Annotated in this window: 53 protein-coding genes, 1 tRNA gene, 2 pseudogenes and 1 riboswitch (2 of these 57 cut by a window edge); of the genes and pseudogenes, 20 read left to right on the forward strand and 36 right to left on the reverse strand. The window is 64.3% G+C overall.

The annotated features are described in order from the left end of the window. The 3 genes from ctaD to ACIQLF_RS05675 form a co-directional block, all read left to right on the forward strand. Positions 1-652 carry the 3' portion of a cytochrome c oxidase subunit I gene (gene ctaD, locus ACIQLF_RS05665; protein WP_400295449.1) on the forward strand. 1,067 nt of this gene lie to the left of the window's left edge, so the window shows 652 of its 1,719 coding nt (coding positions 1,068-1,719); the start codon falls outside the window, past its left edge; the stop codon is at positions 650-652. Positions 653-654: 2 nt separating this feature from the next. Then, positions 655-1,056, forward strand: a complete 402-nt coding sequence (locus tag ACIQLF_RS05670; protein WP_400295452.1) for a cytochrome c oxidase subunit 4 — start codon at positions 655-657, stop codon at positions 1,054-1,056. Positions 1,057-1,196: 140 nt separating this feature from the next. Beyond that, complete coding sequence (locus ACIQLF_RS05675) at positions 1,197-1,979, forward strand: GntR family transcriptional regulator (protein WP_400295455.1); 783 nt, start codon at positions 1,197-1,199, stop codon at positions 1,977-1,979. Positions 1,980-3,250: 1,271 nt separating this feature from the next. Here ACIQLF_RS05675 and ACIQLF_RS05680 read toward each other — a convergent pair. The 5 genes from ACIQLF_RS05680 to ACIQLF_RS05700 form a co-directional block, all read right to left on the reverse strand. Continuing rightward, positions 3,251-3,529 (reverse strand): DUF4190 domain-containing protein, encoded by a 279-nt coding sequence (locus tag ACIQLF_RS05680; protein WP_400295458.1) that lies wholly within the window; start codon positions 3,527-3,529, stop codon positions 3,251-3,253. A 446-nt stretch (positions 3,530-3,975) separates the two neighbouring features. Next, positions 3,976-5,646: a cytochrome bc complex cytochrome b subunit gene (locus ACIQLF_RS05685; RefSeq protein WP_400295461.1), complete on the reverse strand. Its 1,671-nt coding sequence runs from the start codon at positions 5,644-5,646 to the stop codon at positions 3,976-3,978. Between the two features lie 3 nt (positions 5,647-5,649). Beyond that, positions 5,650-6,693 (reverse strand): Rieske 2Fe-2S domain-containing protein, encoded by a 1,044-nt coding sequence (locus ACIQLF_RS05690; RefSeq protein ID WP_400295463.1) that lies wholly within the window; start codon positions 6,691-6,693, stop codon positions 5,650-5,652. A 70-nt stretch (positions 6,694-6,763) separates the two neighbouring features. Further along, the gene (locus tag ACIQLF_RS05695; protein ID WP_400295466.1) at positions 6,764-7,552 is read right to left on the reverse strand and encodes a cytochrome c; all 789 of its coding nucleotides are present in this window, start codon (positions 7,550-7,552) and stop codon (positions 6,764-6,766) included. Between the two features lie 65 nt (positions 7,553-7,617). Further along, complete coding sequence (locus tag ACIQLF_RS05700; RefSeq protein WP_377738798.1) at positions 7,618-8,256, reverse strand: heme-copper oxidase subunit III; 639 nt, start codon at positions 8,254-8,256, stop codon at positions 7,618-7,620. A 146-nt stretch (positions 8,257-8,402) separates the two neighbouring features. Here ACIQLF_RS05700 and trpD point away from each other — a divergent pair, with 146 nt between their 5' ends. Next, positions 8,403-9,455 (forward strand): anthranilate phosphoribosyltransferase, encoded by a 1,053-nt coding sequence (gene trpD, locus ACIQLF_RS05705; protein WP_400295469.1) that lies wholly within the window; start codon positions 8,403-8,405, stop codon positions 9,453-9,455. Positions 9,456-9,738: 283 nt separating this feature from the next. Here the strand turns inward: trpD and ACIQLF_RS05710 are convergent, their stop codons facing one another. From ACIQLF_RS05710 to ACIQLF_RS05730, 5 genes are all read right to left on the reverse strand, one after another. Further along, the gene (locus tag ACIQLF_RS05710) at positions 9,739-10,017 is read right to left on the reverse strand and encodes an Lrp/AsnC ligand binding domain-containing protein (protein ID WP_209996998.1); all 279 of its coding nucleotides are present in this window, start codon (positions 10,015-10,017) and stop codon (positions 9,739-9,741) included. A 56-nt stretch (positions 10,018-10,073) separates the two neighbouring features. Beyond that, complete coding sequence (locus ACIQLF_RS05715) at positions 10,074-10,457, reverse strand: DUF3054 domain-containing protein (protein ID WP_400295472.1); 384 nt, start codon at positions 10,455-10,457, stop codon at positions 10,074-10,076. A gap of 228 nt (positions 10,458-10,685) precedes the next feature. Continuing rightward, complete coding sequence (locus tag ACIQLF_RS05720; protein ID WP_400295475.1) at positions 10,686-11,291, reverse strand: GNAT family N-acetyltransferase; 606 nt, start codon at positions 11,289-11,291, stop codon at positions 10,686-10,688. Between the two features lie 151 nt (positions 11,292-11,442). Beyond that, entirely contained in the window at positions 11,443-12,330 is an 888-nt protein-coding gene (locus ACIQLF_RS05725) for a class II glutamine amidotransferase (protein WP_400295476.1), read from the reverse strand. Positions 12,331-12,753: 423 nt separating this feature from the next. Further along, complete coding sequence (locus ACIQLF_RS05730; protein ID WP_400295478.1) at positions 12,754-13,050, reverse strand: hypothetical protein; 297 nt, start codon at positions 13,048-13,050, stop codon at positions 12,754-12,756. A gap of 223 nt (positions 13,051-13,273) precedes the next feature. Here ACIQLF_RS05730 and ACIQLF_RS05735 point away from each other — a divergent pair, with 223 nt between their 5' ends. Continuing rightward, positions 13,274-14,269 (forward strand): alkaline phosphatase family protein, encoded by a 996-nt coding sequence (locus ACIQLF_RS05735; RefSeq protein ID WP_400295480.1) that lies wholly within the window; start codon positions 13,274-13,276, stop codon positions 14,267-14,269. 81 nt (positions 14,270-14,350) lie between these two features. Here the strand turns inward: ACIQLF_RS05735 and ACIQLF_RS05740 are convergent, their stop codons facing one another. Both ACIQLF_RS05740 and ACIQLF_RS05745 read right to left on the reverse strand, forming a co-directional pair. Continuing rightward, positions 14,351-16,156, reverse strand: a complete 1,806-nt coding sequence (locus ACIQLF_RS05740; protein ID WP_400295483.1) for a glycoside hydrolase family 3 protein — start codon at positions 16,154-16,156, stop codon at positions 14,351-14,353. Beyond that, complete coding sequence (locus tag ACIQLF_RS05745) at positions 16,153-16,923, reverse strand: phosphatase PAP2 family protein (protein WP_400295486.1); 771 nt, start codon at positions 16,921-16,923, stop codon at positions 16,153-16,155. Before ACIQLF_RS05745 ends, ACIQLF_RS05740 begins: the two co-directional genes overlap by 4 nt. A gap of 176 nt (positions 16,924-17,099) precedes the next feature. Here ACIQLF_RS05745 and ACIQLF_RS05750 point away from each other — a divergent pair, with 176 nt between their 5' ends. From ACIQLF_RS05750 to ACIQLF_RS05765, 4 genes are all read left to right on the forward strand, one after another. Beyond that, positions 17,100-17,699: a TetR/AcrR family transcriptional regulator gene (locus ACIQLF_RS05750; protein WP_400295489.1), complete on the forward strand. Its 600-nt coding sequence runs from the start codon at positions 17,100-17,102 to the stop codon at positions 17,697-17,699. A 30-nt stretch (positions 17,700-17,729) separates the two neighbouring features. Further along, a complete protein-coding gene (locus tag ACIQLF_RS05755) occupies positions 17,730-18,962 on the forward strand; it encodes an ROK family protein (RefSeq protein WP_400295491.1) in 1,233 nt (410 codons plus the stop codon). Between the two features lie 107 nt (positions 18,963-19,069). After that, positions 19,070-20,377 (forward strand): MFS transporter, encoded by a 1,308-nt coding sequence (locus ACIQLF_RS05760; protein ID WP_400295494.1) that lies wholly within the window; start codon positions 19,070-19,072, stop codon positions 20,375-20,377. A gap of 11 nt (positions 20,378-20,388) precedes the next feature. After that, the gene (locus tag ACIQLF_RS05765; protein ID WP_400295496.1) at positions 20,389-21,888 is read left to right on the forward strand and encodes a carboxylesterase/lipase family protein; all 1,500 of its coding nucleotides are present in this window, start codon (positions 20,389-20,391) and stop codon (positions 21,886-21,888) included. 110 nt (positions 21,889-21,998) lie between these two features. Here the strand turns inward: ACIQLF_RS05765 and ACIQLF_RS05770 are convergent, their stop codons facing one another. Next, positions 21,999-22,532, reverse strand: coding sequence for a hypothetical protein (locus tag ACIQLF_RS05770; protein WP_400295499.1), 534 nt, complete (start codon positions 22,530-22,532; stop codon positions 21,999-22,001). A gap of 385 nt (positions 22,533-22,917) precedes the next feature. Here ACIQLF_RS05770 and ACIQLF_RS05775 point away from each other — a divergent pair, with 385 nt between their 5' ends. Continuing rightward, on the forward strand, positions 22,918-24,435 hold the full coding sequence (locus ACIQLF_RS05775) for a CHAD domain-containing protein (protein WP_400295501.1): 1,518 nt from the start codon (positions 22,918-22,920) through the stop codon (positions 24,433-24,435). 158 nt (positions 24,436-24,593) lie between these two features. Here the strand turns inward: ACIQLF_RS05775 and ACIQLF_RS05780 are convergent, their stop codons facing one another. From ACIQLF_RS05780 to arsB, 3 genes are read right to left on the reverse strand one after another with little or no spacing between them, the layout of a single operon-like run. Continuing rightward, positions 24,594-26,039 carry an FAD-dependent oxidoreductase gene (locus tag ACIQLF_RS05780; protein WP_400295504.1) on the reverse strand — a complete coding sequence of 482 codons (1,446 nt, stop codon included), beginning with the start codon at positions 26,037-26,039 and terminating at the stop codon, positions 24,594-24,596. Positions 26,040-26,070: 31 nt separating this feature from the next. Then, positions 26,071-26,490 carry an arsenate reductase ArsC gene (locus tag ACIQLF_RS05785; protein ID WP_400295506.1) on the reverse strand — a complete coding sequence of 140 codons (420 nt, stop codon included), beginning with the start codon at positions 26,488-26,490 and terminating at the stop codon, positions 26,071-26,073. Beyond that, positions 26,487-27,587, reverse strand: coding sequence for an ACR3 family arsenite efflux transporter (arsB, locus tag ACIQLF_RS05790; RefSeq protein ID WP_400295509.1), 1,101 nt, complete (start codon positions 27,585-27,587; stop codon positions 26,487-26,489). Before arsB ends, ACIQLF_RS05785 begins: the two co-directional genes overlap by 4 nt. Positions 27,588-27,746: 159 nt before the next feature. On the opposite strand from arsB, the gene ACIQLF_RS05795 reads away from it, so the two are divergent. The 4 genes from ACIQLF_RS05795 (at position 27,747) to ACIQLF_RS05810 (ending at position 30,883) form a co-directional block, all read left to right on the forward strand. Continuing rightward, positions 27,747-28,091 carry an ArsR/SmtB family transcription factor gene (locus ACIQLF_RS05795; protein ID WP_400296381.1) on the forward strand — a complete coding sequence of 115 codons (345 nt, stop codon included), beginning with the start codon at positions 27,747-27,749 and terminating at the stop codon, positions 28,089-28,091. 3 nt (positions 28,092-28,094) lie between these two features. Continuing rightward, positions 28,095-28,526, forward strand: coding sequence for a low molecular weight phosphatase family protein (locus ACIQLF_RS05800; protein WP_400295511.1), 432 nt, complete (start codon positions 28,095-28,097; stop codon positions 28,524-28,526). 69 nt (positions 28,527-28,595) lie between these two features. Then, positions 28,596-29,585, forward strand: coding sequence for a thioredoxin-disulfide reductase (gene trxB, locus ACIQLF_RS05805; RefSeq protein ID WP_400295514.1), 990 nt, complete (start codon positions 28,596-28,598; stop codon positions 29,583-29,585). 2 nt (positions 29,586-29,587) lie between these two features. Then, complete coding sequence (locus tag ACIQLF_RS05810) at positions 29,588-30,883, forward strand: MFS transporter (RefSeq protein WP_400295517.1); 1,296 nt, start codon at positions 29,588-29,590, stop codon at positions 30,881-30,883. Between the two features lie 86 nt (positions 30,884-30,969). Here ACIQLF_RS05810 and ACIQLF_RS05815 read toward each other — a convergent pair whose 3' ends face one another. Then, positions 30,970-31,386, reverse strand: a complete 417-nt coding sequence (locus ACIQLF_RS05815; protein WP_400295519.1) for a DUF4259 domain-containing protein — start codon at positions 31,384-31,386, stop codon at positions 30,970-30,972. A 263-nt stretch (positions 31,387-31,649) separates the two neighbouring features. Here ACIQLF_RS05815 and ACIQLF_RS05820 point away from each other — a divergent pair, with 263 nt between their 5' ends. Beyond that, entirely contained in the window at positions 31,650-32,312 is a 663-nt protein-coding gene (locus ACIQLF_RS05820; protein WP_400295521.1) for a maleylpyruvate isomerase family mycothiol-dependent enzyme, read from the forward strand. 210 nt (positions 32,313-32,522) lie between these two features. Here ACIQLF_RS05820 and ACIQLF_RS05825 read toward each other — a convergent pair whose 3' ends face one another. The 3 genes from ACIQLF_RS05825 to ACIQLF_RS05835 form a co-directional block, all read right to left on the reverse strand. After that, positions 32,523-32,822 (reverse strand): hypothetical protein, encoded by a 300-nt coding sequence (locus tag ACIQLF_RS05825; RefSeq protein ID WP_400295524.1) that lies wholly within the window; start codon positions 32,820-32,822, stop codon positions 32,523-32,525. Positions 32,823-33,083: 261 nt separating this feature from the next. Then, on the reverse strand, positions 33,084-33,515 hold the full coding sequence (locus ACIQLF_RS05830; protein WP_400295527.1) for an NUDIX domain-containing protein: 432 nt from the start codon (positions 33,513-33,515) through the stop codon (positions 33,084-33,086). Between the two features lie 144 nt (positions 33,516-33,659). Then, positions 33,660-34,067, reverse strand: a complete 408-nt coding sequence (locus tag ACIQLF_RS05835) for a hypothetical protein (RefSeq protein WP_400295530.1) — start codon at positions 34,065-34,067, stop codon at positions 33,660-33,662. Between the two features lie 205 nt (positions 34,068-34,272). Between ACIQLF_RS05835 and ACIQLF_RS05840 the strand changes: the two genes are divergently transcribed. Continuing rightward, positions 34,273-34,761 carry a GNAT family N-acetyltransferase gene (locus ACIQLF_RS05840; protein ID WP_400295532.1) on the forward strand — a complete coding sequence of 163 codons (489 nt, stop codon included), beginning with the start codon at positions 34,273-34,275 and terminating at the stop codon, positions 34,759-34,761. 293 nt (positions 34,762-35,054) lie between these two features. Here ACIQLF_RS05840 and ACIQLF_RS05845 read toward each other — a convergent pair whose 3' ends face one another. The 10 genes from ACIQLF_RS05845 to ACIQLF_RS05890 form a co-directional block, all read right to left on the reverse strand. Next, positions 35,055-36,032 carry an aldo/keto reductase gene (locus ACIQLF_RS05845; RefSeq protein ID WP_400295535.1) on the reverse strand — a complete coding sequence of 326 codons (978 nt, stop codon included), beginning with the start codon at positions 36,030-36,032 and terminating at the stop codon, positions 35,055-35,057. An 89-nt stretch (positions 36,033-36,121) separates the two neighbouring features. Next, positions 36,122-36,985 (reverse strand): SDR family oxidoreductase, encoded by an 864-nt coding sequence (locus ACIQLF_RS05850; protein WP_400295537.1) that lies wholly within the window; start codon positions 36,983-36,985, stop codon positions 36,122-36,124. Next, positions 36,978-37,961: a helix-turn-helix transcriptional regulator gene (locus ACIQLF_RS05855; RefSeq protein ID WP_400295540.1), complete on the reverse strand. Its 984-nt coding sequence runs from the start codon at positions 37,959-37,961 to the stop codon at positions 36,978-36,980. The genes ACIQLF_RS05850 and ACIQLF_RS05855 overlap by 8 nt, the downstream gene beginning before the upstream one ends. 238 nt (positions 37,962-38,199) lie before the next feature. Beyond that, on the reverse strand, positions 38,200-38,814 hold the full coding sequence (locus ACIQLF_RS05860; RefSeq protein ID WP_400295542.1) for a dihydrofolate reductase family protein: 615 nt from the start codon (positions 38,812-38,814) through the stop codon (positions 38,200-38,202). Positions 38,815-38,909: 95 nt separating this feature from the next. Beyond that, entirely contained in the window at positions 38,910-39,251 is a 342-nt protein-coding gene (locus ACIQLF_RS05865; protein WP_400295544.1) for a CHY zinc finger protein, read from the reverse strand. Beyond that, positions 39,248-39,859: an energy-coupling factor transporter transmembrane component T gene (locus ACIQLF_RS05870; protein ID WP_400295547.1), complete on the reverse strand. Its 612-nt coding sequence runs from the start codon at positions 39,857-39,859 to the stop codon at positions 39,248-39,250. Before ACIQLF_RS05870 ends, ACIQLF_RS05865 begins: the two co-directional genes overlap by 4 nt. Then, entirely contained in the window at positions 39,853-40,545 is a 693-nt protein-coding gene (locus ACIQLF_RS05875) for an energy-coupling factor ABC transporter ATP-binding protein (protein ID WP_400295549.1), read from the reverse strand. Before ACIQLF_RS05875 ends, ACIQLF_RS05870 begins: the two co-directional genes overlap by 7 nt. Next, entirely contained in the window at positions 40,542-41,666 is a 1,125-nt protein-coding gene (locus tag ACIQLF_RS05880; RefSeq protein WP_400295552.1) for a thiolase family protein, read from the reverse strand. The genes ACIQLF_RS05875 and ACIQLF_RS05880 overlap by 4 nt, the downstream gene beginning before the upstream one ends. Further along, the gene (locus ACIQLF_RS05885) at positions 41,656-42,741 is read right to left on the reverse strand and encodes an AMP-binding protein (RefSeq protein WP_400295555.1); all 1,086 of its coding nucleotides are present in this window, start codon (positions 42,739-42,741) and stop codon (positions 41,656-41,658) included. Before ACIQLF_RS05885 ends, ACIQLF_RS05880 begins: the two co-directional genes overlap by 11 nt. Then, entirely contained in the window at positions 42,741-43,367 is a 627-nt protein-coding gene (locus ACIQLF_RS05890; RefSeq protein WP_400295557.1) for a biotin transporter BioY, read from the reverse strand. The genes ACIQLF_RS05885 and ACIQLF_RS05890 overlap by 1 nt, the downstream gene beginning before the upstream one ends. 1,149 nt (positions 43,368-44,516) lie before the next feature. Here ACIQLF_RS05890 and ACIQLF_RS05895 point away from each other — a divergent pair. Then, a complete protein-coding gene (locus ACIQLF_RS05895; RefSeq protein WP_400295559.1) occupies positions 44,517-45,509 on the forward strand; it encodes an Abi family protein in 993 nt (330 codons plus the stop codon). A gap of 56 nt (positions 45,510-45,565) precedes the next feature. Here ACIQLF_RS05895 and dhaM read toward each other — a convergent pair whose 3' ends face one another. From dhaM to dhaK, 3 genes are read right to left on the reverse strand one after another with little or no spacing between them, the layout of a single operon-like run. Then, a complete protein-coding gene (gene dhaM / locus ACIQLF_RS05900) occupies positions 45,566-46,243 on the reverse strand; it encodes a dihydroxyacetone kinase phosphoryl donor subunit DhaM (RefSeq protein ID WP_400295562.1) in 678 nt (225 codons plus the stop codon). After that, on the reverse strand, positions 46,240-46,887 hold the full coding sequence (gene dhaL, locus ACIQLF_RS05905) for a dihydroxyacetone kinase subunit DhaL (protein ID WP_400295565.1): 648 nt from the start codon (positions 46,885-46,887) through the stop codon (positions 46,240-46,242). Before dhaL ends, dhaM begins: the two co-directional genes overlap by 4 nt. A gap of 53 nt (positions 46,888-46,940) precedes the next feature. Beyond that, positions 46,941-47,939 (reverse strand): dihydroxyacetone kinase subunit DhaK, encoded by a 999-nt coding sequence (dhaK, locus tag ACIQLF_RS05910; protein ID WP_400295568.1) that lies wholly within the window; start codon positions 47,937-47,939, stop codon positions 46,941-46,943. Between the two features lie 726 nt (positions 47,940-48,665). Between dhaK and ACIQLF_RS05915 the strand changes: the two are divergent. Further along, positions 48,666-49,083 (forward strand): annotated as a pseudogene (locus tag ACIQLF_RS05915) (DUF6994 family protein). A 127-nt stretch (positions 49,084-49,210) separates the two neighbouring features. On the opposite strand, the gene ACIQLF_RS05920 reads toward ACIQLF_RS05915, so the two are convergent. Continuing rightward, a complete protein-coding gene (locus ACIQLF_RS05920; protein ID WP_400295570.1) occupies positions 49,211-51,133 on the reverse strand; it encodes a hypothetical protein in 1,923 nt (640 codons plus the stop codon). 279 nt (positions 51,134-51,412) lie between these two features. Further along, positions 51,413-51,485: transfer RNA gene (locus ACIQLF_RS05925), tRNA-His, on the reverse strand. Between the two features lie 1,028 nt (positions 51,486-52,513). Continuing rightward, positions 52,514-52,696, forward strand: a riboswitch (cyclic di-AMP (ydaO/yuaA leader). A 3-nt stretch (positions 52,697-52,699) separates the two neighbouring features. Here ACIQLF_RS05925 and ACIQLF_RS05930 point away from each other — a divergent pair. Beyond that, positions 52,700-53,740, forward strand: coding sequence for a M23 family metallopeptidase (locus ACIQLF_RS05930; protein WP_400295573.1), 1,041 nt, complete (start codon positions 52,700-52,702; stop codon positions 53,738-53,740). A 49-nt stretch (positions 53,741-53,789) separates the two neighbouring features. Here ACIQLF_RS05930 and ACIQLF_RS05935 read toward each other — a convergent pair. Continuing rightward, positions 53,790-54,576, reverse strand: a pseudogene (locus tag ACIQLF_RS05935) (heavy metal translocating P-type ATPase); the annotation flags it as partial. Positions 54,577-55,132: 556 nt separating this feature from the next. On the opposite strand from ACIQLF_RS05935, the gene zapE reads away from it, so the two are divergent. After that, a protein-coding gene (zapE, locus tag ACIQLF_RS05940; protein WP_400295575.1) for a cell division protein ZapE crosses the window boundary here: on the forward strand, positions 55,133-55,932 show its 5' portion. Its footprint extends 463 nt past the window's final position; the window shows 800 of its 1,263 coding nt (coding positions 1-800); its start codon is at positions 55,133-55,135; the stop codon falls past the right edge of the window.

Here is a 55,932-nt window from a genome sequence, read left to right on the forward strand (position 1 = left end):
AACCCCGATGCTCTGGAGCCTCGGATTCATGGTGACCTTCCTCTTCGGCGGCCTGACCGGCATCATCCTTTCGGCTCCGCCGCTGGACTTCCACGTTTCGGACACCTACTTCGTGGTTGCACACTTCCACTACGTGGTCTTCGGCACCGTCGTGTTCGCAATGTTCGCCGGATTCTACTTCTGGTGGCCAAAGTGGACCGGCAAGATGCTCAACGAGCGCCTTGGCAAGATCCACTTCTGGCTCCTGTTCATCGGCTTCCACGGCACCTTCCTCATCCAGCACTGGCTGGGTGTCATGGGCATGCCGCGTCGTTACGCCGACTACATGCCTGAAGATGGTTTCACCACCATGAACCAGTTCTCGACGATCTTCTCCTTCATCCTGGGCATGTCCATGATTCCGTTCTTCTGGAACGTATGGACCACCCACCGCAAGGGCAAGAAGATTCTCGTGGATGATCCGTGGGGCTTCGGTGCGTCGCTGGAATGGGCAACCTCTTGCCCGCCGCCGCGCCACAACTTCCACTCCATCCCGCGTATTCGCTCCGAACGCCCGGCTCTTGACCTGCACCACCCGGAACTGAGCGCACGCTCGACCCCGGATAACGCAGTGGCAAAGATCTTCGGCCCGGCTGACCAGAAGGATAAGTAGAGATGAAAGTTGAGTCCTGGCTCTTCCTCGGTGGTATCTTCTTCTTCACCCCCGTAGGAATCGTTTACGGCATCATGGTCGACTGGAAGGAACCTGTCGGTTTCCTCAGTTTGTTCATGCTCTCCGGTCTGTCGATGATGATCGGTTGGTACTTGTTGCACACCGCTCGTCGCGTGGGCGCACGCCCCGAAGACCGCGTTGACGGCGACATCCACGAGAACGCCGGCACCATCGGCCTCTTCTCCCCGTGGAGCTGGTGGCCGTTGTTCCTCGGTTTCGGTGCCGCTACCGGCTTCGCCGGCCTTGCACTGGGCTGGTGGGTACTGTACATCGGTGCAGGCCTCGCCGTAATCGGCTTGGTCGGTTGGGTTTACGAGTACAGCCGCGGTGCCCACGCCCACTAATCCGGGTGTGTTCTAACCGCAGTTTTTGAAGAGTCGGTGTTTCCCCGTAAGGGGGGAACACCGACTCTTTGCGCTTAACCCCGCTTTCATGCGCGAGAATTAATGCAGGCAGTTCCTGGGCCTCAACAAATGGAGTAGACGTGAAACCCTATGCGCCACAGCCGCCGGTTCTCGGTGCCATCGACGACGGCTCACCCCTTGGCAAATACCGGCAGATCCGTGAAATCCTGCGCACCCATGCCAAGACGGTGTGCCAACCCGGTTTCAAGCTCCCGCCCGAACGCGAGCTGGCCGCCTCGCTTGGCGTGGCCCGGAAGACGCTGCGGCAGGCCATCGATTCATTGGTTGAAGACCAGGTCCTCAAGCGCGTCGTGGGTGTGGGCACCTTTGTTGCGCACCCGAAGGTCGACCTGCAGGTGCGCCTGAACTCCTACAGCGAGGAGATGATCAGGCGCGGCATGGTCCCCGACGCCCATGTGCTGCGTTTCGACGAGGTCCCGGCCACCGGAAGCCTCTCTCGGCACATGCAGATCGACGAGGGAGCACCCGTCATACGCTTCAGGCGCCTGCTGTTGGCCGACGGCAAACCCATGAGCCTTGACGAGAACTTCATGCCCAGCGACCTGGTGCCAGGCTTCCTCAACGACCCGCCGCCGATTTCGCTCTACCAGTCATTGCATGAGCGCTACGGACTCGTCCTTGAATGGGGAGAGGACCAGATCGAAAGCACGGCGGCCACCGCGGCGAACGCCGATCTGCTCCAAGTCGAGATCGGGTTCCCGTTGCTGAAGATCACCAGGTACGCCTTCGTGGGGGATGGGCTCGTCGACTACTCGGTCTCGCTCTACCGCTCGGACCGCTACAAGCTATTCGTGCCGCTGCAGCGCCAGGGAAGCCGCACACCGCGCTACACCACCCTGTAGCCGCACAAAGCGCTTAGGAGGCCGTCCAGGCGGTAGTGGACACACGCGGCAAGCTGCTCGTGAACCGACTGGTCCGGGATTCCGCGAATTCCATGTCGGACCGTAAGGCATCTGGCGACTAATCGTGCCCGTACTCAAGTCCTCGACTACATGGCGCAAGGCTTCCAAGGGATGGTGCCCGGCGCGTGCCAGTGGTTTAGCCATCGAGCCCGATCGTTGTCCAACTGTTGGATGGATACGCTGACATGTCCAGAAGTTGGGCGATAGCGTTGCGTTCGTCTTCGCACCTCCACTGGAGCGGGCGGGTTGCAGCCGCAATCCTGGCAGCAGCGCTTGTCGCTCAACCGGTGCTGGTGCTGGCGGCAGCAGAGGGTAGGTAACGCGGAACGAAGTGCCGGCTATGGTCCAGAACAGGGCTTCCGTCCGCCGTGCAGGTTGGCCCGGTGCCGTCCTCTGGGCGCTTCTGGTCGCGACATCCATTGTCCTGATGGCCATTGGTTTGTGGAGGTCGATGTTTATTTTGGGATACTTCCCCGTGCCGGGTCTCGAGGAGGACGCCCGCGTCGGCAACCTGTACATACTTGGCGGCTCCTCGGCCTCACCACCGGCGGCCTCCTGGTCACTCCTGCGAGGCCATCCGCATTGGGTTACGGCTTGGGTGGCTGCGCCTGCCGTCTTGATTGGGGGAGTTGCCCTTTTGCTGCCGTACAGCATGCTACGGCAGCTCGCTGCCCTCATTGCACTGCCGGGCGCGGCGGCGGGAATGATCGGCGGACTCATTGACCGGGGCTTCCGTCTACCTCGGTATCGGTGAGCGACTAGTTCACGGTCGCTCGAGCCCAGGACAAGATTTTTGGCTGCCGATTTGATGCGGCCATTGGCTCCATGGACCTCAAGCATGCTTTCGACGACCTCGACTACCTGCGCTGCGATGTAATCCCCGCGGCCTTGACGGGCATGGGGCGCAGTGCTGACATCTGTGGGTTTCACACAAACAACTACCGGACCGTGTTCGTCGGCGAAATGCGACGGAGATCTCTGCGCTGCGATTCAACTGGAGTCCGTTCGTGTTGAGGTGTGTCTGCACAGCAGCTCGCGGCGATCCGAAGGGGGAGGACGGACGCATAGGCACCCGGCGGTGGTGCTGCGGGGGATCCCTCCTCCGGGGATTGGGCGACGGTTTCCATCACGAGCCACACCGACCCGGTTCCAGGCCGGAGAACGTGTCACATGCAGCGCCCGACTTTGCCGGGCGCTGCATGTGAAGTGGATCAGTCTTTGTCGCCCGTTGCCGAAAAGAGGCCCGCGATTAAGTAGGCGCCGGCGGCCGTGGATGCGTAGCCGATCAGCAATGCGGTGATGGCCAATCCGCGGTCGCGTTCCCGGGTGGGCTTGATCTGGTGCAGCGCTATGTGCCCCAAGACGACCCCTGTCAGGCCGATGACGAACGATGCGGCCAGCGCGGCGATGGCAAGCGGGTTGGTCTTGTCAGGTCCGGATCCGTAGCCGCGAGGCTGCGGATCCGGTGCCGGGTACCGAGGAGTGATCATCTGGGAATCCTTTCCGTGTCCTCTTCCGTGGGTTCGCTCCGGCGGCAGAAGCCGAGCGGCTATCAACAGATGCATCGTCCGGTGGCCCGGTGTATCTGGGGAGGGCTGGAGAACCGGTGGTTCTGGATTTTGTGCATCTCGTCGCGGTCCTGTCCGGGCGGCTGCACGAGAACTCTACGCGGTGTTTGCAGCGTCCATGCCCCGAACCGCGCCTCACGATCCGCAGCAACAGGCCGTTGTCGTGCCTTTCGGTTTCTCCCACCACTGCAGAGTGTGCCAGCGATGCCGCATTGGGCATAGCTTGGCCCCGAGGATGGCGGCGATCGGCCACTCCGCCGAACAGCCCGATCGCCGTGCCCGGGGGAGTGAGCACGGATCTGCCGTTAAACGGCTGTGGGGCCCGTCCGAAGACGGGCCCCACAGCTTGGGCTGGTTCCTGGTGGAACCTAGTGACCGATCGAATCCTGTTCGGATCCTTCGATCTCTGCATGTCCATGTGCAGCCTTGGCGGCTGCCAACTCGGACGGAGTCACCGGAGCGACACGATCCTCGAAGAAGAACCTAGACAGTGCGCCACGGCGCTTCTCCTTGGCGGAGATGTGGCCTGCTGCGTCCGGCTGAGCCGGAATGACCTTGCGGTCTTCGAAGGTGGCCAGGTGGTACTGCTGGTACACGTCGAGTTCTTCGTGCTTCTCCGAGAAGCCGCCTTCCGGCGACATCTCGATGATGCCCGCTTCACGACCGTGCAGGACGATCTCGCGGTCCTTGCGCTGCAGCGACAATGCGATGCGGCGGGCAAGGATGAAGCCGAGGATCGGGCCAACGATGAACAGCGTGCGCAACCAGTACGTCACGTCGTTCAACGACACGTGGAAGTGCGTTGCGATCAAGTCCGAGGAAGCCGCAGCCCACATCACGCAGTAGGAAACGACGCCTGCAACACCGACGGCCGTACGGAACGGTGCGTTGCGCGGGCGATCCAACAGGTGGTGTTCGCGGTTGTCCTTGGTGAGCCAGCGTTCGATCCACGGCCAGGTGAACATCAAGGTGAAGATGATGCCGGCCGGAACCAGTGCCGGAAGCAGCACGTTCAACACCAGGGTGTTGGTGCCCCAGGGGAACGGGATGTTCCACTCGAAGGAGAAGTTGCCAAGCACGCCCGGCATCAGGCGCAACGCGCCGTCAACCCAACCGATGTACCAGTCAGGCTGGGTGCCTGCGGAAACCGGCGACGGGTCGTACGGTCCGTAGTTCCAGATCGGGTTGATCGTGAAGAAGCCCGAGATGAAGGCTACGATGCCGAAGACGATGAAGAAGAAGCCGCCGGCCTTCGCTGCGTAAACCGGACCAACCGGGAAGCCTACGACGTTGTCGTTGGTGCGGCCCGGGCCGGGGTACTGGGTGTGCTTGTGCACGATGACCATGAACAGGTGCAGGCCGACCATCAGAAGGATGATGGCAGGCACGATCATGATGTGCAGCGAGTAAAGACGCGGAATGACAGCAGTACCCGGGAATTCCCCACCGAAGAGGAAGAACGAGATGTACGTGCCGACAACCGGGATCGACTTCATGACGCCGTCGATGATGCGCAGGCCGTTGCCGGAGAGCAGGTCATCGGGGAGCGAGTAGCCGGTGAAGCCCGCAGCCATCGCCAGGATGAGCAGCACGCCGCCAACAACCCAGTTCAGTTCGCGCGGCTTGCGGAAAGCGCCGGTGAAGAACACGCGGAGCATGTGGACCGACACGGCCGCAACGAAGAGCAGTGCGGACCAGTGGTGGACCTGGCGCATGAACAGACCGCCGCGGATGTCGAAGGAGATATCCAACGACGACGCGTATGCGGCGGACATGCCAATGCCCTTGAGCGGGTTGTACGAACCGTCGTAGATGACGTGGGTCATCGACGGGTCGAAGAAGAACGTCAGGAACGTTCCCGAGATGAGCAGCAGTACGAAGGTGTACAACGCCACCTCGCCAAACATGAAGGACCAGTGGTCGGGGAAGATCTTGCGACCGAACTCCTTGACCATGGCCGAGCCGCCGGTGCGCTCGTCAACGAAGTTGGCGATGCGACCCGTGGCGGTCTTCGGGGTGTATTCAGTAGTGGTGCTCATGGATTAGCCACGCTCCCAGTAGCTCGGTCCAACAGGCTCGTGGAAGTCGCTTTGGGCGACCAGGAAGCCGTTGGAGTCAACCGTGATTGGCAGCTGTGGCAGCGGACGACCGGCCGGACCGAAGACAACCTTGCACTCGCGGGTGAGGTCGAAGGTCGACTGGTGGCACGGGCACAGCAGGTGGTGCGTCTGCTGCTCGTAAAGAGCAACCGGGCAACCCACGTGGGTGCAGATCTTCGAGTAGGCGACGATGCCGTCTACGTGCCAGTTCTCGCGGCCGGGGGAGATGGTCATCTTCGCCGGGTCCAGGCGCATCAGCAGTACAACTGCCTTGGCCTTTTCGTTCAGCGGATCCTCGGACTCGTTCAAGCCCTCGGGGATGACGTGGAAGACCGAACCGATCTGAACGTCGGAAGCCTTGATCGGGGTGCCGGACGGGTCGCGGGTGAGGCGAACGTCCTTTTCCCACATGGTGTGACGCAGCTGTTCGATCAGCTGGCCTGCGGTCTTGCCCGAACCCTCAAGGTCGCGGAACATGAAGATCGCCGGAACCGGAGCCAAAGCGATGGCACCGATCAGGGTGTTGCGAATCAACGGGCGGCGCTTGATGCCGGTTTCTTCGATGACCTGGTTGATGATGTCTTCGGCGTCCTGGCGATCCGCTTCGGGGCGGATCTCGTGGCGCATTTCCGAGACTTCGTGGTCCGGCATCAGGGTCTTGGCCCAGTGGACGATGCCGATACCGATGCCGAGCATTGCAAATGTGGTGCCAAGGCCGAGCATCGAGTTCTGGACGCGGATTTCCGAGAGGGTTTCCGGACGTCCGAGAACGAAGTAAGCAATGAAGAACGACAGCGTTCCGATGATGGAGATGATAAAGAGCAGCGCTACCTGACGCTCTGCTCGCTTCTCTGCTCGCGGGTCGGTATCTGCCAAGCGCTTCCGATGCGGCGGAAGGCCGGGATCCTGGAACTTATCCAGGGTTCCCGTGCCAGCCTTAGCAACGGTGCCCGAATCGTCCGGACTGCCGTGACTATGGTCGCCCATGTTGTCTCTCATCCTTTTCTCAAGATTCATTAGTACGTAGTGATTTCGACGGGGTTAGCCGTCTGCGGCCTTAAGAAGGACGCGAAGTGAGCCAGATGGTGAAGGCGATGATGATGCCCAAACCAGCGGTCCAGATGAAGAGACCTTCAGATACCGGACCCAGCGAACCGAGCCTTGCTCCGCCGGGCGAACCCTGGGAATCGATTTCCTTCAGGAAGGTGATGACGTTGCGCTTCTCTTCGGGGGTGATGTTGGAGTCGTTGAAGACAGGCATGTTCTGCGGGCCGGTGATCATGGCCTCGTAGATGTGCTTTTCCGAAACTCCAGCCAAGGAAGGAGCGAACTTTCCGCGCGTAAGAGCACCACCCGCTGCGGCGGCGTTGTGACACATTGCGCAGTTCACGCGGAATACGGTGCCGCCTTCGGCGGAGTTGCCCTTGGAAGTATCAAGGACTTCCTCGGAGGGGATGGATGGTCCGGCACCCAAGCTCGCAACGAATGCGGCGAGCTGAGAAATCTGTTCGTCATCGAACTGCACCGGCTTGATCGGAGCCTGGGGGCCCTGCATCTGCATCGGCATACGGCCGGTACCGACCTGGAAGTCGACTGCAGCGGCGCCAACACCAATCAGCGAAGGACCGTCTGCGGATCCTTCGGCATTCAAGCCGTGGCAGGTGGCACAGTTGGCGACGAAGAGCTTGTTGCCTTGTTCGATGTCGCTAGCGGTGTATCCAGTGGCTGCCTTAGCCTCGTTGACGCTGCCGGCGGCCACATACAGGCCTCCGGTGATGAGCAGGCCCATCAAAAGCAGCGCGACGGCGGCGAGTGGATGGCGGCGCCTTTGCGAAAGAGCCTTCACTTGCTGGTTCCTCACTTATTTCTTAGAACTGGGAGTTGCCGTAAGTAGGCAACTTTTGGAGTGCGCTACTTCAGGAAGTAGATGATGATGAACAGGGCGATCCACACGACGTCGACGAAGTGCCAGTAGTAGGACACCACAATCGCACCGGTTGCTTCGTAGTGACCGAACTTACGCGCAATGAGTGCGCGACCGATGATCAGCAAGAAGGCGATGAGGCCGCCGGCCACGTGCAAGCCGTGGAAGCCGGTGGTCATGTAGAAGACAGAGCCGTATGCGTTGGAGTTCAACGCAATGCCGTGAGCAACCAGTTCGGTGTACTCGTAGGCCTGAACGGAAACAAAGATGGCACCGAGAATGAAGGTCAGGACGAACCATTCGACCATTCCCCATTCCTTCAAGTTGAACAGTCCGCCGGTGCGGCGAGGCTTAAGATCCTCGGCACGGAAGACACCCAACTGGCAGGAGAATGAGCTCGAGACCAGGATGATCGTGTTGATAAGTGCGAACGGAACGTTGAGTTTCGCGGTTTCGGTCGCCCACATTTCCGGCGATGCAGCGCGGAGTGTGAAGTACATGGCGAATAGCGCGGCAAAGAACATGAGCTCGCTGGATAGCCAGACGACAGTTCCTACCGACACCATGTTGGGACGGTTCGGCGCAGGATGCGCCGGGGCATTTAGGGCATGAGTCGCAGTTGTCACAGAGCCATTATGTCTATAAAAGTGCCTCTGACACCAATGCATTGCCCCCCGCGTGGCGCGAATTTTGGGCACTTCACGCCTACAACCGCGGAAACACGCGGGATTAACATTTCAGACTTTCTACGATTCGTAGATAACCTAGAGGCGTGTCAACGATTCGAGCGCAGCAAAAGTTCCCCACATGGCCAACAATTCTCTCGAGCCTGATCGCCGGCGGCGACCTGGATCGGGACCAAGCGTATTGGGCCATGGGCGAGGTGATGACGGGCAACGCCACCGATTCCCAGGTGGCTGGCTTCCTTGTCGCGCTCCGTTCCAAGGGCGAAACCGTCGACGAGCTAACCGGGCTCGTGGAGGCAATGCTGGCCAATGCGAGGCCGCTCACAATAGAGGGTGACCGACTAGACATCGTTGGAACCGGCGGTGACAGGCAAAACACGGTGAACATCTCCACCATGGCCTCTCTGGTGTGCGCCGGGGCCGGTGCCAAGATCGTTAAACACGGAAACCGGGCCGCGTCATCTTCCGCGGGCTCGGCGGACGTGCTTGAGGCCCTCGGCGTGCGGCTTGATATGCCTATCGACCGGCTCGAGGACGTCCTTGATGCGGCCAACATCACTTTCTGCTTCGCCCAGGTGTTCCACCCTTCCATGCGCAATGCCGCGGTGCCCCGTCGGGAGTTGGGCGTGCCGACGGCATTCAACTTCATGGGTCCGCTGACCAATCCCTCCCAGCCAACGGCATCCGCCATCGGCTGCTCCGACTTGCGCATGGCTCCGCTCATGGCCGGCGTACTGGCCGCCCGTGGCGTTCGCGCGTTGGTGTTCCGCGGGGAGGACGGCTTGGACGAGTTCACCACGACTGCACCGAACCGTGTCTGGGAGGTTCGTGACGGCAAGGTCACCGAATCACTCTTTGACGCCCAGGACATCGGGATGGCCCGTGCCACCTTGGACGATTTGCGCGGGGGAGACTCCGCACACAACGCACAGGTGGTTCGCGAGATCCTCGACGGAGCCCGCGGGCCGATCCGCGACGCGGTGGTGCTCAATGCGGCCGCCGGCCTGGTGGCGCTGGACGCATCGGCCGACGGCACCCTGCAGGAACGGCTCACGGCGGCAAAGGCGAGGGCCGAGGATGCGATTGATTCCGGAGCGGCCAAGCGCGCGCTTGAAGCATGGATCGCGGCGACCGCTTAGTTCCTGAGCCGCCAATCCAAGATATTGATCCGTGGCACGCCTGCCCCCATGGGGCGCAAGGCGTGCCACGGCTGTTTCTGGAGCCTTGGGCATTGAACGCAGCCGGAGGGTGCAGATCCGGCTGCAAGGGCTCAGGAGGCGCTGTAGGGCCGTTCGGCGGACGGCAGCGATCGCATGCGCACTCAGGGATATGGCTTAAAGCAAGCGGGTGGCTTGTTGCCGATCGGAGTTGATCGACGACAAGCCACCCGCCGGGATGCTGCTGAGGTTTTGGGGCCGAGACTTACTCGAGTCCGAGCGAGAAGGCGGCATCGAGGTCGTGGCTCGAGTATGCCCTGAAAGCTATGTGGGTCTGTGTGCCCTTGATTCCTGGGACCTTCGAGAGTCGGTTGGCAATGACTTCGGCCAGGTCCTCATGGTGACGCACTCGCGCGATGGCAATGAGATCCCAGTCGCCGGCCACCGAGTAGACCTCGGAAATGCCCTCGATGTCTGAGATCTTTTCTGCGCACTCGGGAATGCTGTCAGAAGCTGTTTGGATCATCACGAATGCAGTGACCACGGTGTTACCTCCAGTAATTGAATGGGTGTCAGTCCGAAGCCTAGGCAGAGCCTAGTTCAGGACTTGGCGGAGCGCACACTGCGGCGCGCAATAAGAGTGGTGATGACCCGTCGACCCATCAAGAAAACGCCGAGAACGATAGTGGCGACGATGATGAAGGGAACCGCGGCGGTGCCGCCAAAGAGCACACGGAACGCCAGCCCCAGTGCGACCGTGCCGATCCAAACAAGGACGCCGGTGGGCCAGAGGCGCGAATGGTTGATCCATGGACGCGAGAGCAGGCTCAGAAGCGTCAGCGCGATAAGAAAGGGGGCCGCGGTTTGCAGGACGCCGAGCACGGTCAATGAGTGCTCATGTGATTGTCGCCCGCTTAGGGCAAAGAGCAGGACTAGAACCACGTCGATCGCGAAATAGGCGATCCAGGTCTTGCGAGAGGTCATATAGCTATTCTACGGGCAGTGGTATCTGGTGCCAGACGGCGCCTTCGGGAACGCTTCCGGCTTTGCGCCCCATCGGGCACTCGGCGAGCGCTGGATCTTGAATTTGATTCGTCTTTCTCCATTGGTCCGGTTGACCGTGCCGCTTGCTTCCGGGAAATTGCCGGCCGTCTAAGTGTTCTTGGTGCGTCGATGATGGATGGCCTTGGGGTGGTTCCGATTGACTCGCCGTCATTCGCGCGGGTCGTGAGGCCGCCCGGATGGTTGATGGGTCGATAGTGCCCATCGAAGATTGAGCTCGAGCACTATTTCCAGCCCGTCTTCTTCATCCCATTGTTCGCCGACCACATGGAAGTCGTATTGGTCGACCAGGTTGCGTGAGGGGACGTTGTCGGGGCGAATGCATGCCCGTACCGTGTTCACGCGGGGATCGTGCCTTGCGGTATCGATCAGTGTCACCAGGACGGCGCGTGCGTAACCCCGTCGGCGGTGCGCGGGATCTATTGCGTAGCCGATTTCGACCATTCCCGTGGCATCCGGCTTGCCGTGGAATCCCGCACGTCCCACGACAGTCCCCGTTCCCGCGTCAACGACAATCCTGGTAACCCATGGTGCCTCTGCAGCATCCCTGTCGATTTGCCGACGACGCCTGATCCAAACGGCTCGGCATTCGGTGGTTGTCAGGTACGGCGTCAGCTCAAGCTGCAGCAGGGATCCGGCGTGGAGCAAGTCACCCCTGGCTAGTGCATCGAGTGCGTCCCGGGGCACCAGCACGAGCTTCACCCGGACGCCCTGTGGCGAGGGGTCCGACGTCCACGGGTCGGAAGTGATGGCCATGGACCCATGTTCCCAGATCGGATTCTTCGTCGTCGGGGCCGCGCCGGAAGGGTGGTTGCAGTGGCATCGTCCGTCCGGCGCGTCTGGTTAGAATAAATATTCGAGCCAGACGGATGGCCATGTGGACGCCCCGTGGATGCTCGTTCCGTGTTCAGGAAGTCCCGGCAGGGCTGTATGGATGTTGGGAGGCGGCGGTCTGGGGGTCCAGCTGCTTCAGTGTCATCAGTTGCAGCGGGTTTTCCGGCAGCGGGAAGGTGGACTCCACGCCAAGGTCCTCGTTGACATGCAACAGTTCTCCCGGTTCCATCAGGCGCCAGGCGGGATCCGCATTCATCCTCTCCGTGGCCACGATGACGGACGATCGTGCGGCGAGCGCTGGGCTGTGTGCATGGATTCGGGCGCTATGCATCACCAGGGTTTCGTGGGGCAAGTTGGTCTCGATGCGTCGCTCCAGCACGTAGAGCTCGTGCGTTCGGGGATAGCGGACGGCCCAGAGGTCTGTTGCCGTGGTCAGGATGAAGTTCAGGCTGTACACGGGAAGGTGCTCCGAGATCCAGGTGAGGGCGGCGGCGATCCCCGTGGCCACGTCGCCCTTGTTCCGCCGGATTTCAGCGGTGACCAAGGCGAACATGCGCTCGCTATCGGTCTGGCCTAGGACCAGGTGCGAAGTCCCGAGCAAGGCCAAACGCCTGTCGAGTTCCCCGAGAGCGCCGAGTACGCCGTTGTGGGCCAGCAGGCGGCCGTCCTGCATAAAAGGATGGGTGTTCTTGGGAGTGTGCCCGCCGGTGCTCGCGTAGCGGACATGGGCGAGGAACGTGGTGCTCTCGAGGTGCTTGGCTTCGAAGGCGAACTCGGGATCGTGCCGGGCCGAGATCGGCTGCTTGCTGATGCACGGGGTGCCGTCGGGGGCGAATGAACCGATTCCCGTTCCGTCGGGCCCATAGCGGCTTTGGTGTTCCAGGCTGTTGGCCGCCCTCAGCAGCCAGAACGACGCCTTGGCCGGATGGTGGCCCGCATGCATACCGAACAAGCGGCACATTGTTGCCCCCTCGCTAGTGAGGAACTTGGCGCTTCCCCGTGGTCTTGCCCGTACTGCGCTTCAAGCCCACCTTGTCCTGACGACCGGGGCTTATCAAGTGGCGTCAGGACAACATTTCCCGCAGCGTCCGTTCGGGGGCATGGTTGTTGATCGAGGAGACTTCGGCGAGCGCCTGGTCTTGGAAAGGTCGAGAACGAAGGCCCTCCGAGCAGGAGAGATCGAGCGTTCAGTCGCTTGTGCATAGCTTGGCCCTAAGTCAGGTACCGGCGTCGCCTTAGCCAGGTTGCTTCGGCAGCCACACGCCGAATCGGTTTCCCCGTGGGTCAAGTCGGGTTTTTGGCCATCGCAGTCTCTTGGTCCTGTCATGACACCGCGCGCAAGAAGGCCGCTGCCGATTGAGTTGGCAGCGGCCTTCTTCCATCGCTAGGGCATGACCTTGTACAGATCGATGGTGGTTTCTTCGGGCGGCGTCGTGAATCCGCCCTCGATGCCTTCCTTCAGGCGTGGAAGGAGGGTGTCGTCGCGGAACTTCTCCCAGCTCTCCTTCGAATCGTGGACGGCCATGATCGTCCAGCCACCGGCGGAAGCGCCACCGGCGTGGAAGATCTGGCCTTCCGGCAGGCTCCCGTCTGCCGGGTGGACCGCGGCAACTGAAACGTCGTACTGCTCCTTGGTGCCTCCCGGGAAGAAGTGCACAACTCCGTAGGGCGTGGATCCCATGATTGTTCCTTGGGCGAAAGGGATGTATCGGACACCCCAGTAATAGACCCCGCCCATTTGGGAGTCAAGGGTGTCGGCTGCCAGTGGTTCCCATACCGGTGGATGAGCTTGCCGGCGTGCTGCCCGCCGGCGCCGAGCAGGGGGGTCGCAACCTCACAGGCCGCCGCGGAATTCTCGTGCCGGAGGGATGGGAAGCTGCGATCACCCGGACTAGTATCGGGTGATGGGCCGGATGAACAGATTCCTTGTTGCGGTTGCGATCGGATTCTTCGCAACGGGACCGCTGGTGACGGGATGCACCTCGCCGGAACCCGCCGCCGGGCCATCAACTTCGACCACTGCGCCCGGCCCAAGCACAAGTCCGAGCACAAGTCCGAGCACTAGCCATCCAGCGGGCAGTCCCGAGCCCGTACCGGTTCCGAAGGACGCGCTCGAGCACGTCGTCATCATTGTCGAGGAGAACCGCTCGCGCTCGACCATCCTGGGCAGCGACGCCGCCCCCTACATCAACAAGTTGGCCAACGAGAATGCGCTGGCCACCAACTACCGGGCCGTGACGCACCCGAGCCTTCCCAACTACCTGGCCATGACCAGCGGCACCACTGCCGGCATCACGCGTACCTGCGAACCAGGGGAAGGCTGCACGGCACGGGTCCCGAACATCACCGACGCCATCGAGCAGTCCGGGCGAACCTGGAAGATGTATGCCGAGAGCATGCCGGCGCCCTGCACGGCCAAGAATTCCGGCCTCTACGCGGTGAGGCACAATCCGTTCATGTACTACCCCGGAGTCACCGACGACAAGTCCCACTGCGAGGCACACGTCGTTCCCCTGACGCAGCTCGGCAAGGACCTGGAATCCGCCGCCGGGCTGCCGGACTACGTGTTCATCAGCCCCAACGTCTGCAACGACATGCACGACTGCCCCGTAAAAACGGGAGATGAATGGCTGTCTCACCAAGTGCCCAAGATCCTGGCGTCGCCCGCCTTCACGACCCGGAACTCCCTGCTGGTGATCACCTGGGATGAGGACGAGGACGAGGGCGGGAACAACTCGGTGCCAACGATCTTCGCCGGACCGGCCGCCCGGCTAGCCTTCAAATCACACCGGAAGTACGACCATTACTCCCTGCTGCGCACCATTGAAAGCCGGTGGGGATTGGCTCCGATGACGGAGAACGACAGGAATGCACCGGTCATGAGCGACATGCTTAAGTAGGAAATGCCCGGTTCGTTCCCCGCCGGAAATGACAGGGAACGAACTGGGCATCGACACGAAACCCGTTTCTCGGGGTTCCTGCTAGGACCCCGTGGCGTAGCCCAGGCCGTGGCCGAACCGGAACAGCGGGTCGGCGGTGTCGAACGGAACGTCCGGAAGGCTCGCCTTCACGGCGTCCATGGAACGCGGCAGGTCCATGGGCAGCCTTCCCTGCGGTTCCGCCTCGCCAAAGAGCACGTCAAGCAGCGCGCGACCGCCGGCGCCGAAGTTGGCGGTGATGGCAGCGGCCTCCTCGGCCAGCGGCGTGAGGATGGCCGGGCGGTCCAGGAACACGTCGATCACTGTCGGGACCGTGCCGCACAGCGCGGCCAGCTCCTCGATCTGCTCCGCCGGGTAGTCGAGCGATCCGGCATGGAAGAAGTTCTCGAACATGGTGTCGCGCTGTTCGAACGGTGCCTGCAGGCGCACGATGGCGACGTCGGCCTCCTCCGGGGTACCGACCACCGTTCCGTAGCCCGCGGCAGCCTCCGCGGAGACGCCTCGCAGATAGACCTTGGTGCCGCGGGGCAACGGCAGGACGGGCGCGCCGGAGGCATCGGGCCGGTTGGTGAGCAGCGTGAACGATGCACGCTGGGCGGCCTCGCCCGCGGCCCGGAATTCCGCGCTGCCGACGACCGACTCGGCCCGTTCGACGTCGACCATGGGGGAGTCGAAGAGCCCGAGCACGAACTTCTCGCTCAGGATCCTGCGGGCCGACACGTCGATCCGGTCCTCCGCGATTTCGCCGCCACGGACCAGATCGACCAGGAGCTCCGGGATGGCCTCGCCGCCGAACTGGTCGGCCCCGGCATTCAGCACGGCAAGCATGCGGTCCCGGGTGGAGAGGTGTTCCACGCCCCAGGCCCGGGCGGGGAAGGGCTCCACGGCAATGACCGCGTCGCTGAGCAGCCCCCAGTCGGTGCAGACGACGCCGTCAAACTTGTAGCGGTCCCGGAGCAGGCCGGTGATGACCGACTTGTTGAAGCCGAAGCCGACCTCGTCGTACTCGGTGCCCACGGGCATGCCGTAGTAGGGCATGATCTGGCTGGTGCCGGCGTCGAACGCGGCCTCGAACGGCAGCAGGTGGTGCTCGAAGTTGTCCCCCGGGTAGACCTGCTCGCGGCCGTAGGCGAAGTGCGGGTCCTCCCCGTCCTTCTGGGGCCCGCCGCCGGGGAAGTGCTTGGTCATGGTCGCCACGGAATCGGTGCCCAGGGTTTCCCCCTGGAAGCCGCGGATGTAGGCGGCGGCCAGCTTGCCGGTCAGCTCGGCGTCCTCGCCGAAGGTTGCCACCTGGCGGGCCCAGCGCGGTTCGGTGGCCAGGTCGATCTGCGGGTGCAGCGCCACGCGCAGCCCGACGGCCGTGTACTCCTGGCGGGCGATGTCGCCGAAGCGCTCCACCAGGTCCGCGTCGCCGATCGCCGCCAGCCCGAGGGGCTCCGGCCACTGTGAGAACGGGCCGGCCAGCATCGCGGTGCCGGGGTTTTCCGCGAACGAGTGCCGTGGGTCGGTGGAGAGCGTGACGGGGATGCCGAGCCGGGAGGCGCCGGCCAGTTCCTGCAACTTGTTGTGCCAGAGAGCCATCTGGGTGGCACTGTCGGCGGCACCGAACACGTTGAAGTGGGTCATGCGTCGGCCTTCGACCAGCTCCGCGGTGGAGGGGATGCCGAAGACGGGGTTGGCTTCCGCCAGTTCGCCGTCCTCGCCGATGGTGATCATGGTGTGGAAGAACAGGCCCGCTTTTTCCTCCAGCGTCATCTGCGACAGCAGGTTCTCGACCCGCTCACCGACCGGCAGGCTTGCGTTGCGGAAGGCCGGATCAACGGGGTTGGTTGCCGTGGGATCGCTCATGAGGATGGTTCCTTTGCATCTGAGAGTTCGGTGATCGGGGCGGGTGTTTCACGTTTGCGCAGTTTGCGTCGGGCGTCATCGCGGGCAAGAAGGGGAGCGCACAGCCACCACAGCATCAACGCCACGCCGGCACCCAACACGGCGCCGGCCGCGGTGTCGGTCAGCCAGTGGGCTGCAAGGAACGTACGGCTCCACATCATCGCCAGCACGAAGGCCACGGCCACAGGCCACCAATAGCGCCGCACCCGCGGGGACAGCAATGCGATGAACATGACCATGAGCGCCGCAGTCAGGGTGACGTGTCCGGACGGGAACGAGCCGTGGTCCACCATCACCAGCGAGTTCTCCGGGCGGGGTCGGTCCACCACGTTCTTGAACACCTGGGCGAAGAGCATCGGAACGATGTAGACCAGGACGGCGAACAGGACCGCCCACCGCCGTCGGGCAAGGAGCAGGCCGATGATCAGCAACGGCAGCATGACGATGCCCGGCGGTCCGCCGAAGGCGTTGAGCAAGGCCACCGCGCCGGAAGGCTCGTATCCGGCCGTCCCGGCCACAAGCGAGTACCACCACTCGTCGAATCCCTGAAAGAACGGGGTCGCGGGTGCCGGTATCAACGCAAGCATCATCAGCACGGCAAAGGCCACGGATATCACCGCGGCAAGCCATTGCCAGCGACTGCGGCCGTTGTCGGGCATGCCCTGCGTGGCACCTCGACCAGCCCGCACCGAGGGCTCTTCGCCGGACGGATCAATCTGGGCGGCCACTAGCCGATCGACCTGTCCGGCAGAGGGCCGCGGGCATCCGCGGCGCGTGGTGTTCTCATGAGCTCTTGTCCTTTCGGATGGGCGCCACCTTGGCGTGAATAGCAAAAACATACATTGAGCCGTTTTGTTGCACAAGGGTGAAATCCAGGATCGACAAGTGTTGTAAGATCAGGGGCATGTCTCCGAAAGGCCCATACCCCAAAGGCGTTGCCAAGCGCGAGGAAATCCTGCGCACGGCCCTGGAGATCTTTTCCCGGGAAGGCTACCGCGGCACCTCGTTGCGCGAGGTGGCCCGTTCGTGCAGCCTGAGCCTGCCGGGGTTGATGCACTACTTCGACTCCAAGGAAGACCTGCTGGCGGCCATCCTCAAGAAACGCGATGAGGACGACTTTGCCAGGCAGCATTCCGCCGGCGGCGATCCGTTCACCACGCTGAGCGCGATCATGCGGCACAATGCCGAGGTTCCTGGCCTGGTCCAGCTCCACGCAACGCTCTCCGCCGCGGCCAGCGACCCCGCCCACCCCGCCCATGACTTCTTCGTGGGGAGATACCGGGACTTCCGTGCCACACTCGCCGAGGCGTTGCGGGAAAGGCAGTCCGCCGGGCTGCTCTCCGCGGATCGCGACCCGGAGAAAATGGCGGCGGTTGTCATTGCCGTCGCCGACGGCCTTCAGGTGCAGTGGATGCTGGAGCCCGGGATCGACATGGCAGGCCACCTTGATTATTTGGTATCGCTCATCGACGCAGTGGTGCCGTCCGCGTCATCGGGGGAGTAGGTTCCACTTTCCTGTGGCTAAACTCGGGCCATGGCACTTCGAAGTTCCCCCGCACCCGCGGAGTCCGCGGGGACCCTTGTCAGTGGAGACGTGCGCAGGCACAACCTGAGCATTGTGGTCCGCTACCTGCTGGAAAACGGACCCAGCTCCCGCAGTCAGATCGCCGACGGGACGGGCCTGACCCGTGGATCGGTGACGGCGCTGACCGCGGTGTTGCTTGATGCCGCGATCGTCCACGAGGCCTCCCCTGAGAACGCGCGCGGCAAGGGCCGGCCGCTGACGCTGCTCAACCTCGCCGCGGACCATGCGGCGATCCTGGCCCTCCAGCTGGACGCCGACCGGGTCACCGGATTGCTCACGACGATCACGGGCGAGCCGTTGTTGCGCATCGCCGAGCAGCACGGCCGTCCCATGGGCCACCCCGAACCCATCCTGGATGTCATGGCCTCCGTCCTGGGGCGGACCCTCGATGCGTGCCGAGACCTGGGTCGACGCCTGGCAGACATGACCGTCGTCGTCTTCGCCCCGGTGGGCGCAGAACCACCGGTGGTCCTCGCGGACACGGACCTGGGCTGGGGAGCGGTCGACGTGCTGGGCGGGCTCCGGCGGCGGGAGCCCCGCGTGCCCGAGGACGTGTCGCTGGTGTCCGATGCCCCCGTGGCGGCGATGGCGGAGCTTGTGCGGCTCAAAGACACCTTGGACTTGATCTACATCAAGAGCAACTCGGGCATCGGAGGGGCCATCATCCTCAACGGCGCGGTCGTCGAGGGCGCCCACCGGTTGGCCGGGGCGTTCGGGCACATGCCGATCGTGCCCCAAGGGGAGCCTTGCGGCTGCGGGCAGCGCGGATGCCTCGTGACGGTTGCCGGACCCGATGCCGTCCTGCACGCGGCGGGTCTGGGGCCCCTATTGGCCGCGAGGGGGCTCGCGGTGGCGCTTGACGAGTTCACCGATCGCGTCCTGGCCCGCGAGCCGGCGGCACTGGCAGCCTGGGACGGTGCGGCCGGGTGGATCGCCCGGGCGCTGCAGATCCTGGCCATGTCGTTCGACCCGCAGGCTATTGTCCTGGGCGGCTTCTGGGCGCGGCTTGCGGACTCCGTGTCGGAACATTTTGTCGGCATCCGACCCGTGACTTGGCCTGATGCAGCGGGAGAGGGGACCATCGTGGTGGCAGGTCGGCAGGACGGGGATGCCGCGCTGCTGGGCGCGATCTGGAGTGCCAGAGACCGACTGCTGCTGGATCCCCTTCGTAAATTAACATAGTTCAACCCTTGAACTATTGCCTCGTGGGCAGCATACTCATCAATTAGCACCGTCAATCCCCGACGGCCGGAAGTTCGATCCCGGGAAACTCAACGATGAGGAATATCGTGTCCACTCCAGCTCCTTCCTTCGACGCAGGCCCCTCCGGCCAGACCGTCCTGTCCGACGCCGCTGCCCAGGCCGGCGACTCCCGAGCGCGGCCACCGGTCAGCCGTTCGCTCCTGCCGTCACTGGCCATCACCTCGATGGTGCTCTTTGCCACCTACAGCGGCCTCATTTCCGTGTTGCTGCCCAACCAGGTCGCGGCCATCGACGAGACAAACAAGGTCTCCAACCTGGCCATCGTCAGCACCGTCTCATTCATCCTCACGCTCTTCGCCCAGCCTCTGGTGGGCGCGTTCAGCGACCGCACCCGCAGCCGGATGGGCAAGCGGGCGCCCTGGATGATCATCGGCGCCGCGGCCGGCGCCGTGTTCCTGATGGGGCTCTCCGGATTGCAGTCCATCCTGTGGATCGCCATCTTCTGGGCAACCATCCAGGTCTCGCTCAATGCACTGCAGGGTCCCATGACGGCGATCGTGCCCGACCGCTTCCCGACCTCCCGCCGTGGCGTCGCCTCCGCCATGGTAGGAATCGGCACCATGGCCGGAAGCACCATCGGCGTCCTGGTCGCCGGGGCACTGGCCAGCAACGCGGGCCTGGGCTACACGGTCTTCGGCATCGCCGTGCTGGTGGCAACGCTCCTGTTCGTGGTGTTCAACCGCGACTTTTCCAGCAAGGACATGCCGCGCACGCCGTTCAGCTGGAAGCAGTTCTTCACCGGATTCTGGATCAACCCGAAGGAGAACCCCGACTTCGCGTGGGCCTTCGCCGCACGCTTCTTCTTCATCCTCGGTTACTTCGTGGTCTTCGCCTTCCAGCTGTTCATCCTCACCGACTACATCGGCCTGAGCCTGACGGAGGCCAACGGATCCATCGGCCTGGTGGCGCTTTCCGGCATGGCCACCACGCTGATCTCGATCTCCCTGGGTGGCTGGTGGAGCGACAAGATCGGCAAGCGCAAGGTCTTCATCTACGCGGCCACCGTGTTCATGGTCATCGGGCTGGCCTTCCCGCTCGTGATGCCGAACATGACGGGCATGTTCATCATGAGCGCCATCAACGGTTTCGGCTTCGGACTCTACATGGCGTGCGACACCGCACTGATGACAGAGGTCCTGCCCGGCGGCGGCGCCGCCGCCGGCAAGGACCTGGGCATCCTCAACGTTGCAACGAACATCCCGCAGGCCCTGAGCCCGGCGATCGCCGGCATCCTCATCGGCTCGCTGGGCGGATACCCCGCGTTGTTCATCTTCGGCATGGTTTGCGTGGTCGTTGCAGCGTTCGTGCTGGTTCCCATCAAGAGCGTTCGCTAGGAGCACCGATCATGACAAACACTTCTCAGCAGCCCGTCGTTGTCACCCGGTCCGGTGCGGTTCGCGGCACCTGGCGCGACGGTTCGGCGGCCTTCCTGGGCATCCCGTTCGCCGAGCCTCCCGTGGGAGGTCTCCGCTTCCAGGCGCCCGTGCCTCACCGCCCCTGGGAAGGCGTGCGTCCGGCCGGCGAATACGGCGCCACGCCGCAGCGAAAGACGCTGGCCGAGGTGACACTGATCCCGGAGCCGTCGATCCCCGGCGAATCCACGCTGAACGTCAACGTGTTCACCCCGAACCCCGTGGATGCGGGCGACGCCGGCCTGCCGGTGTTGGTCTGGATCCACGGGGGCGGCTACGTCGCCGGATCGCCCTCCAGCCCCTGGTACGACGGAGCAGCGTTCAACCGCGACGGCGTCGTGACCGTGAGCGTGTCATACCGCCTCGGCTTCGACGGCTTCGGCTGGATCGAGGATGCCCCGCGCAACCGCGGCGTCCTGGACTGGCTGCTGGCGCTCGAATGGGTCCGGGCCAACATCGCGGCCTTCGGCGGGGACCCTTCGAACGTCACGATCTCCGGCCAGTCGGCCGGCGGCGGTGCTGTGCTTACGTTGCTGGGCTGCCCGCGCGCACAGCCGCTGTTCAACCGCGTGATTTCACTTTCCGGCCCGCCCACCAACGTCACGATGGACGCATCCGAGGCGCTGGGCCGAAAGTTGGCCGAACTCGGTGGTGTCGCTCCGACGGTGGCCGGGCTGTCCATGCTGACCGAGGCCGAGGTCCTTGCCCTACAGGGTCAGGTTTCCTCGGTCGGCGGCAACGACGGCGAGGCCGACCCCATCGCCGAGCTGGCCTCCATGCTTGGCGACGGACTGACACTTGGGCCCGTCATCGACGGCGACCTCATCCCGTTGCCGACGGCCGAGGCGCTGGCCGCCGGCATTGGAGGGGACAAGGAACTGATCCTCGGCACCACCGACCATGAGTTCGGCATGGTCCTTGCCGGCGCGGGGGAGGCGCTGTCCGGGGTCCCGGCCGCGGGCGTCCTCGCCGCGGTGGGTGCCGACCCCGAGGTCATCGGGGCCTATGTGGCCGACCACCCGGGATTGGGCACCGCGGACCTCGTGGGCCAGTACGTCACCGACCACATGTTCCGCGCGCCTGCCCTGAACCTCGCGGAACTGCGCGAGGGCGTGCAGGCCCCGACCTGGCTGTACCGCTTTGCCTGGAACTCGCCCACCATGGGCGGCGCCTGCCACTGCCTGGACGTGCCGTTCATGTTCGACTGCCTCGATTCAGAGCGCATCGCCCCGCTGGCGGGGACCGAGCCGCCGCAGGCCCTGGCCGACGAGGTCCACGCCAGCGCCGTATCCTTCATCGCCACGGGGGATCCCGGCTGGCCTGCCTGGGACGGTTCCGAGCGCGCCGTGCGGGTCTATGACGTCCCGACGACGGTTGTCGCCGACGGCTATGCCGATGCCCGGTCGCTGCTGCCCGAACGGGCAACCAGATAGGCACCGGGCACGGTCTGGAGAGACCGTGCCGCCGAGAAAGGGCTTGGCCCGCGCAAGAATTGCGCGGGCCAAGCCCTTTCTGTGTCGAACTACCGCAATGGGGAATGCTGTCAGTCGATGACGCCGTCGTTTCGTTCGGCCGGGTCGCGTGCGCCTTCCATGGTTTCCCTGGCTGCCTTGTAGCGAAGGAACCTGCCCGCAACCAGGTAGGTGCCAAGGAAGGAAACCAGGGAGAAGGCAATGCCGACCGCCAGCACTGCCGGCACGTTTGCATCCATCAGGAACAGCGCGGCACCGGCAGCCAGGGCCGACGTGGCACCGGCACCCACGCCTGCTGCCAGCGATTGGTCCCTGGCGGAAGGAAAGGGTACCTTCCCGGCATGGACGTACAACCCGGCCAACGCGCCGACAGCGGGAACCAAGGCAGCGAAGCCGCCGACGGGAATGCCGTAAAGTATCGGGATCATGGCCCAGCTCCCTGGGCTCCCGACGCCCGGAACCTCGGGATCGGCTGCTATCGGAATGGCCAGGAACAGGCCAAATACGGCACCTACACCGGCGCCGGCCAGCACTCCGGTGAGTATCGCCAATACGAACAGCGGAATGGCCAACGATCCAAGCTTTTCTCCAGCCGTCCTTGCCATGGGCCCATCCTATCGACAAAACGCCGTCCGACTTGGGCTGCGTCCGATTGAGGCAACGGCACCCTGCCGCGCCATGGTTCCATGAATTCAACAAGCTGGCCCCGCCCTGCATGAAGCGGAATGGTTGGGAACGCACGGCAGGCCAGCCGTGCACCGGTATCAATGTACAGCTCTGGCAGGGGCGTTCTCCGGGTCCTAGAATCGGGGTGGGGGCAACCGACGACCGTACCCCGGGACTTGCCTGTATGTACCACCCCATGCCCCTGCAGTTCCGGGAAAGGACGGCTCGCGTGAGCAAGATCCAGAGACACATCAGCACCCAGCTTCTCGGGGGTTCGGAGGCGGCCGGGCGGCCCGGCATGACCGGGCAGGGGTCCGGAACGCCATGAAACCCGACCGATACGCCCGAGCGGAACTCGCCTACGAGGTCGGCGCATCGACACCCCTGCCGGTGTTCCAGGACATTCCGGACGTGGAACGGGTGGCGGACCCGGTCGATTCCCGGCTCGACGCCGTCTATTTCGACACGGCGACCCTGGCCCTGGCCATCCGGCGCATCACCCTTCGACGCCACACCGGCGGGATGGACCACGGGTGGCAACTCCGCATCCCCGACGGGACAGCCCAGTGGCAGGAAATCAACGCCCCGCTGGGGCAACCCGATGTAGTACCGGGGGAGATGCTCACCCGCGTGCTGGCATACACCCGCGGCAACAACCTTTCACCCATTGCACGTCTGGGTACCCGGCGCAGCACCTACCGTCTCTACGGAGCCGGAGGGAAACACCTGGCAGACTTCGCCGACGACCGCATCCATGCCGAAGCGACGCACCCCGAGGGTTCCCGCCTGGAGTGGCGCGAATGGCAGCTGCTGCTCGTGCACGGAGACAAAGACGTGCTCTCCGCGACCGAGGAGACGCTGACCGCGACGGGTGCCAGCCGTTCCCGGCAAAGCTCCGAACTGGCCCGCGCGCTCGGTGGAACGTTCCCTCCCGAACGCGCCACCGGCACCGGAAAGCCGCGCAAGAACGGGCCTGTCATCGACGTCGTGACGGCCTATCTGGAGGTGCACCTCAACGAGCTGCTCAGCAACGACGCCGGGGTGCGGCTGGAACTTCCGGATGCGGTCCACCAAATGAGATCCGCGACCCGACGGCTGCGGTCCGCGCTTTCAACGTACGCCGACCTCTTCGCCAAGGACGCGGCGCAGGGGATCGGTGCCGAGTTGAAATGGTTCGCCGGGATCCTGGGCCGTCCACGCGATGCCGAGGTCATGCGCGAACGGCTCCGTCGGCACGTCGGCGACTTGCCAGAGCCGCTCCGGGCCGGGCCCGTTTCCGAACCCATGGAGCGCGAAATCGGCACGGCCTACAACGTCGACTACAGGGAGCTTCTGAAGGTTCTTGAATCCGATCGCTACTACCGGCTGCTGGACGATCTTGAGCGGTTCCGCGACGATCCGCCGGCAAGACCTCGGGCCTCCAGGCCCGCCCGCGGCGAGACGGCAAAATTGGTCAACGGGACGGCCAAGCGCCTGGATCGCGCGCACAAGTCCGTTGCCAGGAGCAAGGCCGGCAGCGCCCGGGACGTTGCGCTGCACCATGTCCGCAAGGATGCCAAACGGCTGCTGCACGTCGCCGATTCCGTAGCCGAAATCCACGGAAAACGCGCCCGAAAGATCTCCCTCGGCGCCCATCGGCTCCAGAGGATTCTGGGGGACCACCACGACAGCGTCATGGTCCGCGCTCTCCTTGACGAGCTGGTCACGGACCCGACCCTGCCCGAGGGAACCGTCAAGGCCTACCGCCGGATCCTGAAAATCGAGAGAGGTATCGCCCGTGCCGCGGCGCAGAAATACCCCAAGGCCAGGAAGAAGCTCGCCGCCCTGCGCCTGCGCCGCTGACCGGAGCTTCACCATTGGCCGATGCCGGCAAGCCCGGCCGAAGTCGCCCCGTCGCCGGGAACGGGGCGACTTCGGCACGCATTTCGATCCCGAGGGGTCCGTCGACAATCCGTGCTTGGCTTGAAAGGCCGACGGGAGCCGGAACTTGCGCCCGCTATTTAGCTCCCGGTTTGTTCGCTGACCAGTTCGGCGTGCCCGTGCAGGGTTCCGGTGGCGAACCCGATGGTCACCGGTTCGGGGGCGCCGCAGCAGGAACCGGTTTCCGGCTCGGGGGTGCCACAGCCGCTTGCCGTTTCAGCCTCTGCCGACAGGTCGCAGGAGCCGCCCAGATCGGTGGAACACACACCGGTTTCGGGGAGTTCCAGCTCCACGAGGTCAGCAGCCGCGCGGTCCCCGGCCAGGGCCGCGGCGATCGAGCGGACCTGTTCGTAGCCGGTTGCCATGAGGAACGTCGGGGCGCGGCCGTAGCTCTTCATCCCCACGATGTAGAAGTCGGTTTCCGGGTGCGCCAGGATGCGTTCGCCGTGCGCGGTGACGGTGCCGCAGCTGTGGAACTCCGGGTCGATGAGCGGGCCCAGTTCGCGCGGGGCCTCCACGATCTGGTCAAGGTCCAAGCGCAGCTCCGAAAGAATTGACAGGTCGGGGCGGAATCCCGTGGCCGGAACCACCTGGTCAACGACGAGGCTGCTGTTCTCGGCGAGGATCACGGTCAAGCGGTCGCCCGTTTCCAGGGCGGCGACGGAGACGTTTTCGAGGATGGTGATGTCGCCGTTCTCGACGAAGCGGCGCAGGGACGTGCCCAGCTGGCCGCGGGCCGGCAGCTCGTCGGCCGCCCCGCCGCCGTATAGGCGAACCGGGTTGGCGGTACCGCGCAGACCCCAGAGAACGGTGGTGTCCGGGTGCTGCTGGCGCAGCCGGCCGAGGCTGATCAGCGTGTTGGCCGCCGAGTGCCCGGCGCCCAGGACGAGGACGGTCTTCCCGGCAAAACGTTCGAGGTCGGTGCCAAGGGGATCCGGCAGCGGCGAGGTGACGAAGCCGGCTTCGCGGGCCTCGGCTTCGCCGATGGCCTCGATGCCCGAGCGCCCCACCGGGTTGGGCATGTTCCAGGTTCCCGAGGCGTCGATGACGGCGCGGGCGAGCACGTCCTCGGTTCCCGTGGCGGTTTCGGTGCGGACCAGGAAGAGGGAATCCTCGCGATTCCTTGAGCTGGTCTTGTCCACGCCCATGCCGTCTGCCCGGATGCGGGTGACGTTGGTGACGCGGTGGCCGTAGCTGATCTTGGGGGCCAGCGCCGGGTGGGCGGCCAAGGGTTCCAGGTATTCGGCGACCATGTCGGCACCCGTGGGGAGGCGGGTTTCCCGCGGCGCTTCCCACTCACCCGCGTAGCTGTCGGTGGGGGTTTCCAAGAGACGGCGGGCGGCGGCGTCGATGTTGTAACGCCAAGTGGAGAAGAGCTTGATGTGGCCCCACGCGGCCATGGCGGCTCCGGCGCTGTTGTCGGCCTCGAGGATGCGGACGTCCTGGTTGCGTTCGATCAGGTGTGCGGCGGCGGCCAGTCCGATGGGGCCGGCGCCGATGACGATCACGGGGTATGTCTGGTTCATGCTCTTCTACTCCTGGGATTCGAAGGGGGTGTTACTTGGTGGCGGGTAGCAGTTCGGAGATGAGGGTCTCGATGCGGGCGCGGATTTCGTCGCGGATCGGGCGGACTGCCTCGACGCCCTGGCCCGCCGGGTCTTCGAGCTTCCAGTCCTCGTAGCGCTTGCCCGGGAAGATCGGGCAGGTGTCGCCGCAACCCATGGTGATGACCACGTCGGACTCCTTGACCGCCTCGGTGGTCAGGATCTTGGGGACCTCGGTGGACATGTCGATGCCGACCTCGTTCATCGCGGCGACGGCGGCCGGGTTCACCGAATCTGCCGGCGCGGATCCGGCAGAGCGGACCTCGATCTGTCCGGCCGAAAGGTTGCTCAGGAAGGCGGCTGCCATTTGGGAGCGGCCGGCGTTGTGGACGCAGACGAACAGGACGGAGGGCTTGGAAGCGGTGGTGTTCATGCGGAGACCTTCTGGGTGGTGAGGGACGGGGTGGTGGTGAAGAACTTTCGGGACCAGAGTGCTACATAGACCAGGGCCACGAGGACGGGAACCTCGATGAGGGGTCCGACGACGCCGGCCAGGGCCTGGCCGCTGGTGACGCCGAAGGTGGCGATGGCCACGGCGATGGCCAGTTCGAAGTTGTTGCCCGCGGCGGTGAAGGCCAGGGTGGTGGTGCGTGCGTAGCCCATGCCCAGGGACCGGCCGATGAGCATGCTCGCGCCGAAGACGACGATGAAGTAGACCAGCAGCGGCAGGGCGATGCGGGCGACGTCCAGCGGCTTGGCGATGATGGCGTCGCCCTGCAGGGCGAAGAGGACGACGATGGTGAACAGCAGGCCGTAGAGGGCCCAGGGGCCGATCTTGGGCAGGAACTTGTTTTCGTACCAAACACGGCCCTTGGCCTTTTCGCCGAGGGTTCGGGTGAGGAAGCCGGCGATGAGCGGGATGCCGAGGAACACCAGCACCGAGAGGGTGATGGACCAGACGGAGAATTCGGCGCTGGTGGTCGGCAACCCGAGCCAGCCCGGCAGTACCTGGAGGTAGAACCAGCCCAGGGCGCCGAAGGCGAAGACCTGGAAGACGGAGTTGATGGCCACCAGCACGGCCGCAGCTTCGCGGTCCCCGCAGGCCAGGTCGTTCCAGATGAAGACCATGGCGATGCAGCGGGCGAGTCCGACGATGATCAGCCCGGTGCGGTACTCGGGCAGGTCCGCCAGGAAGATCCAGGCCAAGACGAACATGAACGCCGGCGCGAGTACCCAGTTGATCACCAGGGAGGTGATCATGAGTTTCTTGTCGCCGATGACGCGTCGGGTTTCGTTGTAGCGGACCTTGGCGAGGACCGGGTACATCATGACCAGCAGGCCCAGCGCGATGGGAAGTGAGACGCCGGCGACCTTGATGGAATCCAGCGCGTGGCCCAGTCCCGGAATGAGTCGCCCGAGGCCGAGGCCCAGAGCCATGGCTGCCAGGATCCAGACGGCCAGGTACCGGTCCAGGGTGGATAGCTTGGCGGTGATGTGTCCCGTGTCGGCGGGGGCGGCGGTATTTGTCACGGCAAATTCTCTCCAAAAACTAGACATCGACGAACCTCGATGCATCGAGTATGCTTGCATATATCGACGATTGTCAATCTCCCGTTGGGGAGTCGAATGAAAGCGAGGGTGAGGCTGATGCCTACACCGGTGGCCACAGAACCAAGCGAAAACATCCCCATGGTTTCCGCTAGTGAAACGGAAGCCCCGTGCTGCGTCCCCTCCCAGGGACAGGGGGCCCTGCTCGCCACGGATGCCGAGGCCCTCGCCGCGCGCTTCAAGGCGCTGGCGGACCCGAACCGCCTGCGCATCCTCTCCATCGTCTCCACCAGCCCAGCGGCCGAGACCTGCGTCTGCGACCTCTCCGAGCCGCTGGAGTTGGGCCAACCCACGGTCTCGCACCACCTGAAAATCCTGGTGGAGGCGGGCCTGCTCAACCGCGAGAAGCGCGGGGTCTGGGCCTACTACTCCCTGGTTCCCGGCGCCCTGGACTCCCTGGCCGCAACCCTGACCCCGAAGGCCTGACCCATGAGCTACATTTCACCGGCAGCACAGCCCGCCGTCCTGTTCGTCTGTGCCAAGAACGGCGGCAAGTCCCAGATGGCCGCCGGCCTCATGAAGCTCGAGGCCGGCGACAACATCATCGTCACCTCGGCCGGCACCAAGCCCGGGGCAGCCATCAACGTGCTCTCGGCCGAGGTCCTCCTGGATCTGGGCATCGACATCAGCGCGGAAAAGCCCAAGGCGTTGACCGAGGAGAACATGAGGGCCGCAGGGCTCGTCGTCGTTCTGGGCACCGAGGCCAAGGTTCCGGCCGTCGACGGTGTCCTGATCGAAATCTGGGAGACCGACGAACCCAGCGTGCGCGGCATCGAGGGCCGGGAACGCATGGAACTGGTCCGCGACGACATCCATGCGCGCGTCAAGGACCTCAAGCACCGACTCCTCGCCTCGCACTAAACCCACGCGCAACCCCGCACGCACCAACGCTGCACGCTTCGTTTCCCGCCCGTCTTGAAAGGCTTCTCCATGAGCACCGGCACCACCGAGACCATCCGCAACGTCATCATCATCGGCTCCGGCCCCGCCGGATACACCGCGGCGATCTACACCGCCCGCGCGGACTTGGCCCCCTTGGTCATTGCAGGTTCGGTCACCGCGGGCGGGGAACTCATGAACACCACCGAGGTCGAAAACTTCCCCGGATTCACCGAAGGCATCATGGGCCCGGACCTGATGGAGAACATGCAGCAGCAGGCCGAACGCTTCGGTGCCGAAATCCTCTTCGACGACGTCACCCACGTGGATCTGAATGGTGACATCAAGAAGGTCACCGCCGGAAACGGCACCACCTACCTGGCACGCACCGTCATCCTCTCCACCGGCTCGGCCTACCGCACCCTGGGCGTGCCGAACGAAAAGCGACTGACCGGCCACGGCGTATCCTCCTGCGCAACCTGCGACGGATTCTTCTTCCGCGGACAAGAGATCGCCGTGATCGGCGGCGGCGACTCGGCCATGGAGGAAGCACTCTTCCTGACCAAGTTCGCCTCCAAGGTCACCGTCGTCCACCGCCGCGAAACCCTGCGCGCCTCCAAGATCATGGCCGACCGCGCCCTGGCCCACCCCAAGATCGCCTTCATCTGGAACAGCGCCGTCACCGACATCGAAGGCGAGGGCAAGGTCACCGGCCTGCGACTCGAGAACCTGCTCACCGGAGAAACCAGCAGCCTCCCGGTGACCGGGGTGTTCGTGGCGATCGGCAACGACCCGCGCACCGACCTGGTCAACGACCAGCTGGAACTCAGCGCGGCGGGCACCATCGCCGTGAAGGACCGCACCTCCAAGACCTCCCTTCCCGGCGTCTTCGCCGCGGGCGACGTCATCGATGCGACCTACCGCCAGGCCATCACCGCCGCCGGATCCGGCTGCGTCGCGGCCCTGGACGTCACGCACTTCCTGGCCGCCGGCGAAGACACCGAAGCCCTGACGATCAGCAACACCCCCGCACTGGTCTAAACATGGCCCTCACCCAGCGATTCACGACCAAGCGCGGCTACGTCGTCACCGGCCTGGGCATCGGGCAGGTCCTCTCCTGGGGCTCGACCTTCTACCTGCTGGCGGTGCTGGCCGGACCCATCGCCATCGACACCGGGTGGCCGAGTTCCCTGGTCGTGGCGGGCGTGTCGGTGGGCCTCGTCATCGCGGGCCTTGGCTCGCCACGCGTCGGTGCGCTGGTGGCAGGCAACCACGGCCGCACCGTCCTGATCGCCAGCGCCCTGCTGCTCGCACTGGGCCTGGCCGTACTCGGCATGGCCCCGAACCAGTGGTGGTACCTCGGCGCATGGCTGATCCTCGGCTTGGGAATGAGTGGCGGACTCTACGGCGGAGCGTTCGCGGTACTCGGACACACGTATGGTTCCTCGGCGCGCTCGGCCATCACCCTGCTCACGCTGTTTGGTGGGTTCGCCAGCACCATCTGCTGGCCGCTGAGCACCCTGCTGGTCGACGTGGTCGGGTGGCGGTGGACGGCCCTCGTCTACGCCGGGGCGCACCTGGTGATCACCGCACCCCTCTATGCGCTCACGATTCCGAGACAACCATGTGGACCAACGCCCGGTGGCGGATCACCAGCCTCGAACCACGCGACATCCGGAGCCTCGGGCCCCAGATGGTTGTTGATCATCCTGGTTGCGACCATCTCCGCGCTGGGTACGTCCATTGCCGCGTTGATGTCGGTCCACATGTTCTCCATGTTGGCAGGTATCGGGATCGCGGGCACCGCCGCCGTCGTTCTCGCCGCAACCATCGGCCCCTCACAGGTGGGTGCCCGGTTCCTGGAGTTTGTCATCGGGCGAAAACAGCACCCACTTTGGACGCTGCTGACCGCGACCTTCGCGATGGCAGTGTCCATCGGGTTCCTAGGCATGGGGATTTTGGCGCCAGCGATCCTCGTCGTTGTCTACGGGGTCGGGATCGGGTTGAATTCCATCGCCCACGGGACCGTGCCGTTGGCGATGTTCGGCCAGGACCAATACGCGCGAATCATGGGCCGCATCGCTTTGCCGTCCCTGCTCGCCCAGGCAGCAGCGCCCATCGTCGGGTCGGTGCTCATCCACAACCTGGGGCACAGAAACACCTTGATTGCACTGGGAATTCTTGCATTCATGGCCTTTTTGCTGGCGATCTGGCTGATGCTTCTTCACCACGGCAAACGAAAGAACCAAGCACGTTTGCTCTGGCGAAGACCTGCCGACTCAGAGGCCCCTCCTTCTGGGGATGCGGTCCAGATGTCGCCAAACGCATCGCGCTTGTAGGTTGCCGCGGGTTCCGGCGCCTGGAGCCGCAACATTTAGCGTCCAAAACCGCAGCTGTCCGAGGGAATAGAACCAAAGTCATGTGCTCAGGCGAAGCGTGCGCTCCAGCGCGCGATTTCAGCTACGAACTCCTCAGCTTGACCCGATTCGGCCCACAATTCGGCCAGTTCGTTCCCTTCGGCTTTTTTCATGCGGTCAAGCACGTTCGCGGCTTTCGCTCTCAGCTGGCCGGGCAGGGGATCGGCGGTGCGCGGCCACGGCTGCGGGGCATAGTCTCCATCGTCCTCGAGCATCTCCGGTTCACTCCACGCAACTACAAGTGCAGCGGCCGCCAAACCCGCTGCACCGTCGGAGGCGTCCACTTCCGGCGCCGAAAGAAGGACCGCATCCAGCGCGTCCTCAAGGACAGGCACAACCTGGGCCACGGTGTTGGCATCATCAAACTCGTACATTAAGTCCGCAGCGTCGTCGTTGCCGAAGACCGATACATCCCATGCGCCCATGCGTAGTGCTCCTAAGTCGATTCATTGGCCGACGATCAGCGGCTCAACTGTGATTCTTGCATATGCACTTGAGCAGGCCAACGAGTTCAAAAAAGTGGGTCCAGCAGGTTCCGTTCGGCAGCCCTTTCAGGGGAACCGTCACGGGAACATATATCCGTTCCCTAAACAAGGCCCACCCTGCAGATGATTTGCGCCGCCCGAAAACGTCAGTGGGCGCGTCGTAGGATTGAATCCACGAAATCGGAAATAGGGGAACAACTGCTATGGCGAAATCTTCCGAAGGCAACCTTTGGGCCCTCATGCATACCGAACGCGCCGCGCTGGCGGATGATTTATCGGCGCTCAACACGGAGCAATGGCATCGCGAAACGCTATGTGGGCGGTGGGATGTCGAGCACGTCGTCGCGCATCTCACCGCCGCGGCGAGCCTCAACCAGTGGCAATGGCTTCGCAGCATGCTCGGCGCGCGTTTCCAACCCGATGTGCACAACCAACGCCGGCTACAGGAGCACCTAGGCACTACCCCGGCCGATACCCTGGAGCGGTTTCGAGCCGTTATCACTAGCAACATCGCACCGTCCTCCCACACCCCGGCATATCTGGGAGAAGTTGTTGTGCATGCCCAAGATATCCGCCACCCACTGGGGATTTCCCGTACCCCGAGCATTGAGGCGTTGACACCCGTCGCGGAATTCTACGCGAGCCGCAACTTTGCGGTCGCCAGCCGTTCGAACGCTACGGGCCTCCAGCTGAGGGCAGACGACGGGCCATTCGCAGCGGGTTCAGGCCCACTAGTTAGCGGGCCGACTCTTGCCTTGGTGATGACGATGTCCGGACGGGATGCCTACCTTGAGCACCTGCAAGGTCCTGGAGTGCCTATTCTTCGGGCACGCATCGAAAAAACCGTGCCTGAACCGCCCCGGTAGCAAAATGGCGGATCCTGCCGGTCGCCCGTCACCGGTCAGACAGCCGTGACAACACCCATCGGGCTTCTGTCCGTGACGAGATCGATGGGTTCTTACGACAAGTTGGTATCCAAGCACTCGAGAAACTGCCGTATCCAGGGTCATGGGTGTTTGCCATCAGTAGGCTCCTTGCTGGGAACCACCGGGGACGAGTTTGAACCGTTCGCTCCATTAGTCAATCCCGGTATCCAACACGGTGGGCTTCACCGGGTTGCCTTTGCCGTGGCGGGAGCGTGCTCGCCCATAGGCGCTGTGCGAGTTCTGTTTCCACCACCACTCGTCAGCATTGGCGGCGATCCTGCGCAAATGGTCTTCACTGAGCGGAGCAAACCCCATTGCGATCAATTCTTGGTGAATATCCTCGGCTTCTCCATAGGCCATCTTCTTCCACTGCTCGCGGCTGCGCACACCGTGACGGTGGTCCTTGCACCACGCGCTGAGCTTGCCAAACAGCTCTGCTCCTGTATCCATGGCTGATTCTCCTTGCGGCCCGGGAAATCCGAGCCGGAGCACTCCGTGATTCCTTCCGGTGCGGCCTCAGGTGGTGTTCAAGCTGATTCTTGGGCTTGATCCCATCATAATGACCAAGGATCGCCTCCGTTGCCCCGCATCGGGCGTTCCATTTGGGTTTCACGAAAGACCCTGCCTGGGGTGGCTTGCCACGGACCCACTTCGGGCCATAAGACTGCCGCGGATGGTCGAAGAAACCCGGCTTCGTACGCAGTAAGTGGTCTAGGCGAACCCGAATTCGGGGAACCGGCACATCGCTTCGAGGACAAGGGGAGAGAGTTCTTCCAAGGAATGATGGCTTGTGTCGAATAGTTCAACAGAAGCTACATCCGCAAAAGCGCCGAGGTGCCGGATCCGGCCGAATACGTTCACTGACTTTATGAGCCCGCTGTGCGTGAGATCGATTGCTTCTCCCGTACTGGAATGATCAACGTGAATGGTGAAGCGTTCTTGTCGATGGATTGAGTCCAGCAGCACGCCGCATTCCTCTTCCAACTCGCGCGCCAGCGTCTGATCTTCTGTTTCGTTGATTTCGGGCGAACCTCCCGGGAGATCGAGGAGGCTGGCGTACGGCCCGCGAGACTTGCGGATGAGGACCATTTGACCATCCTGTTTCCAAAGGCCGTACACACCGAAATGAGTCGTTGCATCCATCGGGATCCATCCTTGGATATAGCATTCTGAATCGGTGCCGCAGCGTGGGCTGCCTGTTGGCCCATTGATCGGGCTTGGCACAGCCAGAAATTGTCGTCCAACGGTCCACCGCCAATTGGCCACTCGATCGGGCCAGATGGGCGATCAATGGCTCAGTTCTGGAGGGGCATTCGGCGCCATGGGCTTCGTGGACTGCAAAAAGAGTGCGATGAAAGCGACGCCGGTGGCCGGGAGGTAAAACCAACCGATACTTAGAGCTCCTAGGACCGTGAAGATGGCGAGGGCAATGACGGCCGCGACCGATGCATAGCCCTGTGGGCGTCCCATGAACACGAGAGGCAACCCGGTGAGCACGACGGGGATGAGCAGCGGCACGAAGATCCACGGTCCCATGGACTCGAGCAACGTCGAGTTCTTGACCTGCTCTGGCCCGTCGCTTGATTGCGTTACTTCGGTGTATCCGGGGATCAGCAGGAGGATAAGCGTGGCAGTGATCGCGAGCGTGAAAGCGACTGCCTGAACGACAACCTTCCGATCATGGTGGCGTTTCATGTGGCCTCCTGGCATCCCCTTGAATCAAGAAAAGCACGGTTCAGTGGTTTCAACCAGCTTGGAGGAACGACGTCAGCCTCTCCGAGGCATGAATTCAAGCAGCCGAATAGGGGAGTGCGCCAGGTGCCGCGTTGAACAATTTGCCAGGATGCTTTTAGGCCTTCCCTGTCGGGCCAGGACCCCGCACGCATGCAAGGATGAATCCATGACCCAGGAAATCTTCACTTTGTCCGGCGAAAACTTCCATCTGCGCAGGGCAGTTGAATCGGACGTCGTCCCCATTGTCGAACTCATGGTCAACGACGTGCTGAGGCGGGCCGAAAACACAGCTACGGCCGAAGACCGCACTGAATACATTGACGCTTTCCATGCGATCGACGCCGATCCTGCCCAATTGCTGGTTGTCGTGACTGACGACGCGGCCACCGTAGTCGCCACCATGCAGTTGACCATCATTCCAGGCCTTGCACGCATGGGTGCGACGCGCCTGCTGGTGGAAGCGGTGCGCGTGGATGAGAAAAAGCGTGGCAATGGTTTGGGAACGGCGATGATGGAGTGGGCCATCGCGGAAGGTCAGAGGCGAGGAGCTGCGTTGGTCCAATTGACCAGCGACAAGTCCCGTGAAGATGCACATCGGTTCTATGAGCGCCTTGGTTTTGAACCGTCGCATGTGGGGTTCAAACTGTTCCTCTAGAACTATTCACACGTGGTGATCAAGTGTTCCGGATGACCTGCATTGAAGTAGCCACGTTCCCAGACAACGTGGGCCGCGCGATCCGAATTGAAGTCGAGCTTGTCACGGACGCAACCTGTGACTATTAGCGTCGTTTGGCGGTTAAACAACAGGTTGGAATGGCGGCTCTTGTCGGCGCCGAACCCAAATGGGGTTCGCATTGAGGATCTGTGCGGGAGCGTTCCCCTCTGCGGCGGAAGCTGACCGTCCCTGCTTTCAGGGACGGTCAGCTTCATCCGCACATGCGGCGGTGTTTAGCTGTCGATGCTCGCCATGTTTGCTTCGTCGTGGCGTGCACCGGCTGCGGGCGTGAGCTTGTTGAGCCGGTCGATCTGCGCAGCGCTGAGCTTGATACCGTCGGCCGCGGTGTTCTCCTCGACGCGAGCCACTCGCTTGGTACCAGGGATCGGGGCGATGTCGTTGCCTCGGGTCAACAGCCACGCCAGCGCGGTCTGGGCAGCGGTCGCCCCGGTTTCGGAGCCGATGGCCCGGACCTCCTCCACGATCCGGAGGTTGCGTTGGAAGTTCTCGCCGGTGAAACGCGGGTTGGACTTGCGCCAGTCGTCGTCGGCGAAGTCGTCAACGGTGCGGATCTGCCCTGTCAGAAGTCCGTGCCCGAGCGGTGAGTACGGCACGAGGCCGATACCGAGCTCGCGCAGCAACGGGAGTATCTCGGCCTCGGGGTCGCGCGTCCACAGCGAGTATTCGGTCTGCAAAGCTGCCAGCGGGTGGACCGCATGGGCGCGGCGGATCGTGGCGGGGCTGGCCTCCGACAGGCCAAGGTGGAGGACCTTGCCTTCAGCAACCAGTTCGGACAGGGTACCGACAGTGTCCTCGATGGGGGTGTTCGGGTCGACCCGGTGCTGGTAGTAGAGATCGATGCGGTCTGTACCGAGACGCTTAAGAGAACCCTCCACAGCAGCACGGAGGTTCGCCGGGCTGCTGTCGATGAGACGGCGTTCCCCGGTGTGGGAGAACAGTCCGAACTTGGTGGCGACCACGACCTGGTCGCGGCGGCCCTTGATCGCACGGCCAACGACCTCTTCACTGTGGAACGGCCCATAGATTTCGGCGGTGTCGATGTGAGTGACACCGAGATCGAGCGCGCGATGGATGGTGCGGATCGACTCATTGTCGTCGATCCCGCCGCCGGTGGTGTAGGTCCCCGCCATGGTCATGGCGCCCAGGCCGATCCGGGAGACGCCCAAAGCGCCCAGTGCTGCGTTCTTCATGGGTAAATCGTCTCGATTCTGTGAGGTGTGTGCTTGTGTTTTTGGTTGGCCCTGCGCCATCAACCCAGGGTGCGCCCGAAGTGCGGTGTTTAGGTGCCGTTGTGGGCGAGGTTGCCCGAAAGCTGGCGGTGGGCGTCGGCCTGGTCTTGGAGATCCCTGGCCCGGGTCTCGAACACCCCGACGGCGTCGGCGCCGGCCGCGAACCGCAGTGGCGGCTCGTCCAGGGCCGCGAGCCGGATCAGGGCATCGGCGAGCTTCGTCGGGTCCCCGCCCTGCTGTCCATCCATGCTTCGCCAGGCGGAGACGGTCTGCTTGGTGCGTTCGGCGTAGTCCTCGATGGTGGAAGCCGCATAGCGTGTGGATGCCGGGCTGAGCAGCTCGGTGCGGAAGAACCCCGGCTCCACGAGCATGGTGCGGATGCCGAACGGTGCGACTTCTGGCGCCAGGGACTCCGCCCAGCCCTCCACCCCGAATTTCGATGCGGCGTAGGCCGTCAGGAACTCCCCGCCGGCGATGCCAGCGGTGGAGGAAATCGTGACGACGAGGCCCGACCGTTGGGCCCGCATGACCGGAAGGGCCGCACGCGTGACGTTCATGGGCCCGAACATGGTGGTTTCGATCTGGGCCCGGAAGTCCTCCGGGGTGATTTCCTCGAAGAACCCGGCGTAGAAGTTCCCGGCGTTGTTCACGAGCACGTCGATCCGGCCGAACCGGTCCACGGCGGCCTGGACGGCAGCTTCGGCAGCTGCGGGGTCGGTGACGTCGAGTTTCACGGCCAGCAGGTCCTGGTTTTCGCCCACGGCCTGGATCACTTTTTCCGGGTTGCGGCCGGTGGCGACGACGGCGTGGCCGGCCGCCAGGGCCGCCTTGGCGATGTCGGTTCCCATGCCGCGCGCGGCACCGGTGATGAACCAGACTTTCTTCTCGGTCGTGTTTTTCTTTTGCTCACTCATGTGATGGTCCGTTCTTTCCTGTGTTGTGTGTTTCAGGCTGCGCGTGGGGGCGCTGGCCAAGGCCGGGGGATCCGTCGGCAGCATCGCCAGCGGTGGAAGGTTGGGGAGGTGACACCGCCCAGCTGGCCAGGAATGCCAGGGCGTTCGCGGACGAGGATCCGGGTTCGGCGGTGAAGGTGAAGAGGGTTTGCCCTTCGTCGCCGGGAAGGTCCAGCGTTTCGTAGTGCAGGGACAGGTCCCCGGCGACCGGGTGGTGGAAGCGTTTGGTCCCCTCTGTGTGGATCCGTACGTCGTGCCCGGCCCACAGTGCGGAGAACAGCCCGCTGTGCGTGGCCAGTTCCCCGATCAATTCGTTCAGCGCCCGGTCATGCGGGTTGCGCCCGGCTTCCAGGCGCAGCATGGCGACCGTGGTGGCCGCGATGGTGGGCCAATCGGGGTAGAAGTCGCCAGCGCCGGGATCGAGGAAGAGGTAGCGCGCCTGGTTCGGCCGCCTCTCCGGGACGTCAGCCCCCGGCGAAGCGGGTGAGCTCAAAACCGGTGCGTATAGGGCCCGGCCGAGCAGGTTGGCAGCCAGCACGTCCGAGCGGCCGTTCTGCACCGTGGCGGCCACACCCGTCATTCCGTCCAGTAGCCGCATCACGCCGGGGCGGACCCGCTGCTGCGCAGGCCGGAGGGGTCCCCGTCGCGGCGGCGTGTGGGTCGACCGTGCCAGGTCCATTAGGTGTTGCCGCTCGGCCTGGTCCAGCTGAAGCGCGGTGGCCACGGCCTCGAGCACCGGGTCCGAGGCGCCGCGCAGGTTGCCGCGTTCCAGCCGGGTGTAGTAGTCGGTGCTGACCCCGGCGAGCTGTGCCACTTCCTCACGGCGCAGGCCCGGAACACGTCGCAGTTCCCCAAATCTGGGGATGCCGGCTTGTTCCGGGGTGATCTTCGCCCGGCGCGAGATCAGGAACTCACGGATTTCGTCTTTTCTGTCCACGTCCACCACGCTACGCAGCCCGAACCGTCGGTGGCAGTGTCTATCGGACACCCCCAACCCCGTGAACCCGAAACAGCCGGTCGCAAATGATGAACAGGACATCTGCCCGGGGGAGTAGCAGGGCAATCGCCAACTTCGTCAACCAGACCGCCCTACGCTGATTGCCGGAATTCAGCTGCGTTCCACGATGACGGCACGCGTGGATGCTGGGGCGAACTACACCGGCCCAAGTAGGTCGCTAAACCTCACTGATGTCGACGCCCGTGATCGGATCACCGGCACGTTCATAGGAAAGCTGGATGGCGCCCTTCGGGAAAGTCTTGGGTGGCTGCGCAAATCGGAACGCCGCGGGCACACCCGCGCCATCAGGAAACAGCCTTTTGCCCGAACCGAGGATGAGCGGGTAGAGGAACAAGTTCAGCCGGTCGACGAGGTCCGCATCGAGCAACGACCTCACGAGGTCGCCGCTGCCAATGACGTGGATGTCGTTGAACCGGTCCTTCAGCGAGGCAACTTCCGCCACATCCGAGAGCGCCGTGGTGCCCCGCCAGGCAGGGTCGGCCAGTGAACGTGATACGACGAACTTCGGCAGGGCGTTGAAGGTCGCGGCAATGGGATCGTCGTCGCCCCGGGTGGGCCAGTAGGACGCGAAGATGTCATAGGTCTTGCGTCCCAGTAGCAGTGCGTCCATGCGGTCGATGCCGGCACCGACCGCCTCACCGGTCTCGTGGTCGGAATACGCACCCTGCCAGCCGCCGAGTTCAAAGCCGCCCTCGAGGTCTTCGTCGGGGCCGCCCGGCCCCTGGTAGACACCGTCCAAGGTGATGAAAAGGTCGACGGAGAGGATTCCCATGGCGTGCTCCTTCGTGTTCGCTGCGTTTCACACTAGCTACAAGCCCACGGCAGATCGAGGGTGCCCCCATCGACAGCAGATCCTGCAGCCGGGCTTTAATCCTGAAAGTACAGCTCGGTGTGCAGCTTGCATCCAGGGTTGAACGCCGCGGCGCACCTCGGGCATGCATCGACGCCGAGGTACTCGGCGATCGCCAACAGGTGCCCGCAGACACCGCAGAGCACGGCCGGCTCGTTGCGCGAATCGACGGGCCACTGGGCCGCATCGTGGTCGGCGGCCTCGGCGTTGCAAAGGTGGCACGGGTAGAACTCGCGGCAGCACTCGAACTTGATGGCAATCACGTCGAGCGGGGTTTGGTAGTGGATGCACCGCGTCTGGCCATCGACGACGGGACCGAGCACGTTCGGCCTGCCGTCGTTGAGTTGCCCGGGGTTCATCGCACGCCCCTCGCGGTGAGCGCGTCGCCCAGCTCGTCCGCGTGCTTGAGCGCCACAATGAGGAACGGGACGACGAAGGTGCGCGGGTTGTTCCGTGCCCCACGCGCCCGCTGCGCATCGCGCACCTCGTTGGCCCGGCGGCCGAGCACCGGGATGGTGCTGATCGTCACGGTGAGCAGCAGCGCGATCCGCTGCGGGTCCAGGCCCACCCGTTCCAGGGGGCGCAGCCCGCGCTCAATGGCGTCCAGCAGCGCGGTCACCCGCGTGGTGAGCGCAAGCAGTGCGGCGAGCACGATCGCGGCCGTGATCCGGGCGACGTTGGCGATCGCGGGCTCCGGGCCCATGAAGACCAGCTGGCTGGCGAGGGTGATCGCGATGACCCAGCGGACCGAGTACACCTGGCGGCCCAGTTCGCGGATCCCGCCCAGGCCCGGGCCGAGGCCGGAGAGCGCGTAAACCAGGAGGGCCACCGCCGCAGCGACGGCCGCCGACCACCAGTGCGACGGCAGCAGCGACACGCCGAGGACCACGGACAGGACCAGCAGCAGCTTCGGTCCGGCGGGCATGCGATGCAGCCAGCCGTTTCCCGGCCGGTAGAGCGTCAGCACCGCAGCACCGCCTCGTACCTGGCGATGATCTCGTCCGGTTCTCCGACCGCGGCCAGGCGACCGCCGGCGAACAGCACCGCTTGGTCGCAGCGCGCGGCCAGTGCGAGGTCGTGGGTGACGAGCACCAGCCGGTGCCCGGCGTCCTCGAACAGGTGGTCGGCGACCAGCCGGGCGTTGCGCGCGTCCAGGTAGGCGGTCGGTTCGTCCGCGATGACCAGTTCCGGGTTGCGCACGAACGCGCCGCAGAGCGAGAGCAGCTGTTTCTGGCCGCCCGAGAGATCGTGGGACGGCCGCTCGGCCAAAGCGGTGAGGCCGAACCGTTCCATCGCCGCGGCCACCCGTGCCTCGAGCTCGGCCGGGCGGAGCCGGTCCGCGCGCAGCGAGAAGGCGACGTCCTCGGCGACCGTCGGCATGATGATCTGTGCGTCCGGGTTGCTGAACACGATCGCGATGCGGCGGCGCAGCTCCGCGGCCCGGCGGGTCGGGTCGATCCCCAGGATGCCCAGCTCGCCCGAGGTCCTGGTGATGAGGCCGCCGAGCAGCCGGGCAAACGTGGATTTGCCGGAGCCGTTCTCCCCGATGACGGCCACGGTGCGCGCGTCGAGATCGAGGGAGACGTCCCGCAGCACGTCGGTGTCTCCCAGGCGCACCCCGACGCCCTTGAGGTGGATTCCGGTGGCGTTCATCGGACGACCTCCAGCACCGCGGCGATCCCCATGCCGCCGCCGATCGATGCGGCGGCGACGCCGCGGGTCCCGGCCGGGGCCCCGGCGCGCACCAGGCGGCTGAAGAGGCGCACCACGGCGATAGCACCGCTGGCACCCCAGGGATGGCCGAGCGCCAGCGCGCCGCCGTCGGCCGAGAGCCGCGGGTCGTCGTCGGCGATCCCGAGCCGGTCCAGCACGGCGAGGCTCTGTGCGGCGAAGGCCTCCACGATCTCCAGCGCGTCGATGTCCGCAAGGCCCAACCCGGCCGAGCGCAGGGCCGTCTGGATGGCGCCGGCGGCACCGATGCCCGGAAGCGCCGGATCGCAGCCGACCACGGCGGACGCGCGGATCGCCAGTCCGGGTGCGGTCCCCGCCGGGGCCAGCACCAGGGCGGCGGCGCCGTCCCCGATGCGCGTTGCTGTGCCCGCCGTGAGCGAGCCTCCGGGGAAGAGTGCCGGCAAGCGGGGGAGCAGGCGCTTCGCGCCGCCGATCGAGTCGTCGTGAAGGAGTCCGGACAACGGCACCAGCTCGGCATCGAACCGGCCGGCATCCCGGGCCGCACGTGCGCGGGAGTGGCTGCGGGCCGCGTGGGCGTCCTGGCGGGCGCGCGGGATGCCGTCGTGCACGGCGAGGTCCTCGGCGGCTTGGGTCATTTCCGGGTCGTCGAAGCCCGCGGGGGCGAACGGTGCCCGGCCATAGGCCACGCCGTCGACCGAGCGGACCGGTGCGGTGGAGGCACTCTCCACGCCGCCGGCCACGCGCATGCGGTCGTCGCCGGCGCGCATCGCGGCCGCGGCATCGAGCACGGCCGCCAGGCCGCTCCCGCATTGCCGGTCCACCGTGACGCCGGGGACCTCGTGGCCGAGTCCGGCCGCCAGTGCGGAGATGCGGCCCGGGTTGCCGCCGGGGCCCATGCAGTTTCCGAGGAGTACGTCGGCCACGGTGATCGGCGAGCCGGTCGCCGCCTCGGCGTCGGCCAGGGCAGCCCGGATCACGGGTGCGGCAAGCTCCTCGACGCGCAGTTGTGCCAGGGCGCGGCCGCGGGTGCCGATCGGGCTGCGCCGGGCGGCGATGATCACTGGATCGCGGTCAGCTTGCAAGGGACGCCACCTCCCCGGCCAGGACCGAACGGACGGCCTCGGCGCGCGCGGGCTTGCCCGACGCGGTCCGCGGGATCTCGCCGGCGAACCAGCGGCGCGGCCGGTGCGCCGGTGCCAAACGTGCGGCGGCAAGCGGCCGGAGATCGGCCGGCGCATCGCCGTCCAGCTCCAGCAATGCAGAGACCAGGGCGCCGACGGGGCCGCTCGGCAGCCCGAACACGATCGCGTCGCGGACGCCGGGAATCGAGCGGAGCACCGCCTCGACCTCCTCCGGCACGATCGTCGCAGAAGCGCTCAGGATCGCGTCGTCGGCCCGGCCCAGCAGGCGCAGGCGGCCGTCGATGAGTTCCGCACGGTCGCCGACCGTGGCCCACTCGCCGTCGCGGCGCAGCGGACCGGGGGCGCCCGCATAGCCGGAGGCGATGAAGGTGGAGCGCACCCACAGTTCGCCGTCCCGGATGTCCACATCGACCCCGGGGAACGGCTTCAAGCCGTCGCCCTCGTCGCAGGCCACGAAGGACAGTTCGGCCGCACCGTAGTAGGCGGTCACGCGGATGCCGGCCGCTTCGGCACGCTCACGGAGCGCCGGGTCCAGGTGGGATCCTCCGATCAACGCGGCACGCAGCCGCGGCGGCGCGCCCGCGTCGAGCACGGCCCGAAGCGCCTGCGGGGTGCCGTGCAGGGCGTCGGCTTCAGGCGTGACCCGCAGCACCGGGCGCGGTCCGCCGGAGAGCGAGTGGGCGAGGGAGAAAAGGGTGAGCGAGGAAGCGGGCGGGGCTGGGAGCGCCACGGTATCCCCGTGCCCGGCATCCAGAAAACCGCTGATAGCAGCGAACGAGTCGGCCCACGATTCCGCGGTGCGCAGCACGATCCGCGGCGCGCCGCTGCTTCCGGAGGTGAGCGTCGCCCAGGCGGTTCCGTCGGGAAGCTCGGCCTTCGTGGCAGCGGCGACCGTGGCGTCCCAGAGGGTCTTCGACCATCGAGCGTCGCCGACCAGGGGAACGTCACCCGCCTCGCGGATCTGCTGGAGATGCCCGAGCAGGCCGGGCTCCCCACCGCTCACCGGGATGATCACTAGACGCGCTCCAGAACCGGAGCCGTCTTCGAGGCCCAGACGCGGCGGAAGGCGCGGGGGTATGCCCGGACCAAGGTCATCACGATGATCGCCGCGGTCACGGCCTTGATCAGGTCGCCGGGTATGAATGCGAGGCTCATCAATGCCGTCTCGCCGATCGGCAGGCGCGTGACCATGCTCTGCACCGGGATCCCGAAGGCGTAGATCACCAGGATGCCGCCGGTCAGCACGCCGGCCAGCGTCCGCCACAGAACCGGCTTGCGCCCGCCCGCATGCACGATCAGGCCGATGACGAACGCGCCGACGATCCAGCCCAGGAGGTAGCCCGCCGAGGGGCCGAAGAACACGCCGATGCCGCCGCGGCCGCCCGCAAGCAGGGGCAGGCCGAGCGCGACCAGCGCCAGCAGCACGGTCATTGAGAGGGCACCGAGCCACGGTCCCAGAACGGCGCCCGCGAGCATCACGCCGAGCGTCTGGACGGTGATCGGGACGCCGCCGGCGACGCTGAATCCGCCCGGAAGGCCCAGCACGGCGACAATCGCCGCGAAGACTGCGACACGCGCAAGACTGGTGGCGTCGAGCCTCCGGCTGCCGGAACTGTTTGGGAGGGTACGGTGATTGCTCATGGGATAGATCCTTTTACGTTTCAATCCTGAACGGTGCTCGACTGAACTTCGTCTAATTGAACACCGTCCAATTGAACGGCGTTCAGGTGGACGATGTTTACTATAGTGATGCCATGGCGCAAGCCACAACTACCGCGGTAACACTTCGACCCCGCAAGCCGGCACATTCACGATGACCAAGGGTCGGCCAACCTCACGATGCGCCACCGTCGTCGCCGGGCCGCGTGACTCGTTACTCGCGCGGCAAGTCTGGCCCGAACCCGAAATAAACGGCTCCATCCTTGCGATGTCACGGCAGCCGGGACGCCCCTGGCTGGAGATCCAATGCACGTTGGCGGCCGGCCGGCGGGGGAGCGCTACTACATTTTGAGGCATTGGAGAAGACTACTCGGCGGTTCACCGTGATGCGCCCCTCGAGAGGGACGCCAACGACCCCGACCGAGCGGTCGCTGAACTTTACGAAGCAATTGCGAGCCATGGCTTGAATCCAGCTCGCACTGTTCGCGCCATCACGGTAGTCAGTAAGGTCCTTGAACCTTCTACGAGACTTTCAAGAGCCGATTGGCCTGCATCGGATATGCACAGGACAGCACGATGGACCAAAATTCCTAGCTGCAGATGAATGCCCTCGAAAGGGCGGGGCATGATCGGATCTTCGTCGACCACGGTGTCAGCGGAACCCGAGTCAGCAGTCCCGAGTTGGACAAGATGCTTGACAACTCGGCAACGGCCAGGAGGAAGTCGTGGCGTGTAGGCGGGACAGGCGGGACGTAACACCCACAAACGCCTGGAGCTCATCGACGATTTGGAATCCACGAGAGCCATCTCCCGCCGACGGGAAATCACAGCCGATCAAGGGAAATTGAAGCGTGCCCAAGAGTACGAGACCCAAGCGATCAAGCCCGTCGACATTGGCAAGATCCTTGGCGCCAGCCGAGCGACGGACTACAGGTACGTCAGTTTGGGCGGGGAATGAATCAGCAGCGCAAAAGGAGGCGCTATGGATTCCGGGATGGCCTAGGTGGATCAGGGCGCGCTGCGGTTGTGCGACTCTACGCAGCCAGTCGAGGGAATTCTGCTATGCTCGTTACATCATGATCAGCCCGCTCGCCTCACGGCTCGGGCTGATTTTCTTTAACAGGGAAGTCCATGGCTGAGTACACCAAGAAGTGGCTATCGGTAGAGGAACAGCTTCAGAAGCTGGAATCATCTGGTGTTTCCATCCCCAACCGGGACACCGGGATCCAGCTGTTGCGGGCCGTGGGATACTACCGGCTGACAGGCTACCTCTACCCGTTCCGGAAATCCGAGACTTATATTGACGATTCCGGGCACATGCGAGTGAATATCCTGGGTACGTATCGTGCTGGCACCTCGATAGACGATGCGGTAGCCCTGATCGATTTCGACCGTAGCCTGCGCATGCTGGTTCTTGAGGGAATCGAGCGAATCGAAATTTCCCTCCGCATGCAGATCGGCTACACCCTGGGGAGAGAATCCCCATTTGCCCACTTGGATCCCTGCCAGTTCGTGTCTTCCTTCACTGGTCCCCGGACCGACCCCGACACCGGAGCCCCTGAACCGAGTCGGCATGAGGCCCTGATCATCCGGACACATGACCGTCAGAGCGGGTCGGATGAGTCATTTGTGGCTCACTTTCGGCGAAAGTACGATGGCCAGATGCCCATTTGGGCGCTCACGGAGATCATGGAATTCGGACACCTGAGTCGGATGTATGCCGGCCTCAAGAATTCGTTGGCCACCGAGATTGCGGCAACGTACGGGGCGCCGTCGAAACGGATCATGAGTAGCTGGATCGCGAGCCTCAACTACGTGCGGAACGTATCGGCGCACCATGCTCGTCTCTTCAACCGGAAACTCGTCTCAGCACCCAAGCGGCCGGGCAAGGGGCAGGTACCTCTCCTGGACCATTTAAAGGATGAGGAATCCTCGAAGCAGGTGTTCGGCCTGTACAACGTGCTTGCTGTGATGGCCTACCTGCTGCAGTCGATCGACCCGGAATGCGGGTGGGTAGGCCGGGTTGTCGGCCTCCTTGAGACATTCCCCGAATCCGACGTTCTCACCAGCGCATGCCTGGGCGTTCCTACCGAATGGTCAACACTGGAACTCTGGCAAAGCTAGCCCGCGAAACCAGTCAGATGCATACCAATACACCCCCTGTGACGGCGCGGGGCCGCTCAGTCTTCCCCGAAACCTGACGCCAGCAAATCGGCGAGGGCGTCGACGGCGCTCCTGCCGTCCGGGTCGACGGTGGCAATCTCCACGTCGCTGCCGCGGACGAGGCCGAGTGCCATGATCGCGAGCAGGCTCGTCGCATCCACGCCGTTCACCGTGACCTCGGACGGGAAGGTGCCGGCGAGAGTCACGAAGTCGGCTGCCGGACGCGCATGGAGGCCGTCGCGGTTGACCAGTGTCACCACTCGCGAGTAACCGGAGGATTTTGTGGCCGCATCGGTCGGGGAAGGGGCGGCGGCCGCCGGAACGGCGCTCCTGGCGGCCGCCGCGACGGCGTCGCGGTTACCGCCGGTCTGTGCCGCGACCGCGGCGGCGACGCCGCCCTCGACAAGCGGGGCGTCGACGATGCCCACGCGGGACCGTTCGTCGTCGTCGAGGAAGTCGAGCGCGGTTTCGGCCGTGAGGATGGCGGAGCCCAGGTCGCAGAGGATGAGAACGCCGTCCCCTGACTCGGCCCGCGTGATGGCGTCCATCACGCGGCCGAAACTCGTGCCGATGCCGCCGTCGTCCATTCCCCCCGCGGCCACCAGGGCAACATCCGGTGCCATCTGCCGGGCCAATTCCACCAGCCCGTCGGCGATCTTGGCGCTGTGGGAGACGAAGACCAAACCCACGGTCATGGCGCCGCCGGACGGGCGGCGGCGTCGGCCGCGGCCCGCAGCAGCAGGGCCGTCGACTGGGCGCCGGGGTCGCGGTGCCCGATTGCACGTTCGCCCAGGTAGCTGGCGCGCCCCTTGCGCGCGATGAGCGGCTCGGTCGCCAGCGCACCATGCTCCGCGGCGTCCGCGGCGGCGGCAAGGACTGCCGCGCCGTCGCCGTCCTGCCCGACGGCGGCATCGGCGGCGTCGACCGCGGGGGTCCACGCGTCGACCATGGTCTTGTCGCCGCTCTCGGCCTTCCCCCGGAGCACGATGCCGTCCCTCGCGGCCCGGAGCAGCGCGGCCAGGGCGCCGCCGTCGAGTTCCGCCAGGCCGGCCACCGCGCCGGCCGCCTTCAGGTACGCGGTTCCGTACAGCGGTCCCGCCGCCCCGCCGACGGTGGAGATCAGCGTCGTGGCCACGAGCTTGAGCACGTCGGCGGGGATGGCGTCCGCCGGCAGGGAATCGAGCTTGGCGATGACGGCGGAGAATCCGCGGTCCATGTTCTCTCCGTGGTCGCCGTCGCCGATGTCCCGGTCCAGGGTGGTCAGCTCCACCCTGTGGGCGGCGATGACGGCGGCGCTGCTCCTCACCCAGCCGATCATCCAGTCGACACCCAGGCTCATGGGGTTTCCTCTCCTCTTGTCGTGTTGTCGTGCTCACTTGTTGTCGTCACAATTCAGCGGCCCCAGCGCAGTGCGGCGGTCTGGACGGGGGCGTCCCACAGTTCGGTCAGCGCGTCGTCGAGCTTGAGGACGGAGATCGACATGCCCTGCATCTCCAGCGACGTCGTGAAGTTGCCCACGAGCGAGCGGGTGACCTCGATCCCGCGCTCGGCAAGCACCTTTGCCGCGTGGCGGTAGACGATGTACAGCTCCACCTGCGGGGTTCCGCCCATCCCGTTCACCATCAGGAGCACCTTGTCACCTGACGTGAAGGGCACGTCTTCGAGGATCGGGCCGAGCAGGCGGTCGACGATCGCGTCGGCCGGCTGCAGCTTGATCTTCTCCCGCCCCGGTTCGCCGTGGATGCCGATGCCGATCTCGATCTCGTCGTCCTCCAGCGTGAAGCTCGGTTCCCCCGAGTGGGGAACGACGCAGGGGGTGAGCGCCACGCCCATCGAACGCACCTGGCCGATCACCTTCTGGGCGACGGCCGTCACCTCGTCGAGGGAGTCTCCGCGCTGGGCGGCCGCCCCGGCGATCTTCTCCACGAGCACCGTGCCCGCCACGCCGCGCCGGCCTGCGGTGTACAGCGAGTCCTTGACCGCGACGTCGTCGTTGACGATCACGCTGCGCACCTCGATGCCGTCCGCGCCGGCGAGGTCGGCCGCGGTCTCGAAGTTGAGCACGTCTCCGGTGTAGTTCTTGACGATGTGCAGCACCCCGCGGCCACCGTTCACCGCCGCCGTCGCGGCGAGGATGGGGTCCGGGGTCGGCGAGGTGAAGACGGCGCCGGGGACGGCCGCGTCGAGCATCCCGAATCCCACGAATCCGCCGTGCATCGGCTCGTGGCCGCTTCCGCCGCCCGAGACGATGCCTACCTTGTTTGAGGGGGCGTCCGACCTCACGAGGAAGATCGGATCGGTCGATGCACGCACGATGTCGGCGTGCGCGGCAGCGAATCCCTCGACCGCCTCGGTGACCACGTTCTTGGGGTCGTTGATGAGCTTCTTCATTGAACTCTCCTAGAGTGAGCGCGCCGGACCCAGGGCCGGCCGGGGCTTCCTGCACTGAGCCTAACCGCCCCGCGCCCGCGCGGGGAAGAGGTTCCGCGTAGAACAAACGGCCCTGGGTTGCGACGATCCGGTCGGCTGCTCTCGCCGCGGGCGTGGACAACAATTGTTGCAAGCCCGTTGTCCGGTCTCATCCGAGTTGAACCGCGAAAAGCTACGGACGCAGGTAGGCCGGTCTCTTAGAGAATAGAGAAGCACAACTCTGCCGTCGTCAAACGCCGTGGCGTGGCAAGCAGGACCGCGCTGGCGATGCAACCAGAGCTTCTCGAAACCCGGGCGCAAAACTGAAGCGGGTCACACGCTTATTGCTCAATCGGCGTGCGAGGCGGGGGAGCGGCACCGGGCGGTGAAAGTGGCCATGCACCAGACATGGGTGAAGTGCCTCGCATCTTCAATATCGTCGCCGCCGATACCAACTGTCGCGTTCGGTTGCCGCGGGCGTAGAGTTGGCATTTTCTCGTGACGCGTAGGGAATCCTGAGTGGACCGGTGTCAACGACGGTACTCCCGCGGTATTAGTTATTTGTCTCTGGTTGATGCGTCAAACGGTGCCGCTGCTGCCGAGCGTTCACTGCTTTGTGGAGTATCGGTACAGAGGTTGGCGCTACGACGAAGGCACGTAGCGTGTCGAGAGGAGCGAACCGACATCGGCTCCTGTTAGTTTCGGTTCATGGACGAGCATAGAGAGATTGGCGTCGACTACAACTTCTTCGATGACACTCCGACGGGCAAGGATCCCGACAGTCACAGCCCCACACTCCGGCGATACCACCAGCTCCTATGGGGCAAACCGCTCCCTGACGGGCGGCCGTTCGAGCTTCACGCTGGGCGTGTTCGCTCACCGTATCTTGTGTATGAAGCAGAAGGCACGAGACTTGTTCTCGGAAGCGACACGATTGCGACGCGACATTCGGAGGAAACTGAGCCACCTCTACGCGCAGCTTCCAGACGAGGTCAATGACGCGTTCCGGCGACGCTCGTACACGATCTGCGGTTTCATGATCTTCCCAGTCTCGCGAGGCAGCCTCAACCAGAACCGAGCCCGTATCAATGTCTCAATAAACTGTAGTTTTCCGAGACGCCGTTAACTCGGCTGTGAATCTCTGACGCCGAATTAGTTTCGTACCCGCAACTGCCGGTAGCTTGCCCCAACACGAGCCCCAGTTCGGAAACCCATCACGGTCAAGTCCGCTGGAGCCGGGGATCCCTTCGTCATCAACTGTTCGGTCGGGCAACCCAACCCAGGAAGGGACCATCCACGGGCGCACCTGCCTCGATGGTTTCCCTGAGTCCTTGGAGGATCGCCTCTGCCTTGGACCTGGCCTCGGGTGCCAACCCTCGGGTGACGTCCGGGTCGTCCATGAAGTCGGCAACCTGTTCGAGGGGCGATAGTGCGAGGTAGAAGACGGTTTGCCGCCACGCGTAGGCAGCGTTCTTCTGATGGTGCAGGTGCTTCGCTCCGGTCGCCTTGGCGAGGTGGTTCTTGGTGGCTTTCCAGGCATCGAGTGCTTGTGCTCCCCAGTCGAGCGTGATCCCCGCGTTCACCAATGCGGCAAGATTGTGCGTGGTGAGGATTTGGGCCTGCTCGATGGCGGTTCCACTGGCGGCGACATCGCGCCCCCGGCGGGTTGGGACGATGCCGGCTCTGGAGCGGACCAGTGCGTCGAATTCCGGCACTGCGGTGCGGGGCGTATGTAGTGGTCGCGGGGCTGTCGCTGGCCCGCCCCCCATGGCCTGGATCTTGCCGTAATCGATGCCGTAGTAACGGGCGTACACGGTGTCACCAACCACGGAGGCGGCCTCTTGAGCTGCGCGTTGGAAGACCGGACCGAACGAGCCGATGAAGATATCCGCGGCGAGTTCGTAGGTGAGGGGAACATCCTTGGACGCGAGACCGAAGAGGCGGGTGAGTTCCCGGATGAGGGAGTTTGGAAGCAAAGTTCCCGGAAAGTGGCGCAGGGCAAGTGTGGCGAGGTCCAGTCCTTGTGCGTGAGCAAGGGACCGGTTTTGCTCCAGGACGCCCGCACGCTCGAGCATGTTGAACCAGGGAAGTACGTCGATGGTCACTTGATGCTGGTGGTTGAGCAAGAGCAGGCTCCGCCGGTTGGCGAAGGCCCGGTAGAGGCGTTTGGCGAGCAGCCCGGCCGATGCATCCGGGTACCGGGAGGCAACCGTCTCGGCGGTGAGTTGTGGAGCAAGTGCGGCCAGCGCCTCTGCCGAGCGCACGATCCCGTTTCGCAGGAGGTCCGGGAGCGGTGCCTGAGTTGCTTGACGGGTGGTCTTCCGCACGGAGGGAAGGGCCTCGGCTGGAGCGCCTCGAAGTAGTGCGAGGGGGTCTTCAACGGCGCCGGTGCGCCCTGTCGTGTCAAGCCGGGTTGCAGCGTCGTGTGCCAGGGCCGCATGGGATGGTTTGGCCGCGTTGCGTGCTTGCGCCGCGCGAAGCGCTGCCAGACGTGGTGATCCTGGTTCGCCGCGCTTTGCCACCATGTTGGACACGGCCGTGCGCACCCGACCCATCACGCGGGAATCGGATTCCCCAGCCACGAGTGTCTGGAAGCCGGACAACATGATCTGCAGATTCCCCTTCGGATCCGCATGGTGTTTAGTCAGCGTGTGCTCGGCGGCAAGGCGCCGGTACTCGGCCAGCAAATCTCTGGCTTCGTCGATCCAGCCAGGTGGCGAAGCCGCTCCGATCATTCCTTCATGGGAGCGCGTGGCCCACCAGTGGCTCAGGATCTTGTCCGTGAATGGGTTCCAGACCGACAGGGCTTCACGTTCTGCCTCGACGTGTCGTTGTGGCCGCTTCCGTCCGAGACGGGCCGAGACCTCTGGCAGGGTCGCGACATGCACGCCCGGCACCTCGGCCTCATTCAATTCGTAGGGCCAGAACCGCACACGCCCGGCCCAGGGTTCCAGCGTGCGCACCAGCTCGGACGCCTCGTCCTCTCGACCATGCTGGCGCAGCCACGCAACGCTAAGCAGCGCCCCGTGTTCGGGTAGATCCAAGCGATACAGCCCCGATTCCAACCATGCGTCCAGTTTCCGGTGTCCGTCGTCGGACAGGAACCAGGCGAACAGGGAAGCGCGTCCTGGCTTCGTATCGAGGTGCTCCGCCAGCACAATTTCATCCGCTTCCAACGGACCTGCGGCAGCGGCAGCCCCCGTGACGAAGCCTCCCCGGACGATCTTCGGTGTCAGCCATGCCGGAAAGCCCCTGACCGGCGTGGCTGACCCGATTCTGAGCCTCCCGGTCGCTATTCCAGCCAGAACACGCAACCACGACTCGGCGCGTTCCTCCGCACGAGCTTGCACACCGGGGTCGGAAGTCACCCCAGCTGTGTATTTCGCTTTGCGGAACTGCCCCCACACGTATCCGAGCACCCTCGATCCTCTCCGGCGCACGAACGCGGCCGATCGCCGACGCGGCAGGTGCTGCCCCTGCTCCCTCCGGGTCCACAGCCCAGTGCTCTCACTGTTGAGCTACACGTCGATGGACCCAAACTAGGTGACGGCTGCATCGAAAGGCAAGCGAGTCGCCCGCACTCACACGGATCAGCGAGATAAGTCGCGGCAGCTTTGTCCCTCCAGTGCTCGTGCCGGGTTGGCCGTCTGAATGCAGGAAGGGCATCGCGGGGTAAATCCGAGGACCCAAGACATTTGGTGGTCCTTCGACGAAACGGTCGCGAACATCCTTGATATCGGCGACTAACGCCACTGAGCAATGAAAAATGCGGCCATCCAACGATGAAGCACACAGTTGTTAGCTGTCGGATTTTTGGTGTTCGGGTGTCGCGGTGGGGGATCGGCTTGTGGGGCACCCAAAGAACATCGGACCGCTGAGACAATCCTCTGGGAAGACCTGCCACGCCGAATTTCGAACCCCGTCATAACGGACCCTGATCCCACAGGAGGGCCCTAGCGGGTGCACCACGCACGTGGACGTGAACTGCTACGTGAGGTGCGAGCGTGTCTATGACCCCACGCTGATGGGCCGGCCTGCGATGGCCCTGTCCAACAACGAGTGCTGTGCCCCGGCCACAGTGATGCAGTTGAGGAAGAACACCTAACCCAGGAAGGCATTGCGGGTCTTTGCCCAACGAACCTGGCGCATCAGCCGCAACCGGTGGGGGTGAGCCACGGTGGGCGATCTTGGTCCGTCGACCAGTTTGGGCAGGAACATTCGCACCGCAACAGGCTCCGGGCACCGTCTTCTTAATCACGTTTAAGATGTCGTCCCAGGGGGAGTGACCGGCCAAAACCATCCAGGTGGAACCCGATCTGCTGGTGCAGCTCGACGCGGGCGGCATTCGCCCGGGGCCCTAGTCACCCTCGAAGGGGCCTGCGAATCCTTGGCCGTGAGGGTGCGTTGATCGAAGGGTGCCGGAGCTTCCGTCCGAAGTCGGCGCCCACGTGTTTGTCCGCCACATGGATTGATAACGAAATTGTAACTTTTACATATGCCCCCGTAGGGTTTTATGTCAGGTTGCACTTATGCACCCCAGCCCCGATCCGGTTCGCACAACCCTACCGGCGGATCGCGGAGCAAGAATTCCCGGTAGGGGCGGAGGACCCAATCAACCGTTCCTGGTCTTGGACCATGGATCTTGGGGTGAAGCTGAGTCCGCCTTGGCGGGCTCGGCCGAGTTGATCTCATGACTCGAATCCGACAGCTAACTTCGCAGGCGATACATGAGAGGCAAACACTTGACCCAGCAGCACAATTCCGGGCGCCGCCGCGCGCCCGGCCCCGTTGATGCTTCGCCTGCCAGCGATTCACTAGAGCAGATCGTGGACACCGCACTGAGCAGCGAAAATACATCCCGACGTTCCGGTCGACGCGCACTGAGCACGGTCCCGGACTCCGTCCAGGCTCCGAGAGCCACGCAGCACACCGGCCGCCGCTTTGTGGCAGACCTGCGCTACGGGGCGTCCCCGACCGCGGCATCCATCGCCGCCACCGAAATCCTTCCCGCACCACTGGCACAGCCCGTGCCGCCGGCGTTGCCTGCCGAAGCCGACGAGCTGGACAACGTCCCGAAGTTCACGCCCCGGACCCAGCGCCCTCGACTTGGGTTGGTGCACAAGTTCGCCGCAGTCGCCGCCGTGTCCGGCCTGGCATTCGCCGCCGCCGCCACCACGCAGGAAGCCGAGGAAGTTGTCCCGGAGCCCCAGCGCGTCGCACAGACCACTGTCGCGGATGTCAGGGCCCCGGCCAACGACAAGATCACGGTCAAGCGCGCATCGGTGACCAGCGAGTACATCAAGAAAGTCAAGCCAGCAACCGTCACGACCGCTGCCGATGCAGAAGTCGCCAAGAAAGTCAAGCCGGCAACCGTCACGACCGCTGCCGCCGGAAAAGTCACCAGGCTCGCCCAGCCGGTGGACAGCATCCGGTTGACGTCGCGCTTCGGCCACCGCAAGAACCCGACCGGACCAGGCTTCATGAACCACAACGGCCTGGACTACGCCGTTCCTATGGGAACGCCCATCAAGGCCAGCGCCGCCGGCACCGTGGTGCAGTCCGAATGGGCCGGGCACTCCGGCTACCGCGTCAAGATCGATCACGGCAACGGGCTGGAAACCAGCTACAACCACAACTCGGCCCTCAAGGTGTCCGTGGGGCAAAAGGTCAAGCGCGGCGCGGTCGTCTCGCTTGCCGGCAGCACAGGCAACTCCACGGGGCCGCATCTGCACCTCGAGGTCATCGTCAACGGCAAGTGGGTTAACCCCGAGGGCTGGCTATAACGACAAATGTCCTGATTCCAGCGCTGCCTGGCGGCTGTTGATGAGAGGTGCCTTCGACGGTGCCGCGGATGCCGTGCCCGGCTTCCTCGGTGATGTCGCGGGCGGCAGCTGCCTCCAGTGCCGCGTGAGCGATGGCGGCAGCCAAGGGGTGGGTGCTGTGCTGTTCGACTGCGGCCGCCCAACCCAGCACCTGCTGCTTGCTGGTTCCGTCGACGGCGAGCACGGCGGTGACGGTGGGTTGGTTGCGTGTCAGGGTGCCGGTCTAGTCGACGGCGATGTGGCGGATGGTGCCGAAGCGTTCGAAGGCGGCGCCGCTTTTGATGATGACGCCGAACTTGCTCGCCGAACTTGCTCGCGGTGCCGATCGCAGAGACGACGGTGATCGGCACCGCGATCGCCAGGGCGCACGGGGAGGCGGCCACCAGGACGACCAACGCCCGGGTGATCCACAGTTCGGGATCGCCAAGCATCGATCCGACCAGTGCGACAAGCGACGCGAGGATCAGCACGCCGGGCACCAGCGGCCGGGCGATGCGGCCGGCCAGGCGTGCGCGTTCGCCCTTTTCGGATTGTGCCTGTTCGACCAGGCTGACAATCGTCGTCAGCGAGTTGTCGGTGCCCGCCGCGGTGGCGTTGACTTCCAGAACTCCCGAGGTGTTGATCGCCCCGGCGGATACCTCGTCTCCTGCCTCGACCTCGACGGGGATGGATTCGCCGGTGATCGCCGAGGTGTCCAGGGCGCTGCGTCCGCTGCGAACGATGCCGTCGGTGGCGATCCGTTCTCCCGGCTTGATGAGCATCAGCTGGCCAACGGTGAGGTCCCTGCCCAGAACCTCGGGCACGGCCAGCTGGCGTCCCATGCTTCAACTGTAATGACATCCCCAAGTGAATGCTTTACCTGTAGTGACAGGAAATCCGCTGGTTGCTTCACCTGTAGTGACAAAGACGGACACGATGCTTCACCTGAAATGACAATCAACTGCCTAATGCTTCAACTTAGCTGACAAAGGACACCCATCAAGTCGACAAAGGATCGTTACTCCCTGATCAAGAGGGGTTCCCGAAACGCTAGTTGACATAATGTAGATTATCGGCGCAATGAATTGGTGTCCGGAAGTGGGTAAACATCAGATTTTTGAACATTGAGCGCAACCCGGCCCGATTGGCCCGAATCCCCCGGTTTTTCGACTTTTTGACGCCTGCGTCGGATTTTCACCGCGTTGACGGCGCATTCCGCCGAGACTCGCTGGATGCGCGGATTTGCGGCCGGACTCGAAGCAGGCGATTTCGAGCGCGAATTTCGTGGAGTCAACTCTCAAAAATCACGACCTAACACTCGCCCATCGCCACCTTCCGAAGGATAACTTTTGGTTGACATAACTACTTGCACGAGTGCATTCGCCCCCGGTTTGGTGGTTGCATAGTTATTCAGGGAAACTCGATGGTATGCCACATCAATATTCGGACGTCCAGGCTTCCTCGTTGTCCGGAACATCGGACGGACTGAACGAAGACCTTCAGCGAGCCATAGTTGATCGCGCAACGGTCGAACGCCTGGATCTTGACGAGCGGCAACAAGCAGCCGTGCGGCTGCTGAGCAACAACGTGGCGTCCCATCTTGGCCCGGGGCAGCAGTCCCCCGCTGGAAAACACGTTTATCTCTGGGGTCCTCCAGGACGCGGCAAGACCTGGATTCTGGGCGCGTTCTATGATGCTCTGCCCACGGCAAATAAGCGACGCGTCCATTTCCACGACTTCTTCCGCGAACTGCATTCCACGGCGCACAAGGCGACGGCGATTGCGTTGGCGCAGGTGGACGAGCCCGGTGCACTGGGTTCATCCCGCGGCCGCATGGATCGGGTTGCGGCACGCACCAGCGCCATAGAGCAGGCGATCGAATCGATGTTGGGCGATGTCGAGGTGCTTTGCTTCGACGAATTCCACTGCAACGACCCGGGCGATGCGATGCTGCTGGCCCGAATGTTCAAATTCATCATGGGCAGGAGGATCCTGCTGATCACCACCTCGAACTATCCTCCGGAGGAACTGCTCGCCGACGAGTATTACCACCACCTGATCCTGCCAACCATCGAAGCCATTCGTGAGCAGATGAACGTCCACGAACTCGATGCCAAGCTGGATTACCGCTCGCTTGCCCTGGATCAAGCCGACAGGCAGGGTTTCGCCACGGG

Source organism: Paeniglutamicibacter sp. NPDC091659 (assembly GCF_044756805.1).
Taxonomy (GTDB): Bacteria; Actinomycetota; Actinomycetes; order Actinomycetales; family Micrococcaceae; genus Paeniglutamicibacter.

Excerpts from the sequence above, each read along its gene's own strand:
- ACIQLF_RS05800 (WP_400295511.1), top strand. The coding sequence starts at position 28,095 with ATGAGCTACATTTCACCGGCAGCACAGCCCGCCGTCCTGTTCGTCTGT.
- ACIQLF_RS05820 (WP_400295521.1), top strand. The coding sequence starts at position 31,650 with ATGGCGAAATCTTCCGAAGGCAACCTTTGGGCCCTCATGCATACCGAA.
- ACIQLF_RS05825 (WP_400295524.1), bottom strand. The coding sequence starts at position 32,822 with ATGGATACAGGAGCAGAGCTGTTTGGCAAGCTCAGCGCGTGGTGCAAG.
- ACIQLF_RS05730 (WP_400295478.1), bottom strand. The coding sequence starts at position 13,050 with ATGGGATCCACGCCCTACGGAGTTGTGCACTTCTTCCCGGGAGGCACC.
- ACIQLF_RS05685 (WP_400295461.1), bottom strand. The coding sequence starts at position 5,646 with ATGAGCACCACTACTGAATACACCCCGAAGACCGCCACGGGTCGCATC.
- trxB (WP_400295514.1), top strand. The coding sequence starts at position 28,596 with ATGAGCACCGGCACCACCGAGACCATCCGCAACGTCATCATCATCGGC.
- ACIQLF_RS05840 (WP_400295532.1), top strand. The coding sequence starts at position 34,273 with ATGACCCAGGAAATCTTCACTTTGTCCGGCGAAAACTTCCATCTGCGC.
- ACIQLF_RS05865 (WP_400295544.1), bottom strand. The coding sequence starts at position 39,251 with ATGAACCCCGGGCAACTCAACGACGGCAGGCCGAACGTGCTCGGTCCC.
- ACIQLF_RS05680 (WP_400295458.1), bottom strand. The coding sequence starts at position 3,529 with ATGATCACTCCTCGGTACCCGGCACCGGATCCGCAGCCTCGCGGCTAC.
- ACIQLF_RS05875 (WP_400295549.1), bottom strand. The coding sequence starts at position 40,545 with ATGAACGCCACCGGAATCCACCTCAAGGGCGTCGGGGTGCGCCTGGGA.
- ACIQLF_RS05895 (WP_400295559.1), top strand. The coding sequence starts at position 44,517 with ATGGCTGAGTACACCAAGAAGTGGCTATCGGTAGAGGAACAGCTTCAG.
- ACIQLF_RS05775 (WP_400295501.1), top strand. The coding sequence starts at position 22,918 with ATGAAACCCGACCGATACGCCCGAGCGGAACTCGCCTACGAGGTCGGC.
- ACIQLF_RS05765 (WP_400295496.1), top strand. The coding sequence starts at position 20,389 with ATGACAAACACTTCTCAGCAGCCCGTCGTTGTCACCCGGTCCGGTGCG.
- ACIQLF_RS05770 (WP_400295499.1), bottom strand. The coding sequence starts at position 22,532 with ATGGCAAGGACGGCTGGAGAAAAGCTTGGATCGTTGGCCATTCCGCTG.
- ACIQLF_RS05815 (WP_400295519.1), bottom strand. The coding sequence starts at position 31,386 with ATGGGCGCATGGGATGTATCGGTCTTCGGCAACGACGACGCTGCGGAC.
- dhaK (WP_400295568.1), bottom strand. The coding sequence starts at position 47,939 with ATGAAGAAGCTCATCAACGACCCCAAGAACGTGGTCACCGAGGCGGTC.
- ACIQLF_RS05810 (WP_400295517.1), top strand. The coding sequence starts at position 29,588 with ATGGCCCTCACCCAGCGATTCACGACCAAGCGCGGCTACGTCGTCACC.
- ACIQLF_RS05795 (WP_400296381.1), top strand. The coding sequence starts at position 27,747 with ATGGTTTCCGCTAGTGAAACGGAAGCCCCGTGCTGCGTCCCCTCCCAG.
- ACIQLF_RS05740 (WP_400295483.1), bottom strand. The coding sequence starts at position 16,156 with ATGAGCGATCCCACGGCAACCAACCCCGTTGATCCGGCCTTCCGCAAC.
- ACIQLF_RS05735 (WP_400295480.1), top strand. The coding sequence starts at position 13,274 with ATGGGCCGGATGAACAGATTCCTTGTTGCGGTTGCGATCGGATTCTTC.
- ACIQLF_RS05725 (WP_400295476.1), bottom strand. The coding sequence starts at position 12,330 with ATGTGCCGCTTGTTCGGTATGCATGCGGGCCACCATCCGGCCAAGGCG.
- ACIQLF_RS05715 (WP_400295472.1), bottom strand. The coding sequence starts at position 10,457 with ATGACCTCTCGCAAGACCTGGATCGCCTATTTCGCGATCGACGTGGTT.
- dhaL (WP_400295565.1), bottom strand. The coding sequence starts at position 46,887 with ATGAGCCTGGGTGTCGACTGGATGATCGGCTGGGTGAGGAGCAGCGCC.
- ACIQLF_RS05850 (WP_400295537.1), bottom strand. The coding sequence starts at position 36,985 with ATGAGTGAGCAAAAGAAAAACACGACCGAGAAGAAAGTCTGGTTCATC.
- ACIQLF_RS05755 (WP_400295491.1), top strand. The coding sequence starts at position 17,730 with ATGGCACTTCGAAGTTCCCCCGCACCCGCGGAGTCCGCGGGGACCCTT.
- ACIQLF_RS05720 (WP_400295475.1), bottom strand. The coding sequence starts at position 11,291 with ATGGCCATCACTTCCGACCCGTGGACGTCGGACCCCTCGCCACAGGGC.
- dhaM (WP_400295562.1), bottom strand. The coding sequence starts at position 46,243 with ATGACCGTGGGTTTGGTCTTCGTCTCCCACAGCGCCAAGATCGCCGAC.
- ACIQLF_RS05750 (WP_400295489.1), top strand. The coding sequence starts at position 17,100 with ATGTCTCCGAAAGGCCCATACCCCAAAGGCGTTGCCAAGCGCGAGGAA.
- ACIQLF_RS05690 (WP_400295463.1), bottom strand. The coding sequence starts at position 6,693 with ATGGGCGACCATAGTCACGGCAGTCCGGACGATTCGGGCACCGTTGCT.
- ACIQLF_RS05845 (WP_400295535.1), bottom strand. The coding sequence starts at position 36,032 with ATGAAGAACGCAGCACTGGGCGCTTTGGGCGTCTCCCGGATCGGCCTG.
- ACIQLF_RS05830 (WP_400295527.1), bottom strand. The coding sequence starts at position 33,515 with ATGGATGCAACGACTCATTTCGGTGTGTACGGCCTTTGGAAACAGGAT.
- ACIQLF_RS05890 (WP_400295557.1), bottom strand. The coding sequence starts at position 43,367 with ATGAGCAATCACCGTACCCTCCCAAACAGTTCCGGCAGCCGGAGGCTC.
- ACIQLF_RS05670 (WP_400295452.1), top strand. The coding sequence starts at position 655 with ATGAAAGTTGAGTCCTGGCTCTTCCTCGGTGGTATCTTCTTCTTCACC.
- ACIQLF_RS05835 (WP_400295530.1), bottom strand. The coding sequence starts at position 34,067 with ATGAAACGCCACCATGATCGGAAGGTTGTCGTTCAGGCAGTCGCTTTC.
- ACIQLF_RS05860 (WP_400295542.1), bottom strand. The coding sequence starts at position 38,814 with ATGGGAATCCTCTCCGTCGACCTTTTCATCACCTTGGACGGTGTCTAC.
- ACIQLF_RS05780 (WP_400295504.1), bottom strand. The coding sequence starts at position 26,039 with ATGAACCAGACATACCCCGTGATCGTCATCGGCGCCGGCCCCATCGGA.
- ACIQLF_RS05785 (WP_400295506.1), bottom strand. The coding sequence starts at position 26,490 with ATGAACACCACCGCTTCCAAGCCCTCCGTCCTGTTCGTCTGCGTCCAC.